This window comes from Photobacterium aquae (assembly GCF_001029445.1).
GTDB lineage: Bacteria > Pseudomonadota > Gammaproteobacteria > Enterobacterales > Vibrionaceae > Photobacterium > Photobacterium aquae.
Genome location: NZ_LDOT01000001.1, coordinates 1 through 57671, shown reverse-complemented (window position 1 = coordinate 57671; position 57671 = coordinate 1). Strand labels below are relative to the sequence as shown.

The following is a 57671-nucleotide window of genomic DNA, read 5'->3' as shown; positions in this document are numbered from 1 at the left end:
ACTCATATCAGCCTGATGCTGATCAGATGGAAAAACATGATAATCGTTCATTGCAGCGTGAAAAACATTAGCTGCTCGCAACTTGCTAAACGCTTGCCAACCGATAAAAGCTAGTCTTAACACACTGGCTTTTATCTTTTTCATCAATGCCTTCCCTTCTTACTCTAGGGCTTTTTACGGGCTGTTAGCTGTTAGGAGCCATTTAAACATGGTACTTAGCTCTAGATTTCCCGAGATAATGTAGGGTTATCCCATCTATTACAAAATTAATAGGTAAAAATAATTTATTCCTCCAAAGAGTGCTTGGCTTAATTTTCTTATTAGGTTTGGGATTTTTACATTATCGCTATTCCTTTTGCGTTATTTGTTGGTTGTTTTATATTTCAAAACAACAGATAAGGTAACCATTAGTTATGATTTAAATCATGTGACTAATATATAATCTATTTTTGAATGATTTATCTGTTATATCGTGATATTGAAGTTTAATAAAATGTATTCGATTACAATCATGTCGCAGTGAAAAAATGCTTTTATTTTTTTGTTTGCCGAAAAAGTGTGATCCACCGAATAGTTATTAGTTATGCCCACATTATTATTGCCACGCTTTTTTAATCGTAGTCACGATTATTATTGACGTTAATGAATTGGTCGAATCCCATTGTTTGGGGCAAAGGTAAATAACAATGAATAAAAAATTATTAGCAGTGGCAGTTGCCGGACTATTTGTGGGTGGCACAGTACAAGCCGCTACTATTTATAAAAATGATAATGGCGATAACATTAAAGTATACGGTGGTGCAGAAGTTGGTGGCACGATTGTTTCTGATACAGACAAAACGCCAATGGGACCAGATACTACGTATGTAGACCAATCATTTGCCACTATTGGCCTGAAGGGTCAAACCGGTGATTTTTACGCCAAGTTTGAAATTGATGCCGAGCGTGAGCACTGGCTACCAGATAACCACCTGCGTTTGGTTATCGACAAAGTCATGGTGGGTTACAACTTTACTGACAATCATGCCATGGAATTTGGCCGTACCGATACCGCTTACGACAAAGTGGATGCATTTGGTGACGTGACCAACGAATTGGGTTTGGGTATCTCTGAAGCGGGTGATCAGGACAACACGATTCGCTATATCGGTAAATTCGGCAAGGTTAAGATGTCGGTTTCCCACTCTCTGGAAGGCTGGGATGGTGATACCAAAGACGGTGAACCGGTGAAGTACAGCTACATTACTGACTCGCTATACGGTGCAGTGACCAATGGTTTCATTGGTTACTACGGTGATGCTTTTACGGTGATCGCCGGTGCAGAGGTTGGGGATGAGACAGAAATTTACTCTCTTCATGCAGAAGCAAACTTCGGCAACGTGATGCTCGGTGGTTTGGTATTTGATGAAACCAAGAACTTCAACGGTGGTGCTGACAAAAACGAATTCGGCGTCAACCTTGGTGGTAAGTACGCATTGTCAGAGCAGTTGAGCCTGCTGGCCAGCATCAACTACGCCGATGTTGACGGCGACACGGATTCCTCAATCTACGGTGTTATTGGTACTGAATATATGTACGCCAAGAACCTGAAGCTGGCTGCCGAAGTCGCTATCGGTGATGTGCTTGAAGGCGAAGATAAAATGGATTCTGGAGCGCTGGCATTCGTTAAGGCTTACTACTGGTTCTAATGTGACAGTTTGATTCTGCCTCAGGGTTTCTCGGTTTACTGCCTCCGGGAAGCCCTTTTTTATACCTACCCGAGGTTCACAATGAAAATTAAGAATATTGCCCTTACCCTGTTGGCCGGTGCTGTTGCTGCCGGGTGTTCTGCCCTTGATATGTCTACTGCCCAAGGTTGGGAAAAGGACAAGGAATACAGCATTACTATTTTGCATACCAATGATAACCACGGTAACTTTTGGCACAACCGCAATGGCGAACTGGGGATGCCTGCCCGTGCGACGTTGATCAACCAAATCCGCGAGGAAGTAAAGGCCGAGGGAGGCTCGCTTCTTCTGTTATCTGGTGGCGATATCAATACCGGTGTGCCGGAGTCAGACTTGCAGGACGCCGAGCCTGATTTTATCGGCATGAATATGATTGGTTATGATGCCATGGCAGTGGGCAACCACGAATTCGATAACCCGCTTGATGTACTGGCCAAGCAGGTTGAGTGGGCTGACTTCCCGTTCCTTGCTGCCAATATCTACAAAGATGGCAAGCGGATGTTTGCGCCGTACAAGATCTTCGATAAGCAGGGAGTCAAAATTGCGGTTATCGGTCTGACCACCGAAGACACCGCCAAAATTGGTAATCCTGAATACATTGCCGAAGTCACCTTCACAGATCCTAAAGTTGAAGCGAAGAAAGTGATCGCGGAACTCAAGGCAGAGCACAATCCTGATGTGATTATCGCCGCGACCCACATGGGCCATTACCAAGATGGTAACCACGGTTCGAATGCGCCGGGTGATGTACTGCTTGCCCGCTACGTGAATGAAGGCGATCTGGATATGATCGTCGGCGGCCACTCGCAGGAGCCCGTATGTATGGAAGGCCCGAATCGCTATGCCAAATTCAAGGCGGGCGACAAGTGTGTGCCGGATGTACAGAACGGTACAACTATCGTTCAGGCCCATGAGTGGGGGAAGTACGTCGGCCGCGCTGACTATACCTTCAAAAACGGCGAGTTTACGCTGGCATCGTATGAGCTGATCCCGGTTAACCTGAAGAAGAAAGTGAAGACGGCTGATGGCAAGAAGGTTCGAGTATTCATCCAAGATGAAATTGCGCAGGATCAGTCTGTTTACACTACCTTGAAACCATTCAAGGAAAAGGGCGAAGCGGCATTGGATATTGTGATTGGCAAGACCAATGGTGATCTGCAAGGCGAGCGCAGTATTGTGCGCAACAACCAGACTAACCTCGGCCGTTTGATTGCCATGTCTCACATGGAACGTGCCAAGGCAGATTTCGCCGTGATGAACTCGGGCGGCGTGCGGGCATCGATTGCTGGCGGTAATGTGACCTATAAGGATGTATTAACGGTACAGCCATTTGGCAACATCATTACTTACGTTGATATGACGGGGGCTGAAATTCAGGATTACCTGAATGTAGTCGGCACCAAGAGCAAAGACTCCGGTGCCTATGCGCAGTTTGCCGGTGTGACCATGACCGTTGCCGGTGACAAGGTGACCGATGTGAAGATCGGCGGCAAGGCGCTAGATTCTGAGAAGATTTACCGCTTCACCGTACCTTCTTTCAATGCCGCTGGCGGTGATGGCTATCCGAAGATCAGCACGCACCCTGCCTATGTCAACACCGGCTATGTGGATGCAGAGGTACTGAAAGAGTTTATTACCTCGCACTCACCGATTGATGTGAACAAGTTTGAACCAAAAGGTGAGATTGTTTACAAGTAATCTCCAATCTTGAACTCCACTAAAGCCGCCTCTATTGAGGCGGCTTTTTTATCGGCATGGCTGGCGGGGTTCAACGATAGTGGCGCGAGGACTTAGTTGCCGTTGTGGATTGTATCGATGAGACGCAGGAACATCCTGCTGGCCGTATCGATTAACGGATCGGGGAAGTCAAAATCCGGATTGTGCAATTCGGGGTGGCTCTCGCCGCTGCCGAGGCAGAACATATTGCCCGGCCAGGTTGCAAGAAATTCCGCCATGTCTTCCGACCAGCGCATCGGCTCTTCTAAAACGACGGTTTTTAGGCCGAGCTCCTGTGCGGCAGCCAATACCTGTTCGGTTTGGGGGGCAGCGTTGACGACTGCGCGGAATGACTCCTGCCAGTTGAGCGTCGACTCGAGCTGGTGCTGTTCGCATTGATGCTTGAGCTCCGCCGTAATTGCCCTTTGCATCGCCGCCAAGGTATCGGTTTCCTCACTGCGCAGCGTGGCCTCGATTTTCGCGTATCCCGGCGAGGTTCCGAATGCGGATTCGCCCAGCTTGGCATGAACCACTGTGACAAGGGAAAACACGGGGGAGAATTGCTTGGGGAGCTGCTGGAGGAAGGAGATCAGCGCCACCATCGCCTGGGTGGGATTAATACCGTTTTCCGGCCGGGCGGCATGGGAGGTTTTGCCGATAAGCTCAATGGATACCCCAGTCGAGGCGCAGGCGAAATTGCCCGGTTTGGTGATCACGCTGTGGCGTGGGTAACCGGGCAAATTGTGGTAGGCAAAAGCCTGATCTACCTGCTGCTCGGCCAGCCAGCGGTTGCCGATCATATCGGCAGCACCTGTGCCCGTTTCCTCGGCTGGTTGGAACAATAGCAACACACGACCTGACGAGGGCGGGGTTAGGCTCAACTGGTGGGCGACGGTCATCAGGCTGGCGGTATGGCCATCATGGCCACAGGCATGCATCACGCCGCAGTGGCAAGATATATGGTCGTGGCTGGCTGTCTCCTCGATGGGTAAGGCGTCGAAGTCAGCCCTTAGCAGGGTTGTGGAACCCGGTTTGCCGCTGTTTATTTCGCATACGATCCCCACGCCATTGCTGGCGGTTACTGCTGTTTTGGGTGATAGGCCGAATGCCTGTAGCTGGCGGGCAATGGCATTGGCTGTGCTGTGTTCTTGCCCTGAGAGTTCGGGAAATCGATGGAGTTGCTGGCGAAACAGAACCGGATCGAACTGTGAGGTTGATTGTGGAAGGAATGACATGATGAAACCTTTGATAATACGGATCAAAGGGTTAGCTTACGCCGATGTTGAGTTTCAGAGTGTGAGTTAAATCGCGCTAGCTAGATACGCTGCGTTCTTTATATACGTGCTGGGTAGTATATAAAAAACGCAGGTGTATCGTGGGTAGAAGCTGCTATTGATCTTTTTCAGTAGTCGAAGAATGACGGATGGTTACGGCGGATAACGTTAAACATGACTTTGACTATTTCCTCGCGAAGTTCCGCCGGAACGCCGTCCATCGCCGCTTCTAGTTCTTCGTCGATGATAGGGGTGAGTTCATCGTGAACTTTCTTGCCATAGACGGTCAGGTACAGGCGCTTGGCATTTTTGTGGTTGGGATCAGAGGACGAGGCGATGAATTCATTACGTTGGGCGTGTTTGATCAGGCTGGAAATGGTGCCTTTGCTGCGCATCATCCGCTCAGCCAATACGGACGGCCGCAGTCCATCTTCATAGTTGAGTTCCATCAACATCAATAATTGTTCGATATTGATCTTGTCGTTTTTCTCGGCAATGCGGTGCGCCATGTTGTTCTGGATCAGACGGGTTGCGATCCAACTTGCACCAGCAGCAGTCTTATATGGTGGTAGTTTGCTAGACATAGGGTATTCCTTAATTGTAAATCCAGCATCTTGAGGTTGCGTGGATATATTTCTTGATAATAGCTTAAGGTTCTATGTCTAATCTACCAGAACGGCTTGTTTGGGAGAATAATGCGGTCTTGGGCCATCATATATGCTGGTGCAAAAAAAAGCGCCGAAGAGGACAGGACCTCTCGGCGCAAACAGTGTTAAGCCAACGGATATTGTTATTAATCTATTAGAATCGGTAGTTGATACCGACTTTGAATTGGTTGTCGATATCGCTGCTCTTGCCTTCTAGAGTCTTCACCGTGTATTGGGCGTAAGGGATGAAATTGCCAGCCTTGGTAAACGCGGCCTTGAACTCGTAATCGTCAGCCTTGTATTTTTGCTTACCGATCGCTTTGTCTAGTGCATCGTGGTTGATCTTTACTTCACCTTGCTTGTGAACCCAGTTGGCCGAAAGGTCGACGAAGTCGAAGCTGTAGCCAAGGGTCAGGTCGGTACGATGAACACGGTCTGATGGGCTGGTACCGCCAAGAGTTTCATCGGTGATGCGTTTTCCTTTGCTGACGGCGACCAATTTTGCATCATCCTTGCGCATGTCATAGCGGTAGCGGGCCGCTACCGAGAAGCCGTTATCAAAGTCGTAACCTGTCTTTAGGCCAACCTTAAAGGTATTGCCGGTTTCATACTCGCCACGAAGGTGGGTCACTCCACCTTCAAGTGGGTCTGGGTTTGCGATTGTTTCCATTACCTTGCCTTTATGGGGCATGGTGTAGGCTAGCTGTGGCTCAACATAAAAGCCGGTAGTGATATCAAAGCGCCATGCTGCGGCAACCGTCCCTTCCTTGAGTTCTTTGAGGCCATCCTTGAAGACTAATTCCCCACCAAATTTCAAGCCATTGTCAAAACCGTAGCCAGCTTTTAGCTCTGTCTCGCTATTGGATATCTGAGAGATATCGAGTGAGGTATTGGCCATGGCTGGGATAGATAGAGTGGCAAGAATTGAGATGGCTAGTAATTTCTTCATTGTAATACCTATATGTGTTTATGAGCTAAATGGTTCGATGTGGAATATATTGGTTTGATGTCGAATGATCAAGTTTTGATCAGTGTTAATCCATCTTTGTTCAGCGTTCGTTCATTATTGGTAGGTGTGTATTCTTAATGATTTAAATGCAATTCGGTGTAATGTGTTGAATTGAAAGTGGTTTGCTTGCTGGGTGTCATGCTGGCTGAAAAACGCTCTTGAATGCCAATATGTTTGATGTAAAATTATTTGCCGCAAAGTGAGTGCTTTGAAGATGTATAGGGCGCAAATGTTTAACGTTGAAATTAGTGGCGGGTATTTATGAAAGCAGGTTTGGTCTCTTTGACGGTTGCAGCATCATTAGTGACGGCTGGCGTGCAGGCTAATGCCATTACAGATTCGGTAGATGATTCGATGGTGGTTGCCGGTGATGCCATACAGATATTGCTGCCGGCAACAGGCTTGTTCGCGGCTTGGATGCATGATGATGCAGAAGGGGCTAAGCAGCTTGCATACTCTACGCTGAGTGCTCAATTAGCTATACATGGCTTAAAGAAAGGTGTCGGTCGCCGCCGTCCCAATGACAGCAGTTGGAACTCATTTCCATCAGGCCATACTGGCGCGGCTTTTTCTGGGGCGGCATTTTTACAGTCTCGTTATGGTTCTGCATGGGGGAGCCCCGCTTATGCTGCTGCGACCTTTGTGGGCTACAGCCGAATGCATGGCAACCGCCATTTTGCCGGTGATGTGATTGCGGGGGCGGGCATTGCGTTTTTGACCAACCAGTATTTCGTTTCACCCCACCGGGCCGATGGTGTCTATTTCAATGCTATGCCAACCGCTGATGGATTTGCCGTGGGGATGACGGTCACCAATCAGGCTTTTGAGCCCACTGGCGGCAAGGGATCTCGTGCCGTAATGCAACATCAAGGGGCCAAGAAGAACCGATTCGAGCTGGGAATGGGATTTAACTTGGCCGATTCAGCCGGTCATTTTGGCGCTCGCTCTTATCTCGAAGGGACGGGGGCGGTTGATAAGTACCAGCCTTTTGCTTATATCAATTACCAGAGGGACTTGGATAACGGTAATTTTCTTGAGCTGGAGTTCAACCCCAATGAGACCCGGAGACGTGGTGAGGTAAGCCGGAATTTTTCGCTGGATGGGCACGAATACAAAACAGGGGAGGATATTTATGCTCAGTTCCGTCACTGGATGCTGGGGGCCAGCTTATACAAGAACGTTTATGACGGAGATGCCCTGAAAATGGATGTTGGTTTAGGCGGTTATCTGCATATGGTCAGCGTCGGGGTCGACAAGGAACAAGGGGGGCAGTACGCCGACAGTACAACGTGGTCTTTCCTACCCAGCCTGACAGCCCAGACAAGGTATATGTTGACGGATGATTTATATCTGTCGGGGTCGGGTCAGGCCCAATATTGGGATGATAACAGTTATTTCAATGTAGATGCCGGTGTGGGGTACCAACTGTCCCCCAATTGGGAGGCAGGCCTGAAATACACCTATATCAAGTCAAAATTGGACAATAACCTAGTTGATAAGACCAATTATGATGGTCGTTCGATAGTCCTTTCTATTTCGACCCGATTTTGATTGCGAAAAGATAATGGCGGCCGCGTGGCTTTAAGAGGTAACGGCCCTGCCTGTTTTGGCGTTAGGGCCGAATGCCAAGCCTGATGTTAGTTATCGTCTGCCGAACGGCGAGTGTTGACCAGCTTTTCACCCTGCTTGTCGGCATCTGACCAGAAGTTGATATTGAACTGGGCATCGTCGCTCAGTTCGATTCGGTGCCAGTATTGCGGAGGGCTGGTCGCGAACTGACCGGCATTGATGACGACGCGAGCTTCTGGTTCGGTGCTGGTTTCATCGGCAAAACCGTAATAGATGACGGTGCCTTCCATGACACATAACTGGCCGAAGACACCGGCAGCGGTATTGTGATGGCTGAGTAATGCCGCCGGAACATTTTGTTTGGTGAAAAACGGTGTCGAACGCTGGATAGTCCAATGGGCTGGAATACGTTGGTGGCTCATGGGTCTTTCCTCTCTGTAGTCATAGTGTGTCGAATCAATGAGATTGCGATGAGTGATGCCAGATCTCTGGGTCACTGGCACCGTGTGCGGATCGCTATATCAGTCTCTGTTGGTTTTAGTGTGCGGTAGACATCAGCTCTCGCAGTAGCGGGAATGCTTGGTTTGTCTGCTGACCGGTGACGATAAAACCGAGCAAGGTGTCATGTTCACCGTAGGCTTTGGCTTGAATACCGCTATCACCAATATCCATATTCCACCGTTTGACCTCGGTTGTGGTATTGCCGCCGATTTGGATCGGGTAGCTCGGTGTTTTCACCTTCACTATCATCGGCGGGAAGTGTGCCGCTGTTTGTTGGCCCAATAGGGTTTTGGCCAGTGCCGAGGCACTCAGTACGATGGGCTGGAGATAAGCCATAACCACACCGTCGATTTCAGCCCCATCGCCAAGGGCGTAAATATCCGTTACCGAGCTTTGCAAGTAGCGGTCGACACAGATCCCCCGGTTGGTTTTGAGCCCGGCTGCCTTGGCAAGGCCAATATTGGGTCTTAAGCCCGCAGCAACAATAACGGCATCAGCATGGATGGCCGAGCCTGTGTTGGTGGTGGCAATGAGTCGGCCTTGTTGGCTGCCGGGTTCGCTGTAGTCAAGGGCTGTGATATGGCTGCCGGTGTAAATGCGCACGCCGCTTTCACTGAGTTGGTCAGCCAGTTCGGTCGCAACATAGCGGTTTAGCTGGCTTCCCATTAGCGTGCGCCCCGGTTCGACAAGGGTGATTGTCTTGCCGGTTGCTGCCAGATCGGCCGCAAGTTCGGTGCCGATCAGCCCCCCGCCGATAATCAGTACCTCTTTGGCTTGGTCGATAGCAGCCTGGTGATGGGCGAAATCGTCAAGACAGTTGATCGTGTGCACCTTATTGGCTGCATTGCCCGCCATTGGCGGTACAAACGGGCTTGCTCCGGTGGCGAGCACAAGCTTGCTATAACGGTACTGCTCGCCGTTGGCGGTGATTTCGTTACGCTGGGTGTCGATAGCCGTGACGCGATGGTGGGCGTATAGGCTGATCTGGTTCTGGGCGGCGAATTCGGGACCGCGCAGTGTGATCAGATCCTCGACACTTTGCTGTTTCGAGAAGGCATGGCTCAAATCAGGTTTGTTGTAGTCATGGCCTGCATCTTGGGTAAACACGGCGATCGGTGTTTCCGTGTTGGCTCGGCGCAGGGTTTTTACCAGTTGGTAAGCGGCAAAGCCGCTACCGATTATGATAATAGGCGCGTTCATCATGCCACCTCGCTGCGCGGGTGGGCGATAAACACATCTTTGCCGAGATGGCACTCAGGGCAAAGGAAGTAGTCAGGTACTGCAGTCCATGGTGTGCCCGGTTCAACGCCTTGGTTGGGTTCGCCTAGCATCGGGTCGTATACCCAGTTGCAGACACTGCAAATCATGCACTGGCAATCGTCGCCATGCTCATCATGGTGGTTTTCGGCCGGTTGCTGGGTAGCCGCTGGGGCAATTGGGGCAACGGGGTCAATGGCTGCAGTTAGTGTCGCGGGCTCCGCTGCTTGAGGCCGTGGCGACAGGGCGGGTGCTGATAGGGGCGTCACCGCAAGGTCGTGCAGCGCCCACTGCTTGGCAATATACTGGCCGTGTTCGCGGCAAAGGCGCATTGCCAGTCCGTCTGGTCGCCATTTGGTTTTCAGGCTGACGGTGGTTTCGAAACCGGCATCGGTCAAGCGGGCATGGATCCGGTCGACAGCGCCGCCGTTCCAGCCGTAGCTGCCGAAAGCCCCGGCTTTTTTATCTTTGAATCGCAAGCCGGTAATCTCCTCCAGCATACCTGCGATTTTCGGCATCATCACATTGTTCATGGTCGACGAGCCGACCAAGATTCCCTTGGAGCGGAAGACATTGGCGAGGATGTCGTTTTTGTCATGGCGCGAAACATTGAACACCTTCACGGCAACCCCCGGATCTACATCGTGGATGCCTTGGGCAATCGCATCGGCCATCATTCGGGTGTTGTTTGACATCGTGTCGTAGAAAATAGTGATCCGATCTTCTTGGTAGTTGCCTGCCCACTCGAGGTACTTTTCGATGATTTGTACCGGGTTGTCACGCCATACGATACCGTGTGAGGTGGCGATCATATCGACGGGCAAATTGAAGCTGAGCACTTCTTGGATCTTGGCGGTGACGAGCCCGCTGAACGGTGTCAGGATATTGGAATAGTAGCGCAGGCACTGATCCATCAGCTCGTTCTGGTCAACCTCGTCGTTGAACAGGTGCTCGTCGCAGTAGTGCTGGCCGAAGGCATCGTTGCTGAACAGTACCGCATCGCCGGTTAGGTAGGTCATCATGCTGTCTGGCCAATGCAACATCGGTGCCTCGACGAACACGAGTTGCTTGCCATTGCCGATATCGAGGCTCTCGCCGGTTTTTACCGGGCGGAAGTCCCACTCAGGGTGGTGGTGATGGCCGACGATGGAATCAATGGCATTTTCGGTGCAGTAAATCGGCGTGCCGGGGATTTTTTCCATCAGGGCCGATAGTGCCCCTGAGTGGTCTTCTTCGGCATGGTTGATAACAATGAAGTCGATGCTGGCTAGGTCGATTTCCATTTCAAGGTTTTGGATGAATTGTTTGCTGAAGCGGTGGTCTACGGTATCGATCAGCACAGTTTTTTCTTCGCGGATCAGGTAGCTGTTGTAGCTGGTGCCGCGTGTCATTTTGAATTCGGTGCCGTGGAAATCTTGTACTTCCCAGTCGCGTTGGCCAACCCAGTGGATGTTGTTTTTTACATGGATGCTCATGGCTATACCCTTAATGCGTTAACTGAGGTCATTGAATCAATGACGAAATAAAATTTAGATGTTTCAGTAATTGCATGGGCTATGCCAACTTTTTATCTTATTGTTTAATAATGGGTTATTTTTAATTCTTGTTTTTTGTTGTCGTTTTGACAATGTTATTTGTATTGTCTTTTTGATACTGTTGTTGTCAATGTGACATTCTCTGAGTGGGCATAATGGGGATAAAAGAGGGTGAAAAAGTGCAACAAGTGAGTAAAGAATGGGTTCGGGTCGCGTTGGATTTGGCCTCGGGAATGTCGAACCAAGATCGTTTCGAGAGGCTATTGTATGCGGTGCGCATGAGCGTGCGGTGCGATGCCTCGGCCTTGCTGACCTATCATGACCAGCATTTTATTCCACTTGCCACTAACGGGTTGGCCCCGGATGTGATGGGGCGGCGGTTTGCGTTGTCTCAGCATCCCCGTCTGGAGGCCATAGCCCGTGCGGGGGATATTGTCCGTTTTCCGGCCGATAGCCAGTTGCCTGATCCTTATGATGGCTTGATCCCCCATCATAGCGGGGATCTCAAGGTGCACTCCTGTATGGGGTTGCCCTTGGTGTTTGATGATCGTTTGATTGGCGCAATCACCATTGATGCGTTGGATCCGGCCCAGTTTGATCAGATGGATGATGAGGATCTGCGGATCATCAGTGCGTTGGCGGCCAGTAGTTTGAATACGGCCCTGCTGATGGACAGGCTTGAACGGGTGGCGGCGGTGACGCCCGAACCCGGATTGGCGATGGCAGGGGATACCTCAGCCATTATCGGCCAGTCAGAAACGATGGAGCAGATGAAAGCGCATATCGCCGCTGTGGCAGATACTGATTTGTCGGTATTGGTGATGGGCGAGACCGGGGTCGGCAAAGAGCTGGTGGCACAGGCGGTACATGCCCAGTCAGCCAGAGCGGCAAAAAAATTGGTTTACCTCAACTGTGCCGCACTGCCTGAGTCCGTGGCCGAGAGCGAGTTGTTCGGCCATGTCAAAGGGGCGTTTACCGGGGCGATCAGTAACCGACAGGGTAAATTTGAGCTGGCCGACGGTGGTACTCTGTTTTTGGATGAGGTGGGCGAGCTGTCATTGGCGTTGCAGGCGAAATTGCTGCGGGCTCTCCAGTACGGCGATATCCAGCGGGTGGGGGATGACCGCCATATCAAGGTGAACGTCCGGATTGTGGCGGCGACCAATCGCCAGATGCACGAAGAGGTGGCCGAAGGGCGGTTTCGAGCCGATCTGTATCACCGCCTGAGTGTGTTTCCGATTTTTGTGCCGCCCCTGCGTGAACGCGGGCAGGATATCACGGTGTTGGCGGGCTTTTTTGCCGAGCGATGCAGGGCCAAGCTCGGGGCGAGCGTGATCCGTTTTTCGCCGGATGTCATGACATTGCTCCAGACCTATTCATGGCCGGGCAATGTCCGCGAGCTGGAACATGCTATTCACCGGGCGGCGGTATTGGCTCGCGCCGATGCGACCCAAGATGAGCTGGTTCTGCAACCGTCTCATTTTGGCCAGTTGTCGCTGGTGCGTAGTGAACCGGCGGGCTCGGCGGCGCACGGTATCACCCCCATGATGACAGGGGTGGCAGACGTGGCTGGGGGAACGGCAGTGCCAGCGGCGGCCGAGATGGGACTGAAAGCGGCGACGGAGCAGTTTCAGATCAAAATGATCGAGCAGGCCATCACCGCTAACGGCGGTAAGCTCAGCGCCGCTGCCCGTCAGTTGGGTCTTGATGCCGGTAATCTTCACCGGCTAATGAAGCGGCTTGGCCTGAAATGATGCTGGTGATCACCTTGATAGCGCGGTACTCAGTGTTGCTGTAGCTGTTTAATCGCGCCAATCAGGGCGTTTATGCCTGTTTCGACTTTGCTGCGCGGGCAGCCGACATTCAGCCGGACATATCCGATCCCCTCCGGGCCATAGGTATCGCCGCGCATGATCGCCACTTTGTAGTCGTTGATCAGTATCTGCTGGAGGGCATCCATATCGATATGCAGCGGGTTGAGATCAATCCACGCCAGATAGGTGCCTTCCGGGAGCTGGTAGTTGACAGCCGGGCAGTGTTGATTGAGCTGTTCGGCAACAAAGCTCAGGTTTTGGTGTAGGTATGTTTTAAGTGCATCGAGCCACTCGCTACCGTCACGGTATGCCGATATATGCGCGATAACCCCGAGGATAGACGGCGACGACAAGCCATGGGCGGCTTTTAGCTGAGTCAGGTAATCAGCTCTGGCTTCTGGATCGGCGATGATGGCATAAGCGCCGGTCAGTGCCGGGATATTGAAGGACTTTGAACCCGAGCTGACGATGGCCCAATGGGGGGTGGTTGCCACCTGCGACCAAGGTATGTAGCGCTTGAATGCCATATCCATGTGAATATCGTCTGAAATCACTTTCACACCGTGCTGGTGGCAGATGCGTGCCATCTGCACCAGTTCCTCTTCGCGCCATACCCGTCCGGTTGGGTTATGTGGGCTGCACAGTAGTAGCACTTTGCATTCCGGACGGGCTGCTTGTTCTTCGAATTGTTCCCAGTCGATGGCGTAGCTGCCGTTTGCAGTTTTCAGCAGCGGGCTGGCAAACAACTCGCGCTGGTTGGCCGTTAGCATATTGCCGAAGGCATCGTAGGCCGGGGTGTGGATCAGCACCCCGTCACCTGGCTGGGTCCATAGGTTCACAAGCTGCGAGATGATGTAAATCACCGAAGGGCCGTAAACAACGGCCTCCTGATCCAGCGTGGCTTGGTAGCGCTGGGCGAACCACCCGGTAATCGCCTGTTTGAAATCATTATGGTTCCAGCGGCTATAGCCGAGTACGCCGTGGCCTAAACGATTCTGCAATGCATCAATGATGCAAGGGGCCGTTTCGAAATCCATATCGGAAATGGTGAACGGCAGCAAGTCGGCTGCACCGAAGCGATCCTGAACATAATCCCACTGGGTACAGTAGGTACCGTATCGGTTAACCGGTGTGGAAAAATCAAACATAACAACCTCTGATGACGTAGTGCCGATCCGCGTGGGTTTTGAACATGGCTGCTCGGGTATGAACGGCTCGGCATTGAACTGTGTTGGAATACCTATCGATAGCATTGGGCATTTGGGTAACTGCCCAGTGCTATCGGTGGTGGAAAACGGGAAGCCGAGGCTTCCCGTTTGTTTTTTTAGTGGTGTTGCGGTGTTACGCTGGCAGCAGGCTCTGTATTTCGTTTTTCACCAGGTGAACCTGTGGCCCAATCACGACTTGCAGGTTGTGCTCATCAAGTTTTACCACACCCAGCGCACCGTTGGCTTTGAGTACCGCATCATTGACCAGTGACATGTCCTTGACTGACATCCGCAGGCGGGTGATGCAGTTATCAAGGGCAAGGATGTTATCGGCTCCGCCCAGTGCTTCTAGGATGATGTCGCCTTTGTAGCCAGTGGTTTTCTCGCCAGCCACAGCTGCTGCGATTTGCTCGGCTGTTTCAACTTCGCGGCCCGGTGTTTTCAGGTTGAAGCGGGTAATGGCGAAGCGGAAGACGAAGTAGTACACCGCAAACCAGATACTTGCGACAACAGGTACCAGATACCACTTGGTTGCTGTGCCTTGCAGGATACCGAAGATGAAGAAGTCGATGATATTGCCGTCGGTGTTGCCGATGGTCACATCCAGTAGGCCCATTACCATGAAGCCCAGACCCGTTAGGATAGCGTGGACGAAGTACAGAACCGGAGCGACGAACAGGAACAGGAACTCTAGTGGTTCGGTGATACCGCCTACCACACAGGCTACTACGCCAGACAGTAGCAGTGCCTTGACCTTACCGCGGTTTTCCGGGCGAGAGCAGTGGTACATCGCCAGTGCCGCACCTGGTAGGCCGCCGAGGAATGCCGGCATCTTGCCTTGTGACAGGAAGGCGGTCGCTGATGGGGTAAAGCCATTGGTGGTTGAACATGACAGTTCGGCGTAGAAGATGTTGAGCGCGCCGCTGACGGTGTTGCCACAGACATCGAGTGTGCCGCCGGCTTCGGTAAAGCGGATAAGGGCAACCAGAATATGGTGCAGACCGAATGGTAGCAGTAGTCGCTCGCCCGCGCCGAACAGGAATGGGCCGAACGGGCCTGCATGGGAAATCGCTGAGCCAACGCCGTTGATGCCAGCAGCGAAGTAAGGCCAGATAAGCGGTACGGCAAGGCCGACCAAACCTAGCACTACGGTTGTAATGATCGGTACGAAACGGGCACCGCCGAAGAACGCCAGAGCATCAGGCATCTTGTAGGTGTAGAAGCGGGCATGCAGCTTGGCAACGATAATACCGACGATCACCGCACCCAAAATACCGGTATCAATCGACTGAGTACCGAGGATGGATTTCACGCCATAGGCGGCTTCCTGCTCGGCATTGCCCAGCACGCCAGCCACCGTGAGGTAGAAGTTTATCGACAGGTTGAGGGCGGCGTAGCCCACGAAGCCGGCAAAGGCCGCGACCCCTTTCTCTTCACGCGCCAGACCAAGAGGGATCGCGACGGCAAACATGAGTGGCAGGTAGATGAAGGCGACCAGACCGATTTTGGTCATCCACATGAAAAGCATCTGCAGCGGCATGATGTCCAAGAACGGCATGCTTTCTTTGACGGCGGTGCTTGACAGCGAGCTGCCGATCCCGAGCAGGATACCGGAGAAAGCCAGCAGGGCGACTGGCAGCATGAAGGTTTTCCCAAGGCTTTGGAAAAATTCCCACAAGGTACTTTTCTTTGATGAGTGAGACATATGGATAACCCCTATCCGTATTATTGTTGTAGGTAGAGTAGATAAAACGTTTTATCAAATTTGTTTTAAAAAACGCTGAGGGAGCGGCAATCTCGGCTTTCACTCAGCGTGGTCGTTGTTTTGCTAAAATTAGGATAAAACGTTTTACCTAATGATTTCGCTGTATGGATCACGAAAATTAATCCTTTCAAATCGGGTGGTTTAAAGTGTGATCAAGATAAAAGTGTGAAAGGGGCGGTAGAACGTTTTACTTGGCTGTAATATGCTTTGGGTCTCTTATATAAACCAAATTGTTTTGATACGAACTGCCGATGAGCCAGAAAAAAATAAAAATCACTGATGTGGCCGAGTATGCAGGCGTGTCGGTGTCGACGGTGTCGCTGGTCTTGGGTAACAAGGGGCGGATCTCCGAGGCAACCATTGCCAAGGTCAACGAGGCGATCAAGACCTTGGGTTACGTGCGCAATGAGGCTGCGGCCAACCTGCGTTCTCACCAGTCGAACCTGATTGGATTAGTGCTTAAAGATATTACCGATCCGTTTTATACCGAGATCACCGCAGGCTTTAGCCGGGTGCTGGAAAAACATGGCTACATGTTGTTTCTCGCCCAGTGTGGTGATTCCCCTGAGCGCCTTGAGCATTGCGTTCAGTCGATGATCCAGCAGGGGGTGGCCGGTGTGGCATTCAGTCCGCTGCGCGGAGCCAGCCAAGGTGTGCTGAAAATGTTGGCAGATGCAGCCATCCCGGTAGTGTGCGTGGCTCGTGCCAGCGTCAACGACGATGTGGATTTCGTCGTACCGGACAACACGCAGGCTGCCAAGCAGGCGACCTTGCACCTTGTTGAACAGGGGCACCGGCATATTGCCTATGTCGGCGGGCTGGGGGACTCCCTGACTCGGGCCGAGCGTATTGGGGGCTACTGTACGGCGTTGATCCAATACGGTCTGCCATTCAAAAACGAGTGGGTGATTGAGTGTCAGGGCACCCAGAAGGCCGCCGCGGAAGCCGTACAGTCGCTGTTGGTACAGCACCCCAAAATCACCGCTATTCTCTGCCATCGTTCGGCGGTTGCATTGGGTGCGGTTTACGGCGTTGAACGGGCCAACCGCAGTGTCGGTTGTGACAATTATATCGGCCAGCAAGTGGCGCTGTTGGGGTTTGACGATGTCCCCGAAGCAGAATTGACTCACCCGCCGCTGACGTTCATGTCATCGACGGCCACGTCGATTGGCGAGCAGGCGGGCCAGCGCCTGCTGAACCGGATGAAGCACCCGATACAGGGGACAGAGAAGGTCGTGTTGCCTTCTGAGCTGATTATTCGCGGTTCGGCATAGCCTACTTAGCTACTTAGTTGCGGCGTGGTGGAATGAATGGCACGGTGGTAACAGGCTCGAGGTCAATGGTGTAAGCTATTGAACTTGAGCCTTTTCATTATGTTATGTGACGAGTGCGTAGCTAGTTTGCTTTGTCAGCTGCCGCTTTTTTCAGTTTGGTGCACTCATAGACTGGCATGGCTGTGGCACCTAGCATTTTCCCATCTTGCATGCAGATGATGTACGGCGTTGTTACGGTACTGCCGCCGCTCATGCCGCTGGCAAAGGTGGCTGTGGAGAAAGCAAGGATTGCCAAAGCGAGTACTTTTTTCATCAGTAACCTCCATCTTGATTTTCTTATCAATAATTCAGCCTGCAAAACAACTGTAGCAGTAAATGGGATGGGTGTATCTCAACACTGATATTCGGGAGGTGAACCATCAGGAAGTATGGGAGGGGAAGCTGAGCCCGGGATTATTTTTTTGCCCTGCGTATTTTTGTGTTGACAGCAATTCGTGATCTGATTAACATTCGCGCCCAGCAAACGATTGCTCGCTAGCAGTCGCTTGTTTTTAAATGAATATCCCATCATAGGTCAGCTGATCCCGGTCAGTTGTTTTTCTTTTTTATATAAAGAGAGAGACAACAAATTTTGGAACCCGGCATGACCACTCAAACTTCTACCATAACTTCGCAAACAATCCCGAATTCGTCAGCCTCATGGCAGACCAAAGCGATCCTCAGCGTGGCCTTTTTGATGGCAACGACTTCCGTGGGACCGGGTTTTCTTACCCAGACTGCCGTATTTACCAATATCTACAAAATGGACATGGCGTTTCCCGTATTCGCGTCGATGTTTATCACTTTCGGTATCGTGATGAACCTGTGGCGAATTGTCGGGGTATCCGGATTGCGTATCCAGGACATTGCCAATAAGGTCGCTCCGGGAATGGGCTATTTTGTAGGTATCCTGCTTGCGCTGGGTGCCGTGGCATTCAACTTCGGTAACGTCAGCGGTGCCGCTCTGGGCCTGAACGTATTGACTGGGGTTGATACGACATGGGGCGCGTTGTTCACTGGCGTGGTCGGGTGCTTGCTGTTTGTCGTCCACAATGCCTCCAAGCGTATGGATCAGATGGCCCGTTACCTTGGCCTGTTCATGATTATCCTGATTGCCTACGTGGCGATGACCAGCCTGCCGCCGATGGGCGAGACAATGGTTGCCGCGGTAATGCCGACGGATATCGGTAGTTTGTTGTTGCCGACACTGACGATTGTCGGTGGTGCTGTTGGCGGTTACTACACCGGAGCCCAGCGACTGGTGGATATTGGCCTACAGGGCGAGGAGCAGGTAGGCGCAATCAAGAAAGCGGCTTGGGCGGGTATCTCCATTGCAGTGGTGATTCGCATTTTGTTGTTCCTGGCGGTGTTCGGGGTGATTGCAACCGGAGCGGTTCTGGATACGGCCAACCCTGCGGCTGATGCCTTCCGCCAAGGTGCGGGTGAGCTGGGCTACTTTATCTTCGGTCTGGTGCTGTTCGTGGCCTCGATTACCTCAGTGGTTGGCAACTCCTACATGGCTATTTCGCTCATCAAGACTCTGTTTCCCGTCGTCGCGCGTAACGAGAAGGCATGGTGTGTGGGTTTCATTGTTCTGACCAGTTTGGGAACAGTGACAATGAATATGCCAATCCTGCTGTTGATGCTGGCCGGTCTGGTAAACAGTATCATTCTGCCGATTGTGCTTGGCATGGTGCTGCTGGCAACCCGCCGCAAGGACATTGTCGGCGATTACCAGCATCCGGCTTACCTGACGGCAATCGGCGGCCTGATTGTTATTGTGATGGCGGCAGCGAGCTTCAGCAACATTGGTAACTTTGTGGAGAAGTTCATTGGCTGATGCTTAGCCCTTATAACACTTATCCCTTGCCATAATCGCTATATCCAAGAAAGCCGCTAGCAATAGCGGCTTTTTTATTTGATGATAATTTGGGGTGGATGGTGGATACCCAATGCTCCATGAGCATCATCGTTTGTGGCCATCAATGCCTTGTGATGTTATCGCGCTGGCCGCTCTGCTATGCTCCGGTTTCAGATCATGAGACATATGGCAGCGGCGTTGCTGCCAGACAGGAAGGCCAATGCGAAATTACGAGCTTATTACTTTTTTTGAGCGCTTCGAGGCAGACATTGTCGCGGGACGTAAAACCATTACGATTCGAGACGCGGCAGAGAATCACTACAAGCCGGGCAGTACGGTTGATGTGGGTACGTTCGAAGACGGACGGCTGTTTTGCCGTATCGAGATTTTGTCGGTAGAGCCGGTGCAGTTCGGCGAGCTCAATGCATTCCATGCTGAGCAAGAAAATATGACGCTGCCGGAGCTGAAGGCTGTTATCAAAGAGATCTACCCAGACATCGAAGAATTGTATGTGATCACCTACCGCAAGGTAGACTGAATCATCCCATCTGCTATTGGATGATAATAAAAAAGGAGCGATGAATACCATCGCTCCTTTTTTTGTTTTTCCGGTCCCGCTGCGGTCATGGGGTGCAGCGGGTCGCGGGCTATCGCTTAGGTTGGCTTAGCGCTTTGTCCACGCATCCTGCCAGTAAAGGCTGTCACCCGGTGCGTATGAGGCACTTGCACACCAGCCGGTGTAAGGCCAAGGCTTACACTCGTACAGGTTGCTGTCGTTGCCGACAACGATGTCGCCTGCCTGGTAGCTATGGCCCGCCTGGTATGGAGGGTAATCACCCGGAGGAGGTGTAACACCGCCGTCAGCTTTTACGGTAAATGGCGAGGTAAACAGTGTCATTTCACCATTTTCAGCTGTACCCACAACGTCTAGCGTGTACTGGCCAGCTTCAGCGTTGAAGATATCCAGTGTGATAGAACGGTTGCCGTTCAGATTCACTTTGGCTTGGTTTACCACGGTGCCAGTGCTGTCCACAGCCATGACGGTGACATCCAGCGCTTCGTTGGCTGTTAGTTCAAGCGATAGGCGTACGTCGCCGTTTACCGCAACATATTCAGAGGCCAGGCCCGTTACCTTCAGTTCGATACCGGTTTCAGGATCGGTGATATCGCCGCCGCAAGAGCTGTCACCAACTTTTCTCCAAACGCCCCATTCGCCGGTTGTGCCCGGCTCGTCGCCACGCGTCCACCAAGCTGCTTCCCATGTCGCGCCGTTGTGGGACACTTGGTCGCCTTCTACGTATGTTGCGCTTGCATCCCATGCATTGGCGCAGCTGCTGCCGTCGGTCACAGTGACTTTGCGCTCGACGCTGACTGTCTGGTTGGCGCTGTCAGTTACTGCGTACTGCAGCTTGTAGCTACCAGCCTTGTTGGTATTTACCTCACCTGTGATTTGGATCGTATCGGTCAAATCGCCGTCTTCGTTGTCGTTGGCAGTGACGCCCGCGCGAGGGTTGAAGGCAGTGCCAATTTGAACAGTCGTATCCGAAACACCGTTGAAGACAGGCTTGTGGCTGTAAACTTCGACGCTACGCGCCTTCACGGTTTCGTTCTTGTCACTGTCCTGAACACGGTAGGTCAGAACGTAAGTGCCAATCGCACCGGTATCAACAGAGCCTTCAACAACGATTGAACCCGTCAGATCGCCATCTTCTTTGTCAGATGCAGAGACGCCTGCCAGCTCGTTGAACACGCTACCGTGCTGTACGCGGGCGTTGTCGATGCCTTTTAGGATCGGCTCGCCATTGCTCGGTGGCGGTGGGGTTGGGTTCTGCTGGTGAACGTAAGGGCCGTAGTCCTTGATGAATTGTTCGTTATAGGCTTGGCCTGAAGCGTTAGTGCCCATGTCCCAGTTCACCGACCAGGTCATCACGCCACGTAGTGGCTGGCCTTGGTTTTTCAGGCGGTCGAAGGCATCGTAAAGATCCTGCGGCTGCTTGACGAAGCCCGTTGCTGCGGCATCAATGCTGCTTGGGATGCCGAATACCAGTTTGTTGTGCGGGATCTTGTGGAAGCCGCGGGAGCCGTTCACCAAAGAGTCAGAGATGTAGTAGATAAACTCTTCTTTCAGGGCATCGTTGTTCTGGGCAATCCAGCCCACGCCATCAATCCAGATGCCGTCGCCACCTTGGTTGTAGAACTGCGGGTTGATCCAGTCGTAGTAGCCTTCCAGATTCTCGATGTAAGGAACGTATTTGCCACCAGTGGTCAGGTATGGGAACTCTGGCGCCATGGTGATCAGGAAGTTTTTGCCTTGGGCCTGGTAGTGATCTTTAACGATGCGCAGGGCTGCCGGAATAACCGTCTGGTTGTCAGCGGCTGTGACAGCGGCTTGCTCCAGATCGATATCCAGACCGTCGAAACCGTAGCGGTCGGTCACGCGGATAATCTCGTCGGCAAAGGCGTGCTCGTCACCGGTTTTCAGTTCGATGTGGGCATCAGCACCGCCAAGGGCGATCAGAACCGAGCGGCCTTGCTTGTTCAGCGCCGTGATTTGGTCTGTGAACTGCTGCTCGGACAGGCCGATGGCTGGGTCTAGGCGGAATGTCGGGATGCGTCCTTCGGCAACGTCGAAGACTTTCATGAATGAAACGTTAAGAACGTTGTACATTGGGTTGACTTCATCAAGAGTCACGCAAGGTGCGTTACCGCCCTGATAGCCTGCGCCATCACACCAGTTGTGCCAGTAACCAACGACAACGCCGCCTTCAGGGTTAACCATTTTAGTGTTGTCGGCATAGGCTGCACCAGACATCACGGTGATGCCCAGAGTAACCGCCAGTTGAAGAACGTTACGTTTCAGCATGAATGCAATTCCTAACAATATCGCTGTGCCTATCACAGCGTTGATGGCGGCATTCTAGTAGGGAAATATTGCTGCTAGGAATAGTAATTGTCGGGAAAACAAGGCTTTTTTGTTGGGTTGTGATCCTCTGTCACAATTTATTATTGGGAAATAATATTCCATTGACAGAAATTCCGGGTGTAACCGCAGGCTTTGTAAGGTCTTTATCTGTTGTTAATCTCAATAATAACAGTTAGTTATGTTTAGCTTGTGTCTTATGTGGCCAGAACGATACGGGAATAGAACCTTATTGGGTTCCAACATAACACAGCGTAAATGCCTTGTTTTTTGGTGTGGTCCGGTTGTTTGTCTTTGTTGCCGGTCTCTGATACGGCATCTTTCGATGACTTTATTCGCATAGTGGAGAATGTTGTCTTATTTTTGAGCCTGCCGGGTGCTGCGAGTGGACTAACTTGAAGGAAAGATTTGAAACGGTAGCAGCTCATGATAGGTCGAATTGATTGGATAAAGCAGGCAAGCGTGACTGGCATGTATCTGGCGGGATTGGTGATGATGGGCGAGGCGTCGGCCGTGCATTTTGAGGCCTCCTCGTTGGATTCGCTGGACAAGACCCGGGCACAAGGCGTGAAGGCGGAGGTCGTGGAATACCATGGTCAGAAGGGGATCCATGTATCGGTTTTGCCGGGCGAGAAACCCAAATGCGAAAACTGTACATTTCTGCTGCTTGAGCAAGAGCAGTTCCGTGACGGGACGATTGAGATCTCGCTAGCGGGCGAGCCGGTGGATCAAGACAGTGCCACCGGCGGGGTGGGGATTGTTTTCAGGGTCAGTGAAGACTTGTCCAAATATGAGGGGGTCTACTTCAAACCCTCCCATACGGAAGAAACCGAGTACGGTGTTAGGCAGCATTACGCTATTCAGTATTTTTCGCATCCTGACCACAGCGCCGATGCATTGAATGAGGCGGCATCCGGTCAGTACGATGCTCCGGCGAATGTTCGAACCGGGCAATGGTTTCGCTTGAAAGCCGAGATTAACAAGAACCAAGGGATTTTCTATATTGATGGCAGCAAGGTGCTGGTGGTGGAGCGCCTGTTCCACGGCTCGGAGCTAAAGGGGCCCATCGGGCTGTTTGTCGAACCGGGTAGCGAAGGATATTTTTCGAAATTGGAAATCAAGCATAGCCAGTAATCAAATATCGCGAGGTGTCGATATTTAATGGTCTGCGTCATGTTGGTACGCAGGGAAAAAAAAGAGCAAGGCGTTTGCCTTGCTCTTTTTGTATAACCGAAGGGTTAGTTTGTGGCTGGTTCCGTTTCCAGTACCGGTTGGTTTGTGCGTACTGCATAGATGCAGAAGCCTAGGAACCACAGGCCGCTAACCGCGAAACCTGCCCATGCCGAATGGGTGTAGCCGATAGCCAGATAGCCAAGTAGCGCACCGAAAGCGACGGATGTTGCGTATGGCAGCTGGGTCATTACGTGATCCATATGGTGACAGCCTGCACCGGTTGCCGAAAGGATACTGGTGCTTGAAATTGGAGAGCTGTGGTCACCGAATACGGCACCGGCCAGTACTGCAGACAGCATAGGTAGCAGCATGGTGATGTCGCTGGCTGCTGCAATGTCGCCCGCTAGCGGAAGCATGATGCCGAATGTACCCCAGCTTGTACCGGTAGCGAATGCCATAGCGCAAGACAGAACAAATACCACGGCTGGCAGTAGTTCGATAGGCAGGTTGCCGTTTGACAGCGAAGCCAGGTAAATACCGGTTTGCATGTCACGGACAACGGCACCGATAGTCCATGCGAAGAACAGGATAATGATAGCCGGAAGCATGGCTGATACACCTTGGGGTGCTGCGCTTAGCCATGTTTTGTGGCTTAGCTTCAGGCGAAGGGCCAATGCGATGGAAACAACCAGGCTGCAGATAGCACCGTAAACCAGCGAAGAGCCGACATTGGTGTTTTCGAATGCGCCGATGATGCCGAACGGACGGCCTTCCGCAGCCAAGACTTCTGCACCAGACTGGATCATGAAAAATACCGTTGCGCTGGTCAGGGTCAGGATTGGCAATACCATGTCAATCATGCCGCCCTTGGCGTCTTCTGGAACCTCAACGTCAAGACCTGTTGGCTTGCCTTTTGACTCATCCCATAGCTTGCCTTCCAGTGCCCATGATTCATGCTTGCGCATAGGGCCGATATCCAGCTGGAATGCGATAACACACAGAACCATAAGCAGGGTGAATACGGCATACAGGTTCATTGGCATCATGGTGACAAAGGCACCAATTGGGCTCTGGTCTGTCACGTGGTGGGCAGCCATGATCCCGCCAACAAGGGCGATGATGTATGCGCCCCAGGAAGAGATTGGCATCAGTACGCAGACAGGCGCGGCAGTGGAGTCAAGCAGGTAGGCTAGCTTGGCGCGAGAAATATTGAAGCGGTCGGTGACTGGTCGGCAGATGGCGCCCACAGACAGACTGTGGAAGAAGTCGTCGATGAAGAAGATGAATACCATCAGGCCGGTCAGGGATTTGGCGCTGCGGCGGTCCTTACAACGTACCGCTGCCCAATCTGCAAACGCTTGGGTTGCACCGGAAACGCTCATCAGGCTGATCAGTGCCCCTAGCAGCAACATGAAGATGATCATGTTGACGTTATCGCTGTTGAGTGCGCCGTCGACCCAAACAATAGCAAGGACTTTATTGACAAGGTATTGCAGTGCAGCCAGTGGGGAGTAGTGGTTTAGCATCAGAGCACCGGCAAAGATACCAGCACCTAACGAGAGGAGGACACGGCGCGTCGTGACGGCCAGAATAACCGCGAGAATCGCGGGCAAGACGGACCAAGCAGAGTCCGCATAATCAACAAGGTTCATGATCTCATCACACCTATAAATTTTAAGGTGGAGATCTACCGAAAGGAAGTGTAACTAAGACGAAACTGGTTATGACTTGTTACCCCCTCAGGTAGCGCTCCATAGGAAAAAACACTATGGCAGTTCTGTACCTATTCGACACAGACCCAGCAGCAGTGTTTGATAACAACTGCCACTTCGGCGCTGACTCCTTTCTCCGGCCTCGTCGGTATCACCCTCCGCTCGGTTACTCTTAGGCAGCGCGCCTCTACTGATTTAGGGTTTTACTATGATATATCGTGCCGATTTAACATAGTAAGAATGACATTATATACGTATGAATAATTATGTCAGCAAATCTTCGCCTTTTTTCAGGCATTTTATGAGAATTTTTTATTGTTCAATAAAAAATATTTATTGAAGTCATCAATATAGGGCTTGATTTGCCTGAATAAAAAGCAGAGGGACGCAAGGATAGGCGGATTGCCGATTGAGGTATGTTTATCACTCGAACCTTTGGGAACTTGATAGAAAATGACAATGTTCACAGATTTACGGCTAGCCGTTAGACTCAGACCCGCCTTGCTTTAGTGTGTATTGTGGTCGTTAGAGGATAATTGTACATTGTGCATGATAAATATAGCTCAGGGATGAACATGTTAATACAACAAAGGCCATTCTGGCTGGTTGCTGCGGCAATGTTGGCGTTGCCTGCGGGTGTATCTGCTTCTGTCAATATGGCAGACACGCGCAGTGTCGGAATGGGAGGCGTTGGCGCCGCATCGGCCAATTACCTGTCAGCCAGTTTTCATAATCCAGCATTGGCCACGCAAAATAAAACGTACGATCGGTTCGGTTTGGTGCTTCCTGTCGCCGGGGCACGTTTTTTCAGTGATGACGAGCTTTACGATCATATTGATAGTTTCCAGCAGATTCATCGTCAGTTGCAGGCCGATCCCGATAACATCTCATTGCAGCAGCAATGGCGAGAGAGGCTAACCCAGTTGGATGATGGACGAATGGATGCTGATGGCAACGCCGGCATGGTGATTGCTGTTCCCAATCGTCACCTTAGTATGAATTTCTTTGTGAAGGCCGAGGTGGCCGCTGTTGTGCTGACAGAGGTCGACGAGCGGGATCTGGCGGTCGCAGACCCGGGCCAGCAACCGTTGTATTCCTCTGGGCTTGGCGTTGCCGGGGGCAGCGTCGATATCGGCGTTACGTTGGCCAAAGAGTTTATTTTTCTCGATCGGGATTTGAGCTTGGGGATCTCGCCCAAATATCAGCGGCTGTTGGCCTATAGCTATCAGCAGACGCTGGATAAATTTGATGATGAAGAGATAGACCTGACCGACAACTATACCGACAAAGGCGCGTTCAACCTGGACATTGGCGCGGCGTACGCGCTGAGCCGCCATACGGTCGTTGGGGTATCTGGCCGAAACCTGCTCAGCCATTCTCTGGATGCTAATCCTGCCGGTTCCAGTCGTACTGTGATGACTTATCAAATCGAGCCGGTATATGTAGCGGCCATTGCCTATAATCACCCACGTTTTACATTGGCGGCAGATATTGATCTCAATCGCAGCCAGCCGTTTGCCGAATTGGATTACCGGACGCAGTTTGCCCGTCTTGGGGTGGAGCTTGATGCGTGGCGCCGAGCCCAGTTACGTCTTGGCTATGCCCATAGTTTGACGGACAGTGCCGATGATATGGTTACTGCGGGGATCGGGCTAAAACCATTCGGTAAATTTGGGGTGGATATTGCGGCCCTTTACGGCAAAGAAGATACCTATGGGGTTTCTGCCCAGTTGGTTTTCCATTTCTAGCTTGATGTACTGGTAGATTGAGGTACGGGATAGGGCGAAGGGCACGTTAGGTGCCCTTTTTTGGCTATTGCCATTATTCTAGAGGTTAATGGCTGAAGTACTTGCAGTGTGATGTTTGCGAGTTTTCATCTGATAGAGTTTCTGATCGGCCTGATGAATCGCTTGTTTGAGATGGTTGCGCGACATGTCGCTTGATACGCCATAGCTGTAGGAGATATCAAGGGCCGTTAGGGTGTCGGCTATGGTACCGAGGAACTCACTGGCACGTTGTGGGTTGAGAATAGCGATGAACTCATCGCCACCATAGCGGATCAACAGTTCATCGGGCTGAAGTTGCTGCTTGAGGCTTTGGCTGAACAGGATCAGGGCACTGTCACCGAACTTGTGCCCATGCTGGTCGTTCAGCTGTTTGAAATCATCCAAATCGAAAAAGATGAGATCGAACTGATAGAGTGGGATTTTGGCCAGCATCTTCCGGTTAAATACCGAGGTCAGATCATCGGTGTTTTGATTGTTTTCATAGGTATTAATGGTTTTGATCGTCCCCAGAGCCATGCAGGCAATGCCGATCAAAACCAGCCCATCTTCTAAGATAACCGGTATGGAGGAAGGCAGTGAGTTCAGCCATTCTTCGGTGAAGAAGAGTTCACTGGCAGCCCGGTATATTTTTTCAATTAAGATTAACCCCATACCAATCAAGGTGATTTTCTGCCGCTGAAAAGTGGGAGTCGTCACTATCATGACAGTGAGTACGAGTAAGACGCAGAGGTATACGAGGGCAAATTCCAGTTTTGATACAAACCACTGTCCATTCAGTATGAGGATCAGCAAAAGTAACACGCTCCCGGCTGCCCATAGGGTGGCTATAGCCTTGTTCATGGTTGTCGATTCTTTCTCTGTTTATGGCTGGCTTGGATAGATGGGATCATAATTGTGCTTGAATTCACAATCTTGATATGCATCAAGTTAATAATAATTGTCGATGTTCTCTGGTTGATATTTCGTCTTGTTGTGAGTGCTTACTAATCGCCATATGCCTGTAAATTGGCACTTGGTATGACTTCAAATAAGCTATGCCTTGAGGGTATCTTTGTTTGACCCCTGCTTGCGATTGGCTTCAGATCAGGGATAAAGGCGAGACAGAACCACCATTTTGTGATGTTGCTTCTTTGTTGTTTCTCTTTGATTTATAGCCGCTTTCAAAAATATGAAATCCCGTTAGGAATAATTCCTTTTTATCATCAATTATCGTATTGGGTAATCAATGTCGGAGGAGGCGCTATGGATAAGGGAATGTGGTCAGGCAAGGACGGTGAGTTGGAATACTATTTCTCTCCAGCAGAGGGCAGTGATGCGGGCAAGTATCCCCCGATAATTTTCATTCATGGGATCCTCAGTAGCGGGAAGCTGTTTACCCATCATATGATGCCCTTGCTGTCGAGTTGGGGATTTACCGTCTACTCACTGAGCATGAGGGGGCACGGGCAGAGCCATTGTGGTTATTCCAACGTGCCGTTTCGCGACCATGTGGAAGATGTCGCGGGCTTTATCCAATATGTTTACCAGCAAGAAAATCAACCCGTGGTGGTTGCTGGCTATTCTTTGGGCGGGCTGGTTGTGCAGCATGCCAGTGGTCAGCCAGAGATCGGCAGCGATACGCTCAAGGGGATGCTCTTGCTGGCGTCGGTGCCGCCGAAAGGGTTTCATCATTTGACGCAGACACTGTGGTTGGGCAATCCCCAGCTGTCGATGGTGTTGGGTCAGGTGATGGCAATGCCCAAGTTGGCTTTGCTTAACCCGCTGTATCAATCGGTGCTGGCATCGGCCTTATTTGCTGGCACTCCGGAACCTGCCCAGTTGGATGCCTTGTTATCCGATGTCGTCGGTGAGGATTTGCGTCTGTTTATAGATTCGTCGGCAGTCACGGAGCCTTCGCCGTTGGCAACAGCCGTGATTGGGGCGATGCAGGATAAGTTGGTGCCTGAGTCTGAAGTTCGGGCAACGGCGGCTTTTTATGGCGTTGAACCTAAATTTTTCGACCCGATGGGGCATGCCATACCGGTTGAGGACAACGTCGTACCAGTATGTGAATATATACGGGACTGGCTAGTTGCATTGTCTAAATCGTGATGAGTTGTTCACAATCCTGCACCTTGAGGCAACGTGAGCATAATCCTCTGTCTATACTCCTTTTTTATGAGTGCAAGCAAGGATTTGACATGGTTCGGGCCGAGCGGTTTCTTTATTGTTTCTATCAGCATTCGCTGAGCAGGAGAGCACGTCTGCCTTTTTTACTGTTATCGGTATTGGGATGGCTGATGAGTGGGGGCGTCTCGGCTCACGAGCCAGCAACGGATGTCGTGCCATTAACCTCGGTGTATGCCGTGCCTTCGGGAAGCAATAGTGTGTGGGAGCAGGAAGCCCATGATGCGGCCGTTTATCACTCACCGTACCGGGTTTCTCTGTTTTCGGCCGAAAACGGCGAGGATGAAGAACGGCTGTGGTCGCAGACAAAGTCAATTTTCTGGTATGGGGTCGGGGTTGCCGGATTCATTGCCTTGTTGCCGAGTGATTTAACCAACTGGGATAAGAGCGATGACAGATTGCTGGAAAAGTGGTGGGACAACGTCCGCCACGGCCCCGTCTGGGATCGGGATGTTTGGTATATCAACTATATTGGTCATCCCTATTTCGGCGGGGTGTACTACCAGATTGCACGCAAGTCAGGTTATCGCCAATGGGATGCCTTTGTTTACTCGTTCATGATGTCGACGTTTTATTGGGAGTATGGCGTCGAGGCATTTGCCGAGATCCCGGCGGTACAGGATTTGGTGGTGACACCTGTGCTGGGCTGGGTATATGGCGAGTGGGCGTTTAACAAAGAGCGGGAGATCATTCTGGGTGGGGGCAAGGTCTGGGGATCGGAGTGGGTAGGCAATACCACCCTGTTCCTATTGGATCCTGTCGACACGATAGGTCGTGGGATCAACCATTGGCTTGGGCGTGATCTGATCAAAGCAGGTACTGGGTATCTAGGTTTTCAGGAAGTGCCTGTCGCAGGTGGGGGCAGCGATACCCAGTTGACACTACGGCTTAGTTACCAATTCGGTGATGGTGAGGCCCGACAGGCATTGCAGCGACGCTATACCCATACATCGCCAATGTCAGTGGTTGATCCGGTTGATTTTGGCATTGTCGGGATCAGTGTCGGGGGGCGCTACTTGGATTTGGATACCAAGTGGGGGGTAGAGAGCGTTTGGGCGCCGACAGCCAGTCTTGGCTTGTATTACACCGCTAATTTTTCATCCCGGTTGAGTTATACCCGAGCGGATACCCGCAGCCTCCAGACTGGCGAGGCCATGACCTATGAGAACTACAGTTTCGATCTGCAGTATTATTTTGGGGCCGACCAACCCCTGCGCCCCTATGTGACAGGGGGGATTGGGGAGAGCCTGCTTGATCAGGATCGGGATACCACTTCCTTTCAGGTTAATGCTGGCTTAGGTCTGCATTACCAGCTTTCCCCTAACTGGGCACTGCAAGCTGACTGGGTACATTACTATAGCGGTAAGTTGGGGAGCCACGATGATAGCTTTGTCGGCCAGTTGATTTATCGTTTTGGCGGCGGCGAGCGCGGCTGGTAGCCTGAATTCTGATGTTACCCTGTGAGGGGCTTTGCTTTTTGTGATGAAGACTGTTAGTGTCGCAGCCCTTGTGGTGGCAGGCAAATGATGATGACCCTGCTGCTAATGCCCTATTTTATTTGGCCTTGAGGTAGCGCTGCTGCCTGTGAAGGCATGACAGGATACCTTCTGTGAGCAAAAACGCGTTTTCAACTTTGAACCTAAAACCGGAGCTTGTTGCCAACCTGGCTACCCTTGGCTACGAATCAATGACACCGATTCAGTCACAGAGCCTGCCGCCGATTCTGGAAGGCAAGGATGTGATTGCACAGGGCAAGACCGGTTCAGGCAAAACGGCGGCATTCGGTTTGGGTCTGCTTGAGCACCTGAATGTGAAGCGTTTCCGGGTTCAGTCTCTGGTACTGTGTCCGACCCGTGAATTGGCGGATCAGGTTGCCAAGGAAATTCGCAAGCTGGCGCGTTCTATTCACAACATCAAAGTGCTGACGCTTTGCGGTGGTATGCCGTTTGGCCCGCAGATTGGCTCGCTGGAGCATGGCGCGCATATTATTGTCGGTACGCCGGGCCGTATTGAAGAGCATGTACGCAAAGGTTTCTTGTCGCTTGATGATCTTAATTTGCTAGTGCTTGATGAAGCAGACCGTATGCTTGAGATGGGCTTCCAAGACTCGCTAGATGCGATTGTTGATGCGGCTCCTGCCAAGCGCCAGACCCTGCTGTTCAGTGCTACTTATCCAAAGCAGATTGAATCGGTTGCCAGCCGTATTATGTTCCAGCCAGTGATGGTGAAGGTTGAATCAACCCATGATGACAGCAGCATCGATCAGCATTTCTACCATGTTGATAGCAACGAAGATCGAATGACGGCGCTGCGCCTGTTGCTGGCCAAACATCGCCCTGAGTCGACAGTGGTATTTTGTAATACCAAGATTGAAACCCAAGATGTCGCCGACGAGCTTGAGCGTTACGGTTTCAGTGCTGTGGCATTGCATGGCGATTTGGAGCAGCGCGAGCGTGATCAGACATTGGTGCGTTTTGCCAACAAGAGTACCTCGGTGCTGGTGGCAACAGATGTTGCGGCCCGTGGCTTGGATGTCGACGCGCTTGATTGCGTGATTAACTACCACCTAGCGCGCGACACCGAAGTGCATATTCACCGTATCGGCCGTACTGGCCGTGCCGGCAGCAAGGGTGTGGCTTGCTCGTTCTTTAGCGATAAAGAGCATTACAAGGTCGCTCTGCTGGAGGATTACCTCGACAAGACTATTGAGGGCGAGGCTCTGCCACCGATGCACTTGCTGGATCAGCCGCCGATGTACCCGCATATGACAACATTGCAGATTTCAGGTGGCAAGAAGCAGAAATTGCGTCCGGGTGATATTCTTGGTGCTCTGACAGGCGAGAACGGTATCCGAGGGGATCAGGTTGGCAAGATCAATGTGTTTGATATGGCAGCCTACGTCGCCGTGAATAGCGATGTTGCAAAATTTGCCCTTAAGAAAATCGAAAACGGAAAGATGAAAGGTCGCTCATTCCGAGTTCGTGTTATCCGCGGTTAATCATTTATCCTGATTTTTCGTGAAAAGCCCGCGCAATGTCGCGGGCTTTTTTATTTCATGCCTAAATATATAGGCACAGAATAAACATCAATATACAACTTGTTTGTTATTTGATGGTTTTCATAATTTGTTGAAGTGATAAAATTATCTATAATTATTTTGAACTATGAGTAAATAGCTATGTCTTAGGCTTACTTGATAAATTCAAAGATTAAATTATGTTCCAAAATCTAAAAGTGAATACAAGGGTTTCGCTTAATAGGCTTCCTGTATTAATGGCACTGTATTATGTCATTGTTGTTAATGTGCCTATAGTTCGTGAGTTTTTTACTATTTTTCATGGCTTGGAAAGTGTAAAAATTGGATTTGTTTTATCGATTCCTTTGTTTTTCTTTGCTGCATTTAATTTTATCTTTCAAATTTTTAACTGGCCGTATATTGCCAAGCCATTTTTTATTTTCCTGTTGCTCACATCTGCATTAGTCAGTTATGCCATGTTTAGTTATGGGGTATATGTTGATTATGGGATGGTTGAAAATGTATTCGAGACGAATATGGGAGAGGCAACTAGCTATTTGAGTCTCTATTCTATCGTCTGGTTTGTATTGATGGGGTTAGTTCCAGCAATATTGTTGGCGATGGCAAAACTTGAATACCCTGGCGTTAAGAATTTCCTTCTGTGGAAAGTGGTCGGGATGGGGATCTCGCTGGTCATTATCGGGGTCATTGCTGCGTTTTACTATAAAGATTATGCATCGGTCGGGCGCAATAATCATCAGCTCAAGAAACTGATTATTCCGACCGAGTACGTGTGGTCAACGGCAAATTATATCAATGACACCTATATTAAAGAGCCCGTGGTTTATCAGCAAATTGGCACTGATGCCAAACAGTCCGAGGCGGCTAGGCAGGCAGAGAAACCGACGTTGTTGGTTTTTGTCTTGGGCGAGACGGCCCGTGTCTTTAACTACCAATATTATGGTTATGGCAAGCCGACCAATGCGCATACATCGGTGCATGACCCCATATTCTTTAGCCATGTAACATCCTGTGGTACCGCCACGGCAGTCTCAGTTCCTTGTATGTTTTCCAATATGAACCGCAGTAACTACAGTAAGGAAAAAGCATACAACCAAGATAATGTCGTCGATATTATGTCTCGGGCGGGGATTCGTTCGGTATGGCGAGAGCATGATGGCGGGGATAAAGGCGTTGCTCATCATATTAAGAAAATGACCTTAATGCCGGATGATACAGATCCATTATGTAATTCGGATAATTGTTATGATACCGCACTACTTGAAAACTTTGCTGAAGATACTAAGGATTTAGATAAAAATAATATTATTTTCTATCATATTTCAGGTGGTCATGGGCCGACATATTATGAACGCTATCCCAAGGAACACCGAAAGTTCTTACCGGACTGTCAACGTGCGGATATTGAAAATTGTACCAATGAAGAATTAATCAACACGTATGATAATACGATTTTGTTTGCGGATTATTTTATCTCTGAAGCCATCAAGGATTTAAAAGGGCTGACAGATAAATATAACGTTGGCTTGATCTATATTTCGGATCATGGTGAGTCTTTAGGCGAAGACGGCGTGTACCTCCACGGGATGCCTTATGCTATCGCTCCCAAAGAGCAGACACACGTACCTTTGTTGATGTGGTTTTCGGAGGATTTCTACCAGCAGAAAAACCTTGATGAGCAATGTCTTCGAAAATTAGGGAAAGATCAGCCGTTTTCTCATGACAATGTGTTTGATTCACTGTTAGGGCTTATGGACGTGCAGACGAGCGAATACAGACAAGATCAGGACATCTTTTCGAGGTGCCGTTCATAGCTTGATATAGCCGCTGGGCTCTATCTGTCGCTGGCTATATGTGGTTTAGACAATGTATCAATCAAAAGGAGCGCTCTTAGCGCTCCTTTTTGCGTAGTGGTTTTGCGTAGTGGTTTGGTTGGATTGGGACTGAATTGTTTTTGGGCTGGGTTTTGGGCTACTCGATAGGTTGAGATAGCTTCCAGCTGATGGCCGATCGTTCGAGGGCCTGCATCAGTACCAGCAGTTGAGCGAAAGCCCGGGCCGAATGGGGGCTGTGATCGGCATCGGTGGTTAATTGCTGGCTGAGGGGAAGGATTTCTGCCAGTCCCAGTAACTCGGCATCTTGCTGCCAGCGTTGAATCTGTAAGCGGATTGACGGCGTGAGATTGTCGATCCCCTGCTGGCAGACTATTTGGGCTATGTGCTGCCATTGGCTGAAAAACGCGTTTAGGTTAGGGCTTGGCATGTTTTACCGCCTTGTCATTGAAGTCACGAGGAGTGAAGATTTCCAGCACCTGAAAGCCAATTGATGCGAGGCCCAAGTTCCAGCGACCGAATAATAGTTTCTCCCCTTTGTATCCCGCCGCTTTTTGGCTGTGTGAACTAAGGCTCACGCAGAGGCTGTTGCCGCAGGATGTCTGGACTGTGCAACTGCCATTGGCTTGGTACTGATGCCAAACAATATCCATGTCGCTGTCGGTGATGATCCAGCCGAGGGCATCGGTAAGCGGGTCAAAAAAAGGCTGCTTGCAGGACTCGCTCAGTCGTTGCCATTGCGCTTTGACAGACAAGGCCGGATCGCTTGTGATGCACTCCCAGCTGATCGCTTGCGGCTGCGAAAGTAGTCGGTCTATTTTCAACGAGTGGTCTTCGCTGATTTGGCCGCTCAAATCCACGCTGTGCAGAGCCAGATCCGACAGGGCCATCGTATTGTTGTCTGCCGTTATCAGCCGTTGGCTATTGAGGGCAGCATGGTTGTTCCACCCTATATCCATATGTGCCTTCCGCCCTTCGCTGATGGAGTACCAGCGTGTCGTTCGCCGCTCATAAAGGTAAAAGCGGTACCCTCTGGCTCCGTCTTCGGTATGCCAGTACTCGGCGCTGACGGCCATTACTTCTTGCAGGTCAGCAGCGGTATACTGCCGCTTGTGTCTGCCCGCCAGTAGATGGAGGGGCAGGTGGCTTGGGGCCGCCTGTATCGCTTGCAGATAACGCAGTAACAAGCCGATCTGCTCAAGGGCAATATCCGCTGTAGCCGTAAGATGGCGCTGTGTCAGTCCATTGAGGGTATGTAACAGCCTGCCTAGCAAGCTGGCAATTTTGGGGAGATCGTGCTGGCCTAACTCAGTCACGAAACTCTCTCCTTGTGTTAGCTGGATCGGCAGGACGTTCTTGAGCCCGTAGCCCAGCAGTTGGTATACCCACTGTTCCACGTCCTGAATTTTTTCTTTCTGTGCCTTCTTGAGCTGGGTTTGCTGCTGCTCGGCAGGCAAGGTAAATCTCGATTCTTGCAGAGATAACCCGACAATGGCCAGAGCTTGGTGCTGGCACTGCTTTTCCTGACAGGAACAAACCAGATTGTCCCAGTTAAGGGTGGCAGGCAGGTAGATCTGATAGTTTTTTTTGCCAACTTGGCAATCGACCAGTGCATGATCGGCCGAGGCATGTAGCTTGATGGTTGCGCCTTTGTGCCAGCTGGCCAAGGCTTTTTGGCTTTTGCTCTTGCCAAAAATGGCTTCGAGATCCGAATACTGCTCGAGAAGCCAAGGTGACAGCTCAAAGGCCACTGGTGCGGTATCTGGCTGGGTGGCCGGCAGTGCCTGCAGTGCAAGAATGAAGGCAACCTTGTGGCTGCAGGGCTCAAGGGCGCCACAGTCACATTGTAGTGACGAGAGTTCCGGGGCTGCGAGGGCAATCTGGAAGTTGTCGATCTGCCCGCGTATTGCATTGTCTTCAATGTGCCATTGCGATGCATCGGCTTCCGTCGCTTGTTTTTTGGCGCGACGCAGCATACCTCGGTTGGTCCAGGTTAGTAGGAACTCATCGGTAATTTGCTGGGTCCAGGTTAGCAGTGTCATTTTTTGATCACCTCGGCAATCCACTGGCTTAGGTTTTCCGGTGTCATTGATGCTATTGGCATGCCTTTGGCAAGCAGCCGCTCGGTGACATAGTTGTTGTACTGGGCATTGCCGTGCTGATCCAAGGCGGTCAGGCCGAGGAGGATAATGCCGTCTTGCTGCATTTTTTCGACCGTCTGGTAGAGCAGGTGCGGCGATCCCCCTTCGGCAAAGTCGCTGACCAGAACAACAATGGCGCGTTGCGGCTGTTCGATTTGGCTATGGGTAAAGGCCAGCGCGCCGCCGATGTCGGTACCCCCGCCCATTTGCACGTTGAGTAGGACATTGAGCGGTGAATCGGCCTGTTCGGTGAAATCAACGACCCGGGTATCGAATAGGTAGAGTCGGACGTTGAGCATCGGCAGGCGGCAGAAGATAGCGGCGATCACCGAAGCATGGATCAAGGCATTGAGCATCGAGCCGCTCTGGTCGATCACCAGATAGATATCCCACGGGATCTGGTTGTTCTGGGTTTGGTAGAAGAAAGGCCGTTCCAGAATAAAGGTGTCGCTATCTGGCTGGTAATGCTTCAGGTTCCGGCTGATTGTACGTTGCCAGTCGGTGTAGGAGAGAGGCATCGGACGCGACTGTGTCAGCGGGATCCGCTGGCGGCTGAATATGCTGCGTACTGGTTGTGACAGTACCTGTTCGAGTTCATCGCATACGGTATTGATAATTCGCTCGATTTCTGGCGATAGGCTCTCTGGCAGCTTGTCTTTGTATGCCAGCAGGGTCTCCAGCAGTGCCATATTCGGTTTTTGCTGGCGCAGCAGTTCCTTGTCCATCAACAATTCTGTCAGGCCGTAATGGTCTAGTCCGTGACGTTGCAGGATATCAGCGGTGGCTTTGGGAAAGGCCTTGCGGACTTTGTTGAGCCAATCGACCGGACACGGAGCCCCCGATTGCCTTCCGCCGATGTGATTCCACGGCATTCTGGCCTGAAACTCGCGGCCATATAGCGCATCGAGGCATTCATCCTTGTATGTGTCGTCGGCATTGAGCTGTTGCGGGAAGCGACCGCCGAGGATAAGTCGCCAGCGACGGGAGAGATCGTGATTAGTCATAGTGTATTCCCCAGAACTGTAACCCTTGTAGCGCGTCCTGCCGGATCTGCTGCATTAGCTCGATATCATCGGCGTCGGGCTGGGTTTCGTGGGCGATGGTGTCGGGATCGTGCTGGCAAAGCAGGCTCATTTGGGTAAAGCCATCGTAATCGAGTTGCAAGAATGCACGGCGCATGGCTGGCAGTGTTTGCAGGTAGAGTGCTTCGTCACATGAGGACAGGAAGGTGTCCAGACACTGTTTCAATTCGGTTTGTTGGTACAGCAAATGGCCTGCAACAAAGGCGATGCCGTAGCAAAAATCCCCTAGGGCATCGGGCTCCCGGTAGCTCTGTTCGATCATGGCTTGCAGAGTGTTCAGCAAAATAGGATCGTGATCTGTTTGGGCGAGTACCGTGGCTATTGCGCTGCAGGCACCTTGCAGGGCAAAGGTGAACTGGCTTGCCGGTATCGCGACCAAGGCATCTTGCAGGTAGCTAGGCAGGCAGAGATCAGCCCGCTGCTGGGTGAGTTTCAGCAGCTCAGCAAACAGTGGGAGTAGCTCTTTTTCATGGCGTGGGTCTACTAGCCGAGGCAGGCGGGCACACAGCCGCACGAAACAGTGCTGGATCACCGATTCGAACTCATGCTGGTGGTCATGGGCCAGCAGGCGGTTGCCCGACAGGCACTGGAACAGCAGCGACAAGGACGGATAGAGCTGCGACTGATCTGTTTCGCTGTCCATTTGGTGTTTGACCAGTGTCAACAACGGCGACAACCAGTTCGGCAGGCCCATCTGCAAGGCGGCGAGCAATAGCGTGACGCTTTGGTAGCTTGTCATATCACTGCGGTTGAGCTGTTGGCGCAGCGTATTGTGGATCACTTCTTCGATAGTGCTGCCAAGGTGGCTCTGCTCAACCAGCGCGCTTTCAGTTTCCGGGCTGAACCTGATTTGCCATTGCTCCCGTACTCGGTGGAGATCCGATTGGTTGGCAAAATTCGGCCCCCCAAGCTGCTCGCCGTAAGGAACATCGAGGAACGCCAGTTGATGCAAAAAATGCGACTGGCACAGGTGGTTGGCTTGTCGGTAGATTGCTAACTCTTTGCGTACCTCGCCGTCTATAAGCTGACAAGGCAGCTTCAGTTGACGGCTGCGTTCATGAAAATCGGCAACGATCGGGGCTGTCGGCAGGTTTTTGGGGACAGTACCGGCTTTTGATTCGGTAAAGAATTCATCAATCCAGCGTGAGAATGCGTGTTGGCTCTCTTTGACCAGCGTCAACTGGGCAGCCTCGATGAATTCGCTACGACCCGGCGCTATATCGCGGAGTTGGGCCAACTGTTCGGCAGCGACAACCAGATCGACACATTGCGGCATGGCTACGGCATGACCTTTGTCGACAAGAAAGCCCATCAGCTCGGTAGCCAGTTCGGCATGAACCTGACGGGTAAGAATCCCCAGTTGCTTGATTGGCGCTGCTTTGAGTTTTCTCCACCAATGGGCATAGTAGCCACTGTGACTGAGGCTGGCGCCGTAGTGGCGATGGCTGAGTCGTGACAGCGGGTAGGGAACCAGATGGCAGCCCGAGCGCTGGTTGGGCTCAGGTTGCAGTTGCAGCGGCTGAGCCTGTTGGAGATAGTGCCAAATCCCCTGGCAGTGGAATGCACCGCAGACGACCAGTACTTTTTGTCCGGCCGCAAGGCATGGTGCTATCCGGCTTGCCATATAGTGTTCGCGCAGCAAGGTATGCGGTTCGGCGTTGACTTGGTGTTGGCGCATTTGGCTGCCGAATAGCTGCATCTGCTCGAAAAATGCCTCGGCAGGGGTATGGTACTGGTGCTCAAAATAGCGATCCCACCACTGGTCGAATGATTCGCAGCGGCTTTGGGCGAGCAGGGCCTTGATGTAAGTTTCGCTGAATGCCTCTTCGCTGTCGTAAAGCAGCGGATCGGTGTTCGATAGCTCCCCGTTGTCATCCTCATCTGGTTTTTTAGGCCAATGGGTATATGGCAAGTCGATGAAATGACACGGTATGTTGTGCTGTTTTCCTGCTTGTAGAGCATTCCACTCGGGCGACATCGGTGCGAAGGGGATAAACCCGCGTCGGGCTTGGCCGTCTTCACTCATGCTATACATGTAGGCGGCCACTGGCGGTTTGGTATCGCCGGATTGCAAATAGGTAAGCAGCGGCTGCGCATCGGCAGGCGTTTCAATCATGATAACATCCGGCTTGTGCCGCTTGACCAACCGCAGCAGCTGCCAGCTACAAATCGGACTGTGGTGGCGAACCGGGGCCCAGATCAGGTCGGGGTTGCTATTTAGGCCGTTCATGGCCGTATTGCAGTTAGCATCCGGCATTGCGGCAGCCTTCGAGGAATGATTGCCATAGCGGGTCATCGCTGCGCTTGCGTTTGATCACCCGTAGGTAGTCTTGCAGGCAAGCTTCGTCTTTCTGGTTGTCTTTGATGACTGCGCCCTGCAGGTAAGTGGCAAGGTGTGCCGGGGTAATGGCTTGTTCTCCGAAGTAATGGCACTGCATGGCGGCATGGACGGCGAGGTTGATCGCTTCGGGGACGGAGAGCAAGGTCGATGGCGAGTCGATGGCGATACCGGCTACGGTGCCAGATTTTAGCTCGTCGAAAACAGTGACCAGCAAGGTGGCGGTATCTTGATCAAGGCGCAGGCCGATATCGTCATGTTCGAGGCGGTCGTTGACTTGGCCCAGTACCAGTTCGATACGGTCTTTGCGTTGAGCCAGCGGTTTTAGCGTTTCGAAATTGAAACGGCGCTTGAGGGCCGAAGAGATCTGGTTGACGCCGCGGTCATTGAGGTTGGCGGTGGCGATGATATTGAAGCCCGGTTGTGACAGCAGGTAGTTTTGCTCATTCTGAATTTCAGGGACATGCAAAATACGGTCGGACAATACTGGGATCAGGCTGTCTTGTACTTCGGTTGGGCATCGGGTCAATTCTTCGAAGCGCATGATTGCCCCGTTTTTCATCGACTGGTAAAGCGGCCCCGGTACCATGGCCTCAAGGGTTGGGCCGGATTTCAGTAGGGCGGCATAGTTCCAGCTATAGCGGATGTTCTCTTCGAACAAACCAGCACTGCCTTGTACCGTCAGGGTGCTGTTGCCGCTAATGGCTGCCGTTAACAATTCGGATAGCAGGGATTTGGCTGTGCCGGGTTCGCCGACCAATAGCAGCCCCTGTTGCCCTAGCAAGGTCACAATGGCGCGCTCGACGGCAGCATCGTTGCCATAGATTTTGCGGGTAATGGTTTGCCCAGCAATGGGCTGGTCGCTGCCGAGAATGAAAGTGCGAACCATTTTGGGGCTGAGCTGCCAGCCTACGGGCTTGGCAAAGGTATCGGCTTCGCGAAGGGCATTCAGTTGCTGTTGGTATTGTTGCTCTGCGGGCAGGCGTTGTACGTTCATCATAATGCTCAATGAAAGACAGCCAAAGCGAAGCCGCTTTGGCTGTGAATGAATATATACCTGAATCAGGCCGCGAACAGCTAGCCTGATTCAGGAGAGGGACGGTTACTTAAAGCCGTTAATCGCTTCGCGAACCAGTTCCTGAACCAGTCGTAGCGGCAGTTGTTCGATGTCTTTTTTCAGTGTTGCGTACTCAGGCTCATCGAGTTCTGCGTAGCAGTAGCTGCCGCGAGGCAGTTGGCCGGCTTGGTAGAATTCAATCTTACCAATGGCGATATCGATCTCGTTCGATTCATAGCCGTAGCCACCATGCCATACATCTTCATCGAAGGTGATTTCGATGCCCAGATTGCCTTCGTCGATTTCCTTGTACAGCTCGTCGAAGCTGCCTCCATCACGCACTGAACCTATGGACCAGCCTTTCTTGCGCAGGCGGTTGATCACGGTTGATGGCGATTTGCGGAAAACCAAGTTCGGCGCGTAAGCCAGCGGATCTTTGTCGGTTGGGGTCAGAGTTAGCATCGGGCGTGCTAGCTGATCGAACAGCACTGAAATCTCCCAGTCGGCGAAGTAATCTTGCCACTCGGCCAATTGCTCGGCGCTAAGTTCGATAGGGTGCACCAAACCGATCTGGCTGTGTGGCGCAATGTCGAGAGCTTCGTCATCGACGGTAATGACCGCTGGGTTAACGGTGAAGGTTTGGGTCAGGGTATTGTTCTCGTAGATACCCCATACCAACTGGCTAGCCAGTTTGTTCATTACCGGGTTGGCAAGGAACAGCTCGGCCCACTTCTCGTACTGCCACTGGCGCCATACCACGAAGGCGTCTTCAAGGCGGTGAGTTTGTAGTGTCACCATATCCTTGAGCATTTTCTTTAGCTCGCTGAAGTGTTTGTTCACCTCGGCTGCAGCTGCGGCATCGTCGTCTACTTTTGGCTTAGGCAGGGATTTTGCAATCTTTCCGTCCGGCTTGCGGATCGAGAATTTCAGCTCCTTGTTGAGGATCAGCGCAAAATCCTGGCCGCAGTATGGCAGCGGAATCGCGTTGTCAACAAAGCCGATGTTGTCGACCAAGCTGTCGCCCAACTCGCCTTTGGTGATGCCTTTTTGGCTTGCACCAATGGCAAACGCATCTTCAATGGCTTCTTTGACGCTCTGTTTTTTGGTGTTGCGGCTCAGGCGATCTAGAGCCATGAACACTTGGGTCAGCCCGCTGCCGCCCATCTGTTTGATAAGTTGGGCAGCCAGTTGGTGTTTGGAACCGTTTGCCCAGCGTTCGATAAGCGGCATCAGGATTTTGACCGTGTTCGGCGTGGCGTGCAGGGTCGGGATGGTTAGCAACCAACGGTTTTTGGCCGTGATGCTATCGGCGTACTGGCTGATCAGGTGGCACATGAAATTATCGAGAGAGGTCTCGGTGATTTGCGACAGGATCGCTTGGCCTTCAGAACTTGGTACAAACGCATCGTGGTGCTGGTAAACCTGCAGTAGCTGGATTGCAGCCTCATAGCCATTGCTGCCGTCTTTGGTTTCGATCAGCTGGAGGATATCCTCGCTGACAGGCAGTTTCTTCGGTGCCTGATAGCTCTCGGCGAGGTAGCTAGCCAAATCAAAGTTGCCGTCGTCCGTTTTGTACAGGTGGATGAAGTTGATATTGCCATGCTGGATCAGCAGGGTACGCGACTGTGCCTCGCTGACCTTGTTCAACAGATCAAGGGCGGTTTCTTCGTTCAGGGGCTCGTGGCACAGGCACTCGACAGCATTGATCTCTTTCTGGCCACTGAAATCAGCCAGTTGCTCGGCAATGGTTGAGAGTACCGCGTGTTTCAGTGTCTCTGGCAGTGCCTTGATGCAGGCTTGCAAATTGGCATTCAGCCCCTTTTGTTTTTCCTTGAGCATGTCGATCAGCAAGAGTGCCTGATCGTGGTCGGTAATCGTGCCTTTTAGGCAGATCAGCAAGAGTGCTTTGACCGACGCCGAGCCAGCTGCGACGTATTTAACGCAAGGGATACCATGCTGTTGTAAGTATGCCAGTTCGTTTCTTGGGTAGAGATCCGGATAGGTGACTCCGTCGTGATAAAACGCTTGGGTATCTAGCTCAAGCTTGTTGCGCTGGTTGATATTTTGCGTATGGCCAATCAGCCCCTTCATGTAGCTGGCGATGCAGTGAGGGTGCTTGACCGCGATTTCGCTCAGCGGTCGAAGTGGAGCTGCAGAGTATGTGTCGCTTGCATTTTCAACGAAATCGACAACGAGCTTGTCATTCTTACCGTTGAAAAATACCGTGGCTAGGCGCTCGAAATAAGGTTGTGATAGCCATGAAACATAATCAATGTTGCTGTTATTCAGTGCGATTTTTGCAACGGCATCTGCATTTTCACCGGTTAGAATGAAATCGAGCAGAGGAGCATTGTCTTGCTCTTTTTTGGTAATGCAAGGGATCGCCTTGCGCAGTAAGGCTTGGTCAAATTGAACCTTGCGCTCTATCAGTTCAGGCTGTGCTGAAACTTTCGTTAGCAATCCGTGGAGAATATCATTCTTTGGTTTATTAGGGTTGTCGTTGTAATAACAGTCCCAAATGTAAGTGGCCCCAAAGCGCTCACACAGTAATTTCAATAGTTGCAGGTGTGAGTTTGATGAGAAATTCTCCGCGTTCGGTTTATCATAATTTCTTAGGCAGCAGTGGTAGTGCTTGGTGAGGTAATTGACGAGAAACTGAATAAAACTTGGTTGAAGAACAGGATATACCTTGATGGCGTCGTCCAGCTCACTCATTAATTCCTGAGCATTGTTGAAAGCACAATAGTGGTAGGATGAGAAGAATCGTAATTCATTAATCCATTTTTCAATGTCCAGAACACAAATAATCGTTGAGAAGTTATTTACGTATTTTGAGTCGCTGAAGCGGTGGAATAGTTCTAAATCAAGGATGAAATAAATCAAATCCTCGAAGTCTTTATCGTTGAGCAGGACGTATTCTTCTTCGGAAGAATAGCGGTCTTTATCTCTGATTAGCTGTGAAGCTACGAATTCAAGATCTGTTTCCCAGTTGCCTGTGCCATCAAACAGAGCCATGAAACGATCGAGTGCATCTTGTGGCAATGCAATTCTATTCAAAGAGCCATTGAATTTATCTCGGCGTTTGTCGATTTTTTTGCAGTGGTCTTGCAGGCAGGCAGCGAAATATTCGCGGAAAATAGCATCAAATTTTTCACAATCTTTGGCGTCATAGGCTTTTCTCAATTGTGGTAAGAGGTAAAGCTGCAGGTAAGGATTGTGAATAAAGTTATAGAACCCTTCTGATTTTAGCTTGTCGCTTTTTAGGTATTCGATAACTTCCTGTTCTGGAAGGCCGATTTGGGATAGCTTGAAAAAGGCTTTCTTGATGTCATTCCATTCACCGAGGGTGAATACTTTATCAAGGATTTCTTCGGTGCTATTACCTACAAGAGTATGAAATTCAGGGTAGATAGTTTGAACTCTGTCCATGACGCTGGTAGCCAGCCATTCAAAATCGGACGATGAGCTAAGTAATGCGATGACAAAGCGACGGATGTATAGCGGATCGTCATCAATATTATCTAATTCTTTAATGATTCTTTTAATATAAAAATCAGAGATATTTTCTTGCGAGCCAGAATATAGCGCAGGTTGTGCGTCATTGAATACATATTCATTAATGTCATCTGCGGTTTTATCCGAAAAAAAGTAATTTTTCTTTAAATCTGCAATGAGATCACTGATTTTCATTATTAAATTCCATTGTCGTTATAATTGATGCGATATTTATGTGTAACATGCGTAAAATATCAATAATTGGCATAAGTTAATGTTCAATGGGGTCAAAATCAATAGTTATCGGAACAACGCAAGCTTATATAGTGGGTAAGCGAAACAATCTTTGTTGATGTCACGCTTAAGTTACCTTCAGTACAGGGGGGGTATAGGGCTTGTAGGCTGGTATTTAATGCCTTTTACTTGAGCATGTCGATTAGCAATAGTGCCTGATCGTGGTCAACAATTGTGCCTTTCAGGCGGTGTAGTAAGGGGGGGAGGCTGATGCAGCGCCCGCATTGATGTATTGGACGCAGGAATGCCACGCTGTTGTAAGTATGCTAATTCGTTGCTTGGTAGCGATCCGGATAGTTGATATTGTGGAATGAGAATTTTTGAGTATCTAGAACAGGATTGAGCTTTTTGGGTTGGGTAATGAGTGAGGATGCTTGACCACAATGTTGCTAAGTAGACGAAGTGGATTAGCTGAGTATGTATCCATCGCATATTCAACAAAATTAACAGCCATTTTGTTATTTTTATCATTGAAAAATACGGTGGCGATGCACTCGAAATAGGAGAGAGTGATAGGCATGGCAAAAATTTGATATCGCTAGCATTTTAGGTTAAAAACATGATGTTCATTCAAGTTTATAATCTACCGATTTACTCAAAAGAGTATGCTTTATAACAATCCAATCACAGAACACTTATTGAATTTATTTCCACTATCTAATCGCTTTTTTGTGATCTTATCCTTTATTTGTTTTATGGGTATTGGAAATTGATACTGCTGACTCAAGAAATCTGTCTTCTGAAAGAAAACGATTACATTTTTTGTTAACCACTTAATTTTATGTCTCAAAAGAATTATACTCCGCATCAGAAAAGATGATGAAGTTCCAAATGGTGCTATTAACGTCATTGCCGATTAAATTATTGGGAAAACTCCTCGGTATGGCAGATATAAACGTCACAATAAATGGAACTAATATCACAAGAGTAAGGATTCTCTTGGTGTTAGGTTTATGGATGTTGATAGTACGAATATGAGCAATGTTAGATGAATCATTCAGCAACGTATTTACTTGCGGCTTTGCGGGAAAAAATCAAAGAGAAAGGGATTGGCTATTCTGACTTATCTTTGAAAATGGGAATCCCGTTGTCGACAATAAAGAGGAAGTTGCATAATACGGCGTTGGGGTTGGATAAGATTTTGCTTTATGCGTCATATCTCGATACAGATTTGGTTGAGCTATCGATGCGGGGCAAACAGCTGCAGCAAGAGAGCGAGCAGGTTATTACAGGGTTGAATGGTGAGATATTTTACCGCTATCCACACCTTTTTGATTTTCTGAATTTATTGCGAATTAATGATAGCAGCTTAGATGAAATAGCACAGGCCTACCAGTTGAACCAGACGTCTGTAACGCTTTATTTGCGTGCATTGGAAATGTTGGGATACCTGGTATTGAAAGGGGATAGGCAATATCAATTTACCGGTAAAGGGCGTTTTGTTTTTGATCAGGGATCGCCGTTGGAAATATTGTTTGCCAATCGCTTTATGCATGATGCTTTTAGCCAAGATGTCAATATGCCTATTTGTATTGACAGAATTTCCATTACCGAAGAACAAGAAGAAAAGCTACTCGCTGAAGTTCATAATAAATTACTTGAATTTGATATTAAGAATAAATCTTCAGAGACTACGCCAAGACTTAGAAATGTACTAATGACCTTTACGCCCGGTAATCAGGTTTTTCTGTCTAAGACAATTCATAATATTGACAGTGAGTTATTAAAAGAAATTTCTTTTGAGAAAAAAACAGAATCTAATTAAATGTAGTTGTTGTTTTAAAATTAATAATAAACGGGTATTTAAATTTTAGTTGTCCGGTTTAAACACTTATTTTTATATCTGTTTGTCGCCCTATACACAATAAAATACTGAAAGGTCATTTTGTTTTTCATGGGAGATTATTCTTTCATGAAGCAAGGATCCGACGGTTAATATAATTAAGGATAATATAATGAACATCAAAGCTTCCCTGTGCGCAGTGGCGGTCGGTATTGCGCTGTCTCTAAGCGGCTGCAATAGCGATAACGCGACGGAGTCCTCTGTAACCCTGAAAGCTGCCGAGTTTAAGAATACGATTGATCGTGCAGGCGTGCCTGTTGCATTGCGTGATTTGCATGGCGGCCATCTGCGTTATATCCCGATGTTCGATAATGGTGCGTGGCATGGCCACACGCTGGATACGGAAGGCGGTGAGATTGCGCTGGGTGGCATGGCGCTGTTGACCGAAGAGTACGTCTCATTCATGGCGGCCCGTTTTGACCGTCTGACCCTGATTGTCGATGGTTCGCCGATGTCGTTGAAATTGGCTCAGGCCTATTCCTTGCCGGGTACGCTGATCCAAAAGTATGAGGGCGAGCAGGGCATTGAAGCATCGTTGGAAATGCGTTTTGTCTCCAACCGTACCTCTTTGGTCCAAACAACCATCAAGAACCCGAACAAGCTGGATATCACCGGTGTGTGGGAAGGTGAGTTGATCAAGCACTACCGGGCAACGGATGGCGTGCTTGATCAGAATAAAGACGCCAGCGATAAGACCGTGGAGCAAATCTACCCGACTTATAAACGAGCTATTGCTGCAACACAGAGCGGTGTCGAGGTGTCGTTCGGTGCCGTGCGTAACAGCTGGTCGCTGCTGACTTCCGGTCAGTCGAAATACAAGGTGACGCGTTCAGTTGCGCCGCAGAGCGCGACGATTGATCCTGACAATAAAGGCTTTACCCAGCAAGCTGAGTTGGGCAACGGCCAGAAGATTGTTCTGCACACTGCCTACACCCATGTTCAGAATGCTAAAGAGCAAGCATCCGAGTATGCCAAGCTTGACGAGATCATGGCTGATCCAACCGCTTACATGAAAGATTCCACTGCGCGCTGGGAAGAATACCTGGCGAAGGGCCTGAGCAATGACGCTGCCTCTGCCGAGCATGAGTTTGTTGCGGTGAAGGCGATGGAAACTCTGCATGCCAACTGGCGTGGTGCTGCTGGCGCGATCAACCACGATACTGTTACGCCATCCGTTACCGCACCATACTTTTCCGGTAACATGACTTGGCCGTGGGATACTTGGAAGCAGGCTTACGCAATGGCCCATTTCAACCCGGATGTGGCGATGGAAAACATCCGTACCGTGTTCCAGTTCCAAGTTCAGGCCGATGATGCCGTGCGTCCGTGGGATCGCGGCTACCTGCTGGATGTCGTGACCTATAACCTGCCGAAAGAACGCTGGGATTTGATGGATGAGGAATTCAAGCAGAATGTACCGTTGGCAACCAACGGCCTTAACTGGAATGAACGCAATACCAAGCCGTCGCTAGCATCATGGGCGGTATGGGAAGTGTACACGGCGCTGAAGGACGAGCATAACCGCGGCGAAGAGGCCAAGGTTTGGCTGGAGGAGATGTATCCTAAGTTGGTTGAATACCACAACTGGTGGAAAAACAACCGTGACTCGAACCACAACGGGATCCCTGAATACGGTGCAGCGAAAGACCCTATTCACACGGTGATGGGTGACGAGATCGATTCAGTCGAGATCCAGGGTGATAACCGCGAAGACATGATGAAGTTCCACGTTAATTTGGACGGCGCGGAATACTGGGTTGGTGGTTTGGCCGAGTACAACAGCGTACTGGATGATGGTACTGCCACCCCTGCCAATATGTATATCCCGGTCAAGGAGGCGGCTGGCTGGGAGTCGGGCCGTGACAATGCCGGTGTCTTCGGCTTTATCTCTGCCGAGCAGCTGAAAGCCTATGCGGCCAAAAACCACGGCGGCGATATAGCGGCGGCATCGAAGGACTGGGAGCTGCGTATTACCGAAGTGCGCAACACGGTTGACAACAAGTTGCAGGGCTATGCTATCAAGCAGGAGTCAGTGGATCAGGCCTCTTATTGGTACTCGGACAACCTGTTCCTGGCTGAAATTGCCAAGGTACTGGGCAAGTCTGCCGATGCCAAGCTATTTGCCGATTATGCCGCTTACACCAAGAACTATGTCAACCAATGTATGTTCGACGAGGCTACCGGTTTCTATTACGACATTGAGATCAGCAATGTGACACCGGAGGTTACCAAGTTTAACGGTTCGACGGCGGTACATTGTGCGGGTAAGCCGATTGTATGGCGCGGCATGGGGCCTGAGGGTTGGTCGCCGCTGTTCAACAACGTTGCCGATCAGTCTCACGCTGATGCGGTGGTGAAGAACATGCTAGATACTGGCAAGTTCAATTCACCGAAGATCCCGCTGGGTACGGCGGCAATGGATAACCCGGCTTACGGCCCGGACATTTACTGGCGTGGCCGCGTATGGCTGGATCAGTTCTACTTCGGCGTCCGCGGTATGGACAACTACGGTTATGGTGCGGAAGCCCGTCAGATGGTCGATAAGCTGTTTAAGAACGCCGAGGGCCTGACCGAAACTACGCCGATTCAGGAAAACTACAACCCGGAAACCGGTGAAGTGCAGGGCGCGAATAACTTCTCGTGGAGTGCGGCGCACCTATACATGCTTTACAACGGCTTTGTCGGTAAGTAACTTGCATAGGGCTGACGGAAGGGGTTATTCCCCCGGATCCTGACCGAGGCTCGAATTTGCAACGGCGCTAGATAGGCCGAAAGGAAAAACCGGATGGTAGATGTCTACCGTCCGGTTTTTTTGTTTGGGGAAAATAAAATTTGCTTGACCTGTCTAATGCTTCACAGTTTAAGGTGGGTAAAAGATAAAAGGGGTGGGTGATGTACCGTATTTCTGAATTGGCACAGCAGGTTGGCTTGAGCCGATCTACCTTGCTGTATTACGAAAAGCTTGGGCTGATTTGTGGCAATCGGCTGGACAATGGCTACCGGACCTATAGCGAACAGGATGTCCAGCGCGTGAAGCTCTTGCAGCAGTTGCAAGCCGGAGGGCTTACGCTCAAGGAGTGTCAGGCGTGTCTGGATAGCCAGATAAACCGTGAAAGCTTGGTGCAGCGCCTCGCCATTTTGGACGAGGATATAGCCCAAAAGCAAAAAGCCAGGGAGCTGCTGGCGGCAATGCTCGGCAGGCACTCGATGCGAGAGTGGCACCAGAATATGGACAGTCAGGCTCCAGCTGCGCACTTTGATTGGTTGATAAAGCAGGGCTTCAGTGAAAAAGAAGCCTTGAGATTGCGATGGATTTCGAAAGATATGAATACCCATGATAGTTACATGAATGACTTTTTTAGGGTTTTTGACCCGCTGGAACGTTGGGGGCCGGGCTCGGAAGCCGATACCCTGCGCGCGTTGGCCAAGGTACCGTTCGTGCCTGAGCAATTGCTTGAGGTGGGATGTGGTCAGGGGATCGCAACAACGGTACTGGCTGCGCATTGTCCGGCTCCGATCACCGCGGTTGATAACCATGACGCTGCTTTGGATCGGTTGGCTCGCCGGGCGGGCGAGTGCGGTGTGGCCGATAAAATCACTGCGGTGACAGCCAGTATGACGGACTTGCCGTTTGCCGATGAGGCCTTCGATGTCATCTGGGCCGAGAGTTCTGCTTACGTTATGGGGGTGGAGAATGCCTTTAAGCAGTGGAAGCGGTTGTTGACGCCGGGCGGGGTGCTAGTGCTCAGTGATCTAGTATGGTCTTGCGATACACCGGATGATGAGGTTAGGGCGTTCTGGCTCAATGAGTACCCGGATATCGGCGATGAGAAAGTGCGTATCGTACAGGCAAAACAGGCTGGTTATGAGGTGCTTGACAGTTTTGTGCTCAGTGATGAGTCATGGGCGGCTTACTACGAGCCACTTCAGGCACAGGTTGATGCGCTTGAGGCCGATATGGCTGAGTCGTCGGCGATGCGTGATATCAAAAAGGAACTGGCGATATATCGCCAGCGTGGTCGCCAGTTCGATTATCAGATGTTTGTTTTGCAAAAGCGTTGATGGATTGCATCAGGGCTGATTGGAGAGAAATTAGTAGCAATGAAATATTCAGTATGTGACTCAAGTTACCTTGATCGTGTGCAGCGGTTATTCACCCAGACCTTTTCTGATTCCGAAGGTGAGACGGAAGGGGCGCTGATCGGCGAACTAGCCCGGGAGATGATGGTTACGACTAATCCGGAAGATATCATGGTCTTCGTGGCGGAAGGCGACGGGCATTTGGCCGGCTGTATTATGATGACCCGTATGGGGTTTGACGAATCTGAGCGGCGGGTTTATTTGCTATCTCCTGTTGCGGTGCGTACTGACTGCCAACGCAAGGGAGTGGGTCAGGGGCTGATCCGCTTTGCCTTGGAGGTATTGCGTGCGCAAGGTGTCGAGTTCGTCATTACCTATGGTGATCCGAATTACTATGGCAAGGTGGGCTTTGAACCCGTGAGCGAAGCGGTTGTTCCTGCCCCTCGGGTGCTGACGTACCCTGAAGGCTGGCTGGCGCTGTCATTGTGTGAGCAGGCGATACCGGCCATTAGCGGGCGTTCTTCATGTGTTTCCGCTCTCGACAAGCAGGTGTATTGGTAAATCGTTGCGGGGAATACGAAAGATTGGCGTGTTCCCATAGTATACCGAGACAAGGCCACATTTTTGTGGCCTTTTTTATTAGCTGTCAGCATGATGGTTTTCAGATGGGCAAATGGCCATTACCTCGCAACGAAGGCCGGTCGCATCTTGGCGGGTAGCCGGGATGGCGATAACCACTTGCCGCAGCTGTTCGGCGATGGGCGGGGTCAGCAGGACGTTTTCAACGACAAAGCATCCAGCGGCTTCGCAGCGTCTGTCAAAAGCCATATGTTCGTCGCCGTGCTGACCGATACCGTAACTGTCGATGATGATAAAGGCTGGGCTCTGGCCCAAAATGGCATCAAGCACGTCACTGTGAAGTGCGGTGTCATGTTTGCCGTATGCCTCGGTACCGTATTGATGGGCTGCCGTATTGGCGGTGTACAGGACGAGGGCTTTCCCTTGAATTTGATAGCGTTCGATATCGGCTGCGGTCGGCATGCCCTCGCGGCAGTCGATAACAACGGCTTCCGTCCGGTAATGCGTCTGGGTGGGCCTTCGGGTATAACAGTCAATGTGGGTGCCAATATGACCAAAGGCATTGACGCTGTCGGACTGGCGTTTGGCCCATTGGTAGGCCGGGTGGGTTTCATCCAGTTCTAGGCTGATGAGGTGGTGTGTCATGGCTGGTGTCCTTGGGTACGGCTGTTGTATCGGTGTATGTTGATGTGGTCTGGTTTAGTTGGTCGCCATTGTAGAGAAATCCGTGATGGGTGATTACTGATATAAGGACAAAAAACATCAATTTAAGGACATTGTGTTCTATGTTCCTGCGACTTTAATAGGCTTGCAGCTCTTTTCTTTGCGGGTTGTTTGGGCATACAGCATTGCATTTAAAATAAGGAAGATTATGAAAACGATAGGTTTACTGGGTGGCATGAGCTGGGAGTCGACCAGCAGTTATTACCGGGCGCTCAATGAAGGGGTGAAGCAGCAGTTAGGTGGCCTCCACTCGGCGAAGATTGTGCTTTACAGTGTAAACTTTGCTGAGATTGAAACGTTGCAACATGCTGGGGATTGGGACGCGACCGCGGAAATACTGGCTCAGGCGGCGCGCTCGGTTGAAGCGGCCGGAGCGGACTTTATCATGATCGGAACAAACACGATGCATAAGGTCGCCCCTGCCATTGAGGCTGCAGTCTCGATCCCGTTATTGCATATTGCTGATGCCACAGCACAGCAGTTGCTTACCGATAACATAACCAAAGTTGGCTTGCTGGGTACGCGTTTTACCATGGAGCAGGATTTCTATACGGGCCGTATCAAGGATAATTTTGGCATTGAGGTCATCGTTCCTGATGCAGCTGACCGCGAGTGTGTGCATCGTATAATTTATGATGAACTTTGTCAGGGGACTATCTCCGCGGCATCACGGCAGGAGTATATCCGAATCGCCGAAGCACTGTACCAGCAGGGTGCACAGGCTGTTATCTTGGGGTGTACCGAAATTGCCTTGCTGCTTCGCCCCCAAGATACCCAGGTCCCGCTTTATGATACGACGGCGATCCATGCCGCCGCCGCTGTCGCTCGTGCCTTGGATTAAGCGGTGATGATTTTGGCGATCCGGCGCTTGCCGACTTGGTAGATCGCCTCGCCGACAAGTACCGGCAGGGCAGGGTCTTCAAGTTTCTCGCCATCCCGTTTCACAGCACCTTGGGCAATCAGACGCATTGCTTCTGAGGTCGAGGCCACGAGACCTGCTTGTTTTAGCAACTGGCTGAGACTCAGGCCGACGGGCAGTTCAATGGCTTCAAGGTTATCGGGCAGGGCCTGATGCTTGAAGCGGCTGTCAAAGCGTTGTTCTGCCTGATCGGCGGCTTCCTGATCATGGAAGCGTGCGACGATCTCCTTGGCCAGCAGGACCTTCACAGTTTTGGGATTGCGTCCCGCATCAATCTCTGCCTTGAATTGTTCGATTTCGGACAGCGGTCTGAAGGAGAGCAATTCGAAGTAGTTCCACATCAGGGTGTCGGAAATTGACATCAGCTTGCCGTACATTTCATCCGGTGCTTCAGTGACCCCAATGTAGTTGTGAGCCGATTTAGACATTTTCTTCTCTCCATCAAGACCGACCAGCAACGGCATGGTGATCACTACCTGTGGTTCTTGACCATGCTGTTTTTGCAGTTCCCGTCCCATAAGCAAGTTGAAGGTCTGGTCGGTGCCGCCAAGTTCAATGTCAGCCTTGAGCGCAACCGAGTCGTAGCCTTGGAGGAGCGGGTAGATAAATTCATGGATCCCGATGGCTCGTTGGCTGGCAAAGCGTTGCTTGAAATCCTCCCGTTCCAGCATTCTGGCCACTGTCTGGCTCGCAGACAGCCGGATCATGCCTTCCGCGCCAAGCTGCGAGAGCCATTCGGAGTTGAAGACGATCTGGGTCTTGTCGGCATCAAGAATCTTGAATACCTGCTCCTTGTAAGTAGCCGCATTGGCTAGGACCTGTTCGGTTGTCAACGGTGGGCGGGTGGTGTTTTTGCCGGAGGGATCACCGATCCGGCCGGTAAAGTCACCGATAAGGAAAATGATCTGGTGGCCTAGCTGCTGGAATTGGCGCAATTTGTTGAGAATAACCGTATGGCCGAGGTGAATGTCCGGTGCAGTGGGATCGGCTCCCAACTTAACGACAAGAGGGCGGTTCAGGGCCAGTTTTTGTTTCAGTGCGGTAAAGGGGCTAATGCTGTCTGTACCTCGGGTAATCATTGCCAAGGCATCGCTAGGGATTGTATTCGGGGTTTGGTTGTTCATAACTGCTCTTCGGTAATCAGTGAAAGGTGTAAACGGGGCCGTTAGACCGGCAGGTGATCATGGCCAGCATTGCCTTGACGGTGGCGGAGTATGGCTGCTCGCAGGTGGTCGTAGCAGTAATTGAAAATAAAGGCGTAAACGGTGATAAATAGCGTGACGCTAATATCCATCGCGAAGGCCTCCCATAGTCCGACGGAAAGCATCCATGCCATCAGTGGCACTGTGATGAGCAGCAGGCCGCCTTCGAAGCCGATAACCTGCATGATGCGGGTCATGAAACTGCGTTCTTCGCGCTTGCCGGGAATCAGACGGTCGAACAGGGCGTTGAACACCATGTTCCATACCATCGCTATTGTCGCAACGGTTATCATTGTTCCTGATAACTTGGTGACGGGGTGATCGGTAAAGACCATCAGGCCGACAATGGAGAGTGAGATGGCCAGAACTTCAAACAAAACGGCGTGGAAAAGGCGTTCGATAGGCTGCATTGCGTGTTTTTCTCATCGTATTCAGTGGTGTAACTTTCACCTTGGCATATTACAGCGACAAGGCGTATTGGCTCAGAATAGCAGTGGGAATGGGGATGAAAAGTTAGCAGCTATCACAGATCGTGATAGGCTAGCTTTCTATCAATAACCATGTTGAATTGAACGTTGCTTGTAAGTTGACGAACCACGCGTAGGTAGCCATGCATGTACAGTTTTGAACAGTTGAAATTATTCGTTGCCGTGTGTGAGTGCGGCTCTTTTTCTGCGGCCGCGCGAAAGTACCGGCGTGCCCAGTCAGGGGTGAGTCAGGCGGTTTCCAACTTGGAGATCACCTTCAACCAGATCTTGTTCGATCGAAGCGGCAATATCCCGGTTTTGACCCCGGCTGGCGAGGCGCTTTTGCCGATGGCAAAGACCATTTTGCTCCAGCAGCAGCGTTTGGACCAAAAGCTGATGGCCCTAGAAACCGCCGAAGAGCATGAGCTGGTGATAGCCGTGGAGGAAAGCCTGCTGGATAACTGCTTGCTGGCTGAGCTCTGTGCATTGGCCGACTCGCACCCGATGGCAACGATCAATGTGGTGGCGGCATCGACATTTGACATCAAGGCTATGTTCAGTGAGGGGCGGGCGCATATTGGGGTGGTCTATGCCGATGGAACCATGCTGGAAGATGCCGAGTTCAAGACGATTGGTTACAACCGCTTCGTGACCTTGGCAGCGCCAACTCACCCGTTGGCCAGCCAGAAAACCGTAAGTGATACCGATTTGCGGAATTATCGCCAGCTCGCCCATCGCTCCTCCGTTGGCAAAGAGCTGTGGTTCAGCTATGCCATTAGCCCGCAGGTATGGTACGCAAATACCCATCAATTGATGCTGGAAATGGCAGCTAACGGTTTGGGGTGGGCGCTGGTTCCAGAGCGTCTTGCAAGAAGCAGCGTGGAACGTGGGGAGCTGCAGATCCTCAATATCGCGTTCGAGCCTGATGGCTGGGTGACAACCGTGGATGTGGTTGAGTCACGCAGGCATCAATCTGGGCCTGTACGCCAGGCCGCGATGGAAATTATTGCCCGTGCATTCGATAGTTATCGGTTTGTTTAGGTTGTTGAGTTGGGTATATAACTAATAGGTGGGCAGTCTAGAGCAACAGACAAGGAGGCGTTATGGCTCGAGTATTAGGGTTGATGGTATCTCACCTTGCAATGCTGGGGATTGGTTTTGCTCTTGGGGTGTATTTGTTGCCGGTCTTAATTGCGCCGCCCTCTCCATCGGCCGCGGAGATAGAGGAAGCGGTTGAGCATGCGTTGTTTACGTCTTCTTTTGATCGCGAGCGCCAGGACAGTGATTTCCTGCATTGGGGGGAAGGGGAAGTCGCCTTGTCAGCCGATATGATCAGCTTTTCTGGTCAGCTTGCTCCTGGGCCTGATTATCAACTCTATTTATCCCCGCAATATATTGAAACCGAAGTGGCATTCAACCAATTGAAGCCTGAAATGGTACGCATTGGCGCGATTAAAACATTTGATGGCTTTATGTTACCGATAACCAATGGTGTCGATATTCAGCGCTACAACACGGTTGTAGTGTGGTGCGAGACATTCGGGGAATTTATCACCTCGGGCAAGTACCGTTAGTTGAATGTTTGGATGTTGGTAATGTCACATGTGACTGCATGTGTTGAGGCGATACTACACGGCTGCGAGGATGGTGGTTGTGGCTGGCAGGAAGGGGAGCTCTTTAATCTGGACGGTTTCTTTTGAGGGCGAGGAGTCAACACATTGACACATTTGGTTACATTGTTGGCTCAAAAGTAGATTTAAATAGGGGTTTTCGTAAATTATCGGTGGAAGCTCGTTCTTGTCCTGATGAAATTTCAGTTTTTAGAACGAGCTTTTTATGCATACTCGCCTACTACATCATGTATGTATCACATGCAAAAAGGTGCGTGAAAAGGGGCATGTAAATATGGAGATTGCTTCTTGTTCTGGGTGTTAGTTTTATTTTTGGAAGTTTGCGCGCAGTTTTTCTGCGACAAGCAATCCTTTTTCCGTTAGTTGCAAATACTTAGAACGGAAATCTTTTGGACATTGGATCCAAGTACACAGCCCGTAGCCATCTCGTGATGGCGAATATCGCTCAGTAAGTGCTCGGCAATGGCGGCTTGCTGCTGCCTGTGTGATTACCAAGAGATCATTGATATAACTCACTGATACTGTCATAGGTGGGTTGTTGATCACCTCTAAGAATACCAGCATTTGCATCGGGTGGATTTCAGCATGGATGGTTTCCCTAAATGCCTCAATTTGCTTGCGAAATTTCAAGCTGTTGTGAGCAGGGTAGGCTGAAGGGTGTTGATACATTTCCATAATTGTATAAATGAATCGAAATAAGAGCCTGCATTATGAATAGCTTTAAGCCGTTTACAATTCAGTGTATTAATGTTGATAAACGATTTTCCTGATAAATCATCTGTCATAAAAATGTCATATTTCGATTTTCAGGATCTGCCATGTGATTTATGTGGCATTCACGGTCAAAGTTGATGATGAAAGCGTTGTATAACGTTGTCTTTGAACAATCGCATGTGAGATAAAATGTGGGTGTTTATCGGCAGGAATAGGGGAAGGGATTGATGCGGCAAATTGCGGAAGATATCTGGGTTCATGAAGACAGTATGAACATGTTGGGGACTCAGCTTGGCCTGAGAATGACTGTTGTCCGTCTGGAAGGCGGCAGCCTGTGGCTGCATTCGGCGACGGCTCTGACACCTGAGTTGCAGCAGCAAGTCAATGCGCTGGGATCGGTGCGATATATTGTTGCCGCTAATAATCATCACAGTCGTTGGTTACAGGATTGGGCAGACGCTTATCCCGAGGCCGATCTTTATGTCAGCGCCGGTATTCCCCGGAAAGTCCCGTTATCCAAGTACCATATCCTGCAACTGGGTATCGAAGCCCCATGGGCCAATGACTTGTCGTGGGAAACCATGCCGTCGGTACCTCTGTTCTGTGAAACGGTATTTTTCCACCATAAGTCACAGTCACTTATTGTGACGGATTTCATTCAAAATTATCCGGATGAGCAACCCGCTGATGGCTTTTCAGGAGTGATGACAAAATATGTGTTTCAGCCGATAGGCTTCAAAGGTTGCTGCATTGCGCCCCCCCTCAAGCTCGGTTTGACGATAAAAGACAAGCAGGCATTCGGGCGTTTTGTCGAGCATGTCAAATCGTGGGATTTCCAACGTATCGTCGTTACGCATGGTGAGGTAATAGAGCAGCAGGCAAAGTCAGTTTTTGAAAAACTAACTCACCGTTTTTGTTCATAAATAGCGATTAATGAGCTGAATTTACCCTGTGTGGGTTAAATTTGCGCTGTTGATTGTTTTTTTGAAATTAACGCTTTACAGCCTTGGCTAAAATCCCTAATATTCACCGCACCTACGGAGGGATGGCTGAGTGGTTGAAAGCACCGGTCTTGAAAACCGGCATACGTTTATAGCGTATCTAGGGTTCAAATCCCTATCCCTCCGCCACTTTCTAGAAGTTTGGTTGTAAAGCCAGGTTTCATAAAGAATTGGAGCGGTAGTTCAGTTGGTTAGAATACCGGCCTGTCACGCCGGGGGTCGCGGGTTCGAGTCCCGTCCGCTCCGCCAACACAACGAAGCCTCAGCAGAAATGCTGGGGCT

Annotated in this window: 44 protein-coding genes, 2 tRNA genes and 1 riboswitch (1 of these 47 running past the window's edge); of the genes, 23 read left to right on the top strand and 23 right to left on the bottom strand. The window is 50.7% G+C overall.

Annotation, left to right across the window (positions count from 1 at the left end):
• On the bottom strand, positions 1 to 144 hold the 5' portion of the coding sequence (locus ABT56_RS23795; RefSeq protein WP_157037747.1) for a hypothetical protein. The gene continues 111 nt to the left of window position 1, outside the view; only the first 144 of its 255 coding nucleotides appear in the window; its start codon is at positions 142 to 144; its stop codon lies beyond the left edge, outside the window.
• A gap of 542 nt (positions 145 to 686) precedes the next feature.
• Here ABT56_RS23795 and ABT56_RS23145 point away from each other — a divergent pair.
• Both ABT56_RS23145 and ushA read left to right on the top strand, forming a co-directional pair.
• Complete coding sequence (locus ABT56_RS23145) at positions 687 to 1688, top strand: porin (protein WP_053062323.1); 1002 nt, start codon at positions 687 to 689, stop codon at positions 1686 to 1688.
• A gap of 81 nt (positions 1689 to 1769) precedes the next feature.
• Positions 1770 to 3425: a bifunctional UDP-sugar hydrolase/5'-nucleotidase UshA gene (gene ushA, locus ABT56_RS00225; protein WP_047876843.1), complete on the top strand. Its 1656-nt coding sequence runs from the start codon at positions 1770 to 1772 to the stop codon at positions 3423 to 3425.
• Positions 3426 to 3517: 92 nt separating this feature from the next.
• Here the strand turns inward: ushA and ABT56_RS00220 are convergent, their stop codons facing one another.
• The 3 genes from ABT56_RS00220 to ABT56_RS00210 all read right to left on the bottom strand — a co-directional run bounded on the left by ABT56_RS00220 (position 3518) and on the right by ABT56_RS00210 (position 6313).
• Positions 3518 to 4678 (bottom strand): amidohydrolase, encoded by a 1161-nt coding sequence (locus tag ABT56_RS00220; RefSeq protein ID WP_047876945.1) that lies wholly within the window; start codon positions 4676 to 4678, stop codon positions 3518 to 3520.
• Between the two features lie 167 nt (positions 4679 to 4845).
• Positions 4846 to 5301, bottom strand: coding sequence for a MarR family winged helix-turn-helix transcriptional regulator (locus tag ABT56_RS00215; RefSeq protein WP_047876842.1), 456 nt, complete (start codon positions 5299 to 5301; stop codon positions 4846 to 4848).
• 217 nt (positions 5302 to 5518) lie between these two features.
• Positions 5519 to 6313: an oligogalacturonate-specific porin KdgM family protein gene (locus tag ABT56_RS00210; RefSeq protein WP_047876841.1), complete on the bottom strand. Its 795-nt coding sequence runs from the start codon at positions 6311 to 6313 to the stop codon at positions 5519 to 5521.
• A 321-nt stretch (positions 6314 to 6634) separates the two neighbouring features.
• Here ABT56_RS00210 and ABT56_RS00205 point away from each other — a divergent pair, with 321 nt between their 5' ends.
• Positions 6635 to 7924 (top strand): phosphatase PAP2 family protein, encoded by a 1290-nt coding sequence (locus tag ABT56_RS00205; protein ID WP_047876840.1) that lies wholly within the window; start codon positions 6635 to 6637, stop codon positions 7922 to 7924.
• Between the two features lie 86 nt (positions 7925 to 8010).
• Here the strand turns inward: ABT56_RS00205 and ABT56_RS00200 are convergent, their stop codons facing one another.
• The 3 genes from ABT56_RS00200 to norV form a co-directional block, all read right to left on the bottom strand.
• Positions 8011 to 8364, bottom strand: a complete 354-nt coding sequence (locus tag ABT56_RS00200; RefSeq protein WP_047876839.1) for a TehB family protein — start codon at positions 8362 to 8364, stop codon at positions 8011 to 8013.
• Between the two features lie 115 nt (positions 8365 to 8479).
• Positions 8480 to 9643 (bottom strand): NADH:flavorubredoxin reductase NorW, encoded by a 1164-nt coding sequence (norW, locus tag ABT56_RS00195; RefSeq protein WP_047876944.1) that lies wholly within the window; start codon positions 9641 to 9643, stop codon positions 8480 to 8482.
• Positions 9643 to 11175: an anaerobic nitric oxide reductase flavorubredoxin gene (gene norV / locus ABT56_RS00190; RefSeq protein WP_047876838.1), complete on the bottom strand. Its 1533-nt coding sequence runs from the start codon at positions 11173 to 11175 to the stop codon at positions 9643 to 9645. Before norV ends, norW begins: the two co-directional genes overlap by 1 nt.
• Before the next feature lie 239 nt (positions 11176 to 11414).
• On the opposite strand from norV, the gene norR reads away from it, so the two are divergent.
• Complete coding sequence (gene norR / locus ABT56_RS00185) at positions 11415 to 12989, top strand: nitric oxide reductase transcriptional regulator NorR (protein WP_047876943.1); 1575 nt, start codon at positions 11415 to 11417, stop codon at positions 12987 to 12989.
• A 29-nt stretch (positions 12990 to 13018) separates the two neighbouring features.
• Here the strand turns inward: norR and ABT56_RS00180 are convergent, their stop codons facing one another.
• Positions 13019 to 14197, bottom strand: a complete 1179-nt coding sequence (locus tag ABT56_RS00180; protein WP_084722110.1) for a MalY/PatB family protein — start codon at positions 14195 to 14197, stop codon at positions 13019 to 13021.
• A gap of 193 nt (positions 14198 to 14390) precedes the next feature.
• Positions 14391 to 15962, bottom strand: a complete 1572-nt coding sequence (gene malX, locus ABT56_RS00175) for a maltose/glucose-specific PTS transporter subunit IIBC (RefSeq protein ID WP_047876837.1) — start codon at positions 15960 to 15962, stop codon at positions 14391 to 14393.
• A 311-nt stretch (positions 15963 to 16273) separates the two neighbouring features.
• Between malX and malI the strand changes: the two genes are divergently transcribed.
• The gene (gene malI / locus ABT56_RS00170) at positions 16274 to 17296 is read left to right on the top strand and encodes a Mal regulon transcriptional regulator MalI (protein ID WP_047876836.1); all 1023 of its coding nucleotides are present in this window, start codon (positions 16274 to 16276) and stop codon (positions 17294 to 17296) included.
• Between the two features lie 121 nt (positions 17297 to 17417).
• Here the strand turns inward: malI and ABT56_RS00165 are convergent, their stop codons facing one another.
• On the bottom strand, positions 17418 to 17609 hold the full coding sequence (locus tag ABT56_RS00165) for a hypothetical protein (protein ID WP_047876835.1): 192 nt from the start codon (positions 17607 to 17609) through the stop codon (positions 17418 to 17420).
• A 330-nt stretch (positions 17610 to 17939) separates the two neighbouring features.
• Between ABT56_RS00165 and ABT56_RS00160 the strand changes: the two genes are divergently transcribed.
• Together ABT56_RS00160 and yqfB are read left to right on the top strand one after the other, a co-directional pair.
• Positions 17940 to 19175: an NRAMP family divalent metal transporter gene (locus ABT56_RS00160; RefSeq protein WP_047876834.1), complete on the top strand. Its 1236-nt coding sequence runs from the start codon at positions 17940 to 17942 to the stop codon at positions 19173 to 19175.
• A gap of 241 nt (positions 19176 to 19416) precedes the next feature.
• Positions 19417 to 19734 (top strand): N(4)-acetylcytidine aminohydrolase, encoded by a 318-nt coding sequence (gene yqfB, locus ABT56_RS00155; RefSeq protein WP_047876833.1) that lies wholly within the window; start codon positions 19417 to 19419, stop codon positions 19732 to 19734.
• Positions 19735 to 19860: 126 nt separating this feature from the next.
• Here yqfB and ABT56_RS00150 read toward each other — a convergent pair whose 3' ends face one another.
• Positions 19861 to 22059 (bottom strand): immunoglobulin-like domain-containing protein, encoded by a 2199-nt coding sequence (locus ABT56_RS00150; RefSeq protein WP_047876832.1) that lies wholly within the window; start codon positions 22057 to 22059, stop codon positions 19861 to 19863.
• 483 nt (positions 22060 to 22542) lie between these two features.
• Here ABT56_RS00150 and ABT56_RS00145 point away from each other — a divergent pair, with 483 nt between their 5' ends.
• Positions 22543 to 23250 carry a hypothetical protein gene (locus tag ABT56_RS00145; RefSeq protein ID WP_047876831.1) on the top strand — a complete coding sequence of 236 codons (708 nt, stop codon included), beginning with the start codon at positions 22543 to 22545 and terminating at the stop codon, positions 23248 to 23250.
• 104 nt (positions 23251 to 23354) lie between these two features.
• Here ABT56_RS00145 and ABT56_RS00140 read toward each other — a convergent pair whose 3' ends face one another.
• Positions 23355 to 24941, bottom strand: a complete 1587-nt coding sequence (locus ABT56_RS00140; RefSeq protein WP_047876830.1) for a Na+/H+ antiporter NhaC family protein — start codon at positions 24939 to 24941, stop codon at positions 23355 to 23357.
• Positions 24942 to 25025: 84 nt separating this feature from the next.
• A riboswitch (Lysine riboswitch) is annotated at positions 25026 to 25199 on the bottom strand.
• A 377-nt stretch (positions 25200 to 25576) separates the two neighbouring features.
• Here ABT56_RS00140 and ABT56_RS00135 point away from each other — a divergent pair.
• Positions 25577 to 26749: a conjugal transfer protein TraF gene (locus tag ABT56_RS00135; RefSeq protein WP_047876829.1), complete on the top strand. Its 1173-nt coding sequence runs from the start codon at positions 25577 to 25579 to the stop codon at positions 26747 to 26749.
• Between the two features lie 78 nt (positions 26750 to 26827).
• Here ABT56_RS00135 and ABT56_RS00130 read toward each other — a convergent pair whose 3' ends face one another.
• Positions 26828 to 27628 (bottom strand): GGDEF domain-containing protein, encoded by an 801-nt coding sequence (locus tag ABT56_RS00130; protein ID WP_047876828.1) that lies wholly within the window; start codon positions 27626 to 27628, stop codon positions 26828 to 26830.
• Between the two features lie 402 nt (positions 27629 to 28030).
• Here ABT56_RS00130 and ABT56_RS00125 point away from each other — a divergent pair, with 402 nt between their 5' ends.
• The 4 genes from ABT56_RS00125 (at position 28031) to ABT56_RS00110 (ending at position 33805) form a co-directional block, all read left to right on the top strand.
• Positions 28031 to 28879, top strand: coding sequence for an alpha/beta hydrolase (locus ABT56_RS00125; protein WP_169753861.1), 849 nt, complete (start codon positions 28031 to 28033; stop codon positions 28877 to 28879).
• Between the two features lie 188 nt (positions 28880 to 29067).
• Positions 29068 to 30393, top strand: a complete 1326-nt coding sequence (locus ABT56_RS00120; protein ID WP_047876826.1) for a DUF3943 domain-containing protein — start codon at positions 29068 to 29070, stop codon at positions 30391 to 30393.
• A 170-nt stretch (positions 30394 to 30563) separates the two neighbouring features.
• The gene (gene dbpA, locus ABT56_RS00115; protein WP_047876825.1) at positions 30564 to 31952 is read left to right on the top strand and encodes an ATP-dependent RNA helicase DbpA; all 1389 of its coding nucleotides are present in this window, start codon (positions 30564 to 30566) and stop codon (positions 31950 to 31952) included.
• A 218-nt stretch (positions 31953 to 32170) separates the two neighbouring features.
• Complete coding sequence (locus ABT56_RS00110; protein ID WP_047876824.1) at positions 32171 to 33805, top strand: phosphoethanolamine transferase; 1635 nt, start codon at positions 32171 to 32173, stop codon at positions 33803 to 33805.
• 157 nt (positions 33806 to 33962) lie between these two features.
• Here ABT56_RS00110 and ABT56_RS00105 read toward each other — a convergent pair whose 3' ends face one another.
• The 6 genes from ABT56_RS00105 to ABT56_RS00080 all read right to left on the bottom strand — a co-directional run bounded on the left by ABT56_RS00105 (position 33963) and on the right by ABT56_RS00080 (position 44131).
• Positions 33963 to 34253, bottom strand: a complete 291-nt coding sequence (locus ABT56_RS00105; protein WP_047876823.1) for a hypothetical protein — start codon at positions 34251 to 34253, stop codon at positions 33963 to 33965.
• Positions 34240 to 35865: a hypothetical protein gene (locus ABT56_RS00100; protein WP_047876822.1), complete on the bottom strand. Its 1626-nt coding sequence runs from the start codon at positions 35863 to 35865 to the stop codon at positions 34240 to 34242. Before ABT56_RS00100 ends, ABT56_RS00105 begins: the two co-directional genes overlap by 14 nt.
• The gene (locus tag ABT56_RS00095; RefSeq protein ID WP_047876821.1) at positions 35862 to 36968 is read right to left on the bottom strand and encodes a VWA domain-containing protein; all 1107 of its coding nucleotides are present in this window, start codon (positions 36966 to 36968) and stop codon (positions 35862 to 35864) included. The genes ABT56_RS00100 and ABT56_RS00095 overlap by 4 nt, the downstream gene beginning before the upstream one ends.
• Positions 36961 to 39303 (bottom strand): DUF5682 family protein, encoded by a 2343-nt coding sequence (locus tag ABT56_RS00090; protein WP_047876820.1) that lies wholly within the window; start codon positions 39301 to 39303, stop codon positions 36961 to 36963. The genes ABT56_RS00095 and ABT56_RS00090 overlap by 8 nt, the downstream gene beginning before the upstream one ends.
• Positions 39290 to 40384: an ATP-binding protein gene (locus tag ABT56_RS00085; RefSeq protein WP_047876819.1), complete on the bottom strand. Its 1095-nt coding sequence runs from the start codon at positions 40382 to 40384 to the stop codon at positions 39290 to 39292. Before ABT56_RS00085 ends, ABT56_RS00090 begins: the two co-directional genes overlap by 14 nt.
• 102 nt (positions 40385 to 40486) lie before the next feature.
• Complete coding sequence (locus ABT56_RS00080; RefSeq protein ID WP_047876818.1) at positions 40487 to 44131, bottom strand: DUF4132 domain-containing protein; 3645 nt, start codon at positions 44129 to 44131, stop codon at positions 40487 to 40489.
• A 1087-nt stretch (positions 44132 to 45218) separates the two neighbouring features.
• Between ABT56_RS00080 and ABT56_RS00070 the strand changes: the two genes are divergently transcribed.
• From ABT56_RS00070 to ABT56_RS00055, 4 genes are all read left to right on the top strand, one after another.
• On the top strand, positions 45219 to 45995 hold the full coding sequence (locus ABT56_RS00070) for a helix-turn-helix domain-containing protein (protein WP_047876816.1): 777 nt from the start codon (positions 45219 to 45221) through the stop codon (positions 45993 to 45995).
• Between the two features lie 190 nt (positions 45996 to 46185).
• Positions 46186 to 48765: an alpha-glucosidase gene (gene ygjK, locus ABT56_RS00065; protein ID WP_047876815.1), complete on the top strand. Its 2580-nt coding sequence runs from the start codon at positions 46186 to 46188 to the stop codon at positions 48763 to 48765.
• Positions 48766 to 48965: 200 nt separating this feature from the next.
• Entirely contained in the window at positions 48966 to 50135 is a 1170-nt protein-coding gene (locus tag ABT56_RS00060; RefSeq protein ID WP_047876814.1) for a MerR family transcriptional regulator, read from the top strand.
• A gap of 39 nt (positions 50136 to 50174) precedes the next feature.
• Complete coding sequence (locus ABT56_RS00055; RefSeq protein WP_047876813.1) at positions 50175 to 50714, top strand: GNAT family N-acetyltransferase; 540 nt, start codon at positions 50175 to 50177, stop codon at positions 50712 to 50714.
• Between the two features lie 78 nt (positions 50715 to 50792).
• Here ABT56_RS00055 and ABT56_RS23465 read toward each other — a convergent pair whose 3' ends face one another.
• Positions 50793 to 51377 (bottom strand): cyclase family protein, encoded by a 585-nt coding sequence (locus tag ABT56_RS23465; RefSeq protein ID WP_084722106.1) that lies wholly within the window; start codon positions 51375 to 51377, stop codon positions 50793 to 50795.
• A 226-nt stretch (positions 51378 to 51603) separates the two neighbouring features.
• Here ABT56_RS23465 and ABT56_RS00045 point away from each other — a divergent pair, with 226 nt between their 5' ends.
• Positions 51604 to 52296 (top strand): aspartate/glutamate racemase family protein, encoded by a 693-nt coding sequence (locus tag ABT56_RS00045; protein ID WP_047876811.1) that lies wholly within the window; start codon positions 51604 to 51606, stop codon positions 52294 to 52296.
• Here ABT56_RS00045 and tyrS read toward each other — a convergent pair.
• Both tyrS and ABT56_RS00035 read right to left on the bottom strand, forming a co-directional pair.
• Complete coding sequence (tyrS, locus tag ABT56_RS00040; RefSeq protein WP_047876810.1) at positions 52293 to 53498, bottom strand: tyrosine--tRNA ligase; 1206 nt, start codon at positions 53496 to 53498, stop codon at positions 52293 to 52295. The genes ABT56_RS00045 and tyrS overlap by 4 nt on opposite strands.
• 41 nt (positions 53499 to 53539) lie before the next feature.
• Positions 53540 to 53986 carry a PACE efflux transporter gene (locus tag ABT56_RS00035; RefSeq protein ID WP_047876809.1) on the bottom strand — a complete coding sequence of 149 codons (447 nt, stop codon included), beginning with the start codon at positions 53984 to 53986 and terminating at the stop codon, positions 53540 to 53542.
• A gap of 204 nt (positions 53987 to 54190) precedes the next feature.
• On the opposite strand from ABT56_RS00035, the gene ABT56_RS00030 reads away from it, so the two are divergent.
• Together ABT56_RS00030 and ABT56_RS00025 are read left to right on the top strand one after the other, a co-directional pair.
• The gene (locus ABT56_RS00030; RefSeq protein WP_047876808.1) at positions 54191 to 55084 is read left to right on the top strand and encodes a LysR family transcriptional regulator; all 894 of its coding nucleotides are present in this window, start codon (positions 54191 to 54193) and stop codon (positions 55082 to 55084) included.
• Positions 55085 to 55146: 62 nt separating this feature from the next.
• Positions 55147 to 55617, top strand: a complete 471-nt coding sequence (locus ABT56_RS00025; RefSeq protein ID WP_047876807.1) for a DM13 domain-containing protein — start codon at positions 55147 to 55149, stop codon at positions 55615 to 55617.
• A gap of 363 nt (positions 55618 to 55980) precedes the next feature.
• On the opposite strand, the gene ABT56_RS00020 is transcribed toward ABT56_RS00025, so the two are convergent.
• Positions 55981 to 56349 carry a helix-turn-helix domain-containing protein gene (locus ABT56_RS00020; protein WP_240478225.1) on the bottom strand — a complete coding sequence of 123 codons (369 nt, stop codon included), beginning with the start codon at positions 56347 to 56349 and terminating at the stop codon, positions 55981 to 55983.
• Positions 56350 to 56615: 266 nt separating this feature from the next.
• On the opposite strand from ABT56_RS00020, the gene ABT56_RS00015 reads away from it, so the two are divergent.
• The 3 genes from ABT56_RS00015 (at position 56616) to ABT56_RS00005 (ending at position 57638) form a co-directional block, all read left to right on the top strand.
• The gene (locus ABT56_RS00015) at positions 56616 to 57311 is read left to right on the top strand and encodes a DUF4336 domain-containing protein (RefSeq protein ID WP_047876805.1); all 696 of its coding nucleotides are present in this window, start codon (positions 56616 to 56618) and stop codon (positions 57309 to 57311) included.
• 116 nt (positions 57312 to 57427) lie between these two features.
• Positions 57428 to 57518 (top strand) — tRNA-Ser (locus ABT56_RS00010).
• 43 nt (positions 57519 to 57561) lie between these two features.
• Positions 57562 to 57638 (top strand) — tRNA-Asp (locus ABT56_RS00005).
• Positions 57639 to 57671 lie beyond the last annotated feature (33 nt).

What these genes read in the sequence shown, in the direction of transcription:
- ABT56_RS23145 (WP_053062323.1), top strand. Translation starts at nt 687, where the DNA reads ATGAATAAAAAATTATTAGCAGTGGCAGTTGCCGGACTATTTGTGGGT.
- ushA (WP_047876843.1), top strand. Translation starts at nt 1,770, where the DNA reads ATGAAAATTAAGAATATTGCCCTTACCCTGTTGGCCGGTGCTGTTGCT.
- ABT56_RS00220 (WP_047876945.1), bottom strand. Translation starts at nt 4,678, where the DNA reads ATGTCATTCCTTCCACAATCAACCTCACAGTTCGATCCGGTTCTGTTT.
- ABT56_RS00215 (WP_047876842.1), bottom strand. Translation starts at nt 5,301, where the DNA reads ATGTCTAGCAAACTACCACCATATAAGACTGCTGCTGGTGCAAGTTGG.
- ABT56_RS00210 (WP_047876841.1), bottom strand. Translation starts at nt 6,313, where the DNA reads ATGAAGAAATTACTAGCCATCTCAATTCTTGCCACTCTATCTATCCCA.
- ABT56_RS00205 (WP_047876840.1), top strand. Translation starts at nt 6,635, where the DNA reads ATGAAAGCAGGTTTGGTCTCTTTGACGGTTGCAGCATCATTAGTGACG.
- ABT56_RS00200 (WP_047876839.1), bottom strand. Translation starts at nt 8,364, where the DNA reads ATGAGCCACCAACGTATTCCAGCCCATTGGACTATCCAGCGTTCGACA.
- norW (WP_047876944.1), bottom strand. Translation starts at nt 9,643, where the DNA reads ATGAACGCGCCTATTATCATAATCGGTAGCGGCTTTGCCGCTTACCAA.
- norV (WP_047876838.1), bottom strand. Translation starts at nt 11,175, where the DNA reads ATGAGCATCCATGTAAAAAACAACATCCACTGGGTTGGCCAACGCGAC.
- ABT56_RS00180 (WP_084722110.1), bottom strand. Translation starts at nt 14,197, where the DNA reads ATGTTTGATTTTTCCACACCGGTTAACCGATACGGTACCTACTGTACC.
- malX (WP_047876837.1), bottom strand. Translation starts at nt 15,962, where the DNA reads ATGTCTCACTCATCAAAGAAAAGTACCTTGTGGGAATTTTTCCAAAGC.
- malI (WP_047876836.1), top strand. Translation starts at nt 16,274, where the DNA reads ATGAGCCAGAAAAAAATAAAAATCACTGATGTGGCCGAGTATGCAGGC.
- ABT56_RS00165 (WP_047876835.1), bottom strand. Translation starts at nt 17,609, where the DNA reads ATGAAAAAAGTACTCGCTTTGGCAATCCTTGCTTTCTCCACAGCCACC.
- ABT56_RS00160 (WP_047876834.1), top strand. Translation starts at nt 17,940, where the DNA reads ATGACCACTCAAACTTCTACCATAACTTCGCAAACAATCCCGAATTCG.
- yqfB (WP_047876833.1), top strand. Translation starts at nt 19,417, where the DNA reads ATGCGAAATTACGAGCTTATTACTTTTTTTGAGCGCTTCGAGGCAGAC.
- ABT56_RS00150 (WP_047876832.1), bottom strand. Translation starts at nt 22,059, where the DNA reads ATGCTGAAACGTAACGTTCTTCAACTGGCGGTTACTCTGGGCATCACC.
- ABT56_RS00145 (WP_047876831.1), top strand. Translation starts at nt 22,543, where the DNA reads ATGATAGGTCGAATTGATTGGATAAAGCAGGCAAGCGTGACTGGCATG.
- ABT56_RS00140 (WP_047876830.1), bottom strand. Translation starts at nt 24,941, where the DNA reads ATGAACCTTGTTGATTATGCGGACTCTGCTTGGTCCGTCTTGCCCGCG.
- ABT56_RS00135 (WP_047876829.1), top strand. Translation starts at nt 25,577, where the DNA reads ATGTTAATACAACAAAGGCCATTCTGGCTGGTTGCTGCGGCAATGTTG.
- ABT56_RS00130 (WP_047876828.1), bottom strand. Translation starts at nt 27,628, where the DNA reads ATGAACAAGGCTATAGCCACCCTATGGGCAGCCGGGAGCGTGTTACTT.
- ABT56_RS00125 (WP_169753861.1), top strand. Translation starts at nt 28,031, where the DNA reads ATGGATAAGGGAATGTGGTCAGGCAAGGACGGTGAGTTGGAATACTAT.
- ABT56_RS00120 (WP_047876826.1), top strand. Translation starts at nt 29,068, where the DNA reads ATGAGTGGGGGCGTCTCGGCTCACGAGCCAGCAACGGATGTCGTGCCA.
- ABT56_RS00110 (WP_047876824.1), top strand. Translation starts at nt 32,171, where the DNA reads ATGTTCCAAAATCTAAAAGTGAATACAAGGGTTTCGCTTAATAGGCTT.
- ABT56_RS00105 (WP_047876823.1), bottom strand. Translation starts at nt 34,253, where the DNA reads ATGCCAAGCCCTAACCTAAACGCGTTTTTCAGCCAATGGCAGCACATA.
- ABT56_RS00100 (WP_047876822.1), bottom strand. Translation starts at nt 35,865, where the DNA reads ATGACACTGCTAACCTGGACCCAGCAAATTACCGATGAGTTCCTACTA.
- ABT56_RS00095 (WP_047876821.1), bottom strand. Translation starts at nt 36,968, where the DNA reads ATGACTAATCACGATCTCTCCCGTCGCTGGCGACTTATCCTCGGCGGT.
- ABT56_RS00090 (WP_047876820.1), bottom strand. Translation starts at nt 39,303, where the DNA reads ATGCCGGATGCTAACTGCAATACGGCCATGAACGGCCTAAATAGCAAC.
- ABT56_RS00085 (WP_047876819.1), bottom strand. Translation starts at nt 40,384, where the DNA reads ATGATGAACGTACAACGCCTGCCCGCAGAGCAACAATACCAACAGCAA.
- ABT56_RS00080 (WP_047876818.1), bottom strand. Translation starts at nt 44,131, where the DNA reads ATGAAAATCAGTGATCTCATTGCAGATTTAAAGAAAAATTACTTTTTT.
- ABT56_RS00070 (WP_047876816.1), top strand. Translation starts at nt 45,219, where the DNA reads ATGAATCATTCAGCAACGTATTTACTTGCGGCTTTGCGGGAAAAAATC.
- ygjK (WP_047876815.1), top strand. Translation starts at nt 46,186, where the DNA reads ATGAACATCAAAGCTTCCCTGTGCGCAGTGGCGGTCGGTATTGCGCTG.
- ABT56_RS00060 (WP_047876814.1), top strand. Translation starts at nt 48,966, where the DNA reads ATGTACCGTATTTCTGAATTGGCACAGCAGGTTGGCTTGAGCCGATCT.
- ABT56_RS00055 (WP_047876813.1), top strand. Translation starts at nt 50,175, where the DNA reads ATGAAATATTCAGTATGTGACTCAAGTTACCTTGATCGTGTGCAGCGG.
- ABT56_RS23465 (WP_084722106.1), bottom strand. Translation starts at nt 51,377, where the DNA reads ATGACACACCACCTCATCAGCCTAGAACTGGATGAAACCCACCCGGCC.
- ABT56_RS00045 (WP_047876811.1), top strand. Translation starts at nt 51,604, where the DNA reads ATGAAAACGATAGGTTTACTGGGTGGCATGAGCTGGGAGTCGACCAGC.
- tyrS (WP_047876810.1), bottom strand. Translation starts at nt 53,498, where the DNA reads ATGAACAACCAAACCCCGAATACAATCCCTAGCGATGCCTTGGCAATG.
- ABT56_RS00035 (WP_047876809.1), bottom strand. Translation starts at nt 53,986, where the DNA reads ATGCAGCCTATCGAACGCCTTTTCCACGCCGTTTTGTTTGAAGTTCTG.
- ABT56_RS00030 (WP_047876808.1), top strand. Translation starts at nt 54,191, where the DNA reads ATGTACAGTTTTGAACAGTTGAAATTATTCGTTGCCGTGTGTGAGTGC.
- ABT56_RS00025 (WP_047876807.1), top strand. Translation starts at nt 55,147, where the DNA reads ATGGCTCGAGTATTAGGGTTGATGGTATCTCACCTTGCAATGCTGGGG.
- ABT56_RS00020 (WP_240478225.1), bottom strand. Translation starts at nt 56,349, where the DNA reads ATGGAAATGTATCAACACCCTTCAGCCTACCCTGCTCACAACAGCTTG.
- ABT56_RS00015 (WP_047876805.1), top strand. Translation starts at nt 56,616, where the DNA reads ATGCGGCAAATTGCGGAAGATATCTGGGTTCATGAAGACAGTATGAAC.